This is a genomic window from Nitrosomonas sp. Nm84, from assembly GCF_003201565.1.
In the GTDB taxonomy this organism is placed as follows: domain Bacteria; phylum Pseudomonadota; class Gammaproteobacteria; order Burkholderiales; family Nitrosomonadaceae; genus Nitrosomonas.
The window spans coordinates 1-57,671 of record NZ_QJJP01000019.1; the positions used below are offsets into that span (position 1 = coordinate 1).

Consider the following 57,671-nt stretch of genomic DNA (forward strand, 5'->3'; position numbering starts at 1 on the left):
GAAACCGAAGCACTGGAAAAAATGAAAGGGCGCATCGAACACGATCTGTATTACCTCAAAAACTGGTCCATCTGGCTAGACCTCTGGATCATCCTCCGTACCGTCTGGATCGTCGTCCAAAAAGATAATGCTTACTAAGTTCAGATGAGAAGGCTTAAAAGATTCCTATCCAACTTCCTCAGCTAGCCAAATAAAGCACCTCGCCGCAAGCGGCGAGGAATCAAAACCCACGCAGATACAATCCGCTTCATCTTAACTTCTGCCAGCTCGTACTTGACTCCAGATATATATAGGGAAATCCGCATCTTCAGATGCATGTAGCTGTTGCTTGTTACTACTGCACAACAATAATCTAAGAACAAGCACATCAAGCAATTAAGTCTGTTACGATAAATGTCGTGTTGACTCCCAAGCTGATTTGTAAATCAGCTGCAAGATCAGCATTTATATTCGCTTCTAGCAAACCAGTCAAAGGATCGTAACGCACCTGTCCGGCAGCATTGAAAGCAGCTGCGTCAATAAAACTAAACGCATTGTTGCCGACCAAGCCTGTATTGGCATCAATTGCACTGAGATCAATCTTGTCAGTACCACTCAAGAAATCACTAATAATGTCCCGGCTGGCACTGGTAGAATGAGTGACGGCAGTATAAGCGAAACTATCTGCATCAGCGCCACCTGTTAAAACATCGGCACCTACTCCACCAATCAATGTATCGTTCCCACTGCCACCATTCAACGTATCGTTGCCATTCAGACCGTTAAGCGTATTAGCATTATCGTTACCAATGAGCACATTGGCTGCATTCGTGCCAGTACCATTGATCGCACCTCCACCCGTCAGTGTCAGCTTCTCAAGCTGGGCCACCAGCGTAAATGTCACCAAGCTCTGCACCGTGTCGATACCGCCACCCGCAAGCTCGGTAATGATATCGGTGGTCGTATCCACCATATAAGTATCATTGCCTGCGCCGCCAACGAGCGTGTCCAAGCCGCCTTGGCCATCCAATATATCGTTGCCGCCTAGGCCGGTGAGTGTATTATTGCTAATATTTCCTATAAGGGTGTTGGCTACCGTATTGCCGGTGCCGTTAAGTGCAACTCCGATAAGCGTAAGATTCTCAATATTGGAAGCAGCGCCCAGCGTAAATGTCACAGCGCTCTGCACAGTGTCGGTACCACCACCTGCAAGTTCAGTAATGATGTCAGTGGTCGTATCCACCACGTAAGTATCGTTACCTGTTCCGCCAACGAGCGTGTCCACACCACCCTGACCATTCAGTATGTCATTGCCGGCCCAGCCGTAAAGGGAGTCATTATTAGCTGTACCCAATAGACTATCGTCATCCAGGGTGCCGACAAATGCAACTCTATCAAAAAACTGTAACCGTTCGACGTTGCGCACGATGTCACTCCCGTCATCTTTCGCGCCACCTCCTCCGTTGGGAGGATTGGCGTGATCAACAAATAGCGTACCAGTGGAGCTGAACGTCAGTACATAGTTGGCAAAAACATCTTGGTACACGGCGGTATCGATGTCTGTACCTGCAGGTGCTATCTTAATCTCACGCACAATTTTGAGTTGCTCAGGACTGTAAGTGCCATTTTGCATCGCGGTCCGCAGTGCACTAGTCATATTTTCGAACGATGCAATCTCTGTATTGGTGCTAAGATTCCGAACACTGATTCGGGTATTGAACCAAGCGTCCCCATCGATAATATCATCGCCAGCCCGCCCTTGGATGAGATCGCTACCGCCGCCGCCTAGCAAAATATTACCGGCGCTGAACGTGGTTGCGCCGCCCAATATAGTGCTTAATCCGTTGATCTGTGCAATTCTGTCAGCGGCACTGTGCCCGCCACTTGCCGGATTATTAACGTTGTCCAACGCGTTGTTCTGTCCGGTTATCGGATCGACCAATTCCAAGTCGAGACGGGTAAGATCGTCGCCAAGAATAGTATCGTTGAGATTCCAACCCGACGCAGCTTCTACGAAATTAAAGCGGTCGGTAGTCGGCACAAACGGTCCTGGTATAATATTCAAAGCCAAATCAATATTGGCAGCAACGGTATTGCTATCGCTGATAGCCCAATCAAAACCGCTACCACCGTCATCCTTATCCGCGCCATTCATACCGTTCATGACATCGTCACCACCTTCACCATTGAAAGTATCGACACCGCCACCACCGATAAACACATCATTGCCGCGGATCGGATCGCGCCCAAACGGATCGGCATTGTCGCCGGGCATGGCCGCGGCTGCTCCATTTTCTAGCCAATCGTCGCCTTCATTCCCCATCATGGTTGCATTCGGTGTATTACCGAAGAGAAAGTCATTCCCCGTACCCGCAAAAACTTCTGAAACATCGTTACCCGTGACGATGAAATCGTTACCCGAACCGCCGAATAGCGTGTTAAGCCCGGGACCACCATTGATCACATCGTGACCATCCCCCCCTTTGATGATGTCATCACCCGCAGCATCGGTAATAATGTCGTTACCCGCACCGCCCATAAGAAAATCGTTGTCAACACCACCTTCCAAGCGATCATTGCCATCATCCCCCCACAACGTATCGCTGCCAGAGTCGGAACGCATCCGATCGTTACCACTCGTACCTCCCATCACGACATGGCCTTGACCATTGTAGCGAATCGTATTGGGACCCAGTGTCGTATCACGCACCAGCAGTGCCGCTTCGTTGTATGGCGTCGTTGGATCATTCAAAATCGGGCCACTCACGCCGACTTTGCCCACTTCAAAGGTATATGTCGGTGTCGAAAAAACGTTCGCAGGCAGATGTTTGACATCGGGCAAATTTCGCATGATCAGTTCGGCAAACGAACTTTGCTCTAATTCGGTGAGAAAATTAAGCCCGGCTGTGCGTTCCAGATAATAGAAACGATCAGCATCTTGCAATTTCTCCATCTGCGTTTCAAAAACGAAATTAAAAGTCGATCCTAATAATCCGCCAAATGGCGCTTGTTCTTCGGCCAATCCACCGATCCAGAAATCAACATCATCCAAGCCAGTGATTGTCTTTCCAGATGGCAAATTCGTATAAGCATCAGTACTGTTCATGAAATCTGTGCGATCGGCAGGTGCACCAGCACCGCCATTTACCAGTAAATCTGCTGCGGCGCGCTTATCCGTCAGCGAAGCTACACTCGTAATACTGGGGTGAGTCCCATAGGCTGCAATGAAGTTGACTACCGACTCAGGATGTTTGATACCTTGCGTGAAATCGGCCCAACTTTCGTAAGGCAATAAAGCGCTATTGTGTCCGGTATCTTCGTAAAACATGCGGCGCGCCTCATTGAGCGATGGGATGCCGGCATCACGACCGCGCGTGATATTGATCGCGGCCAAATCAAGTGGCAAGCCAACCAGATTGTTGCGTAAGGCTTCAGTGACAAATTCATCAATTTCGTTACCAACCTGATGAGTCATACCTCTCACAATAGCACCGGCAGCTTCGATATTGTTAGCGTAACCACTGCCAAACTCCACCGGATTCAGAAACGCCTGAATCAAACCGATGTCATTGAGCGATCCGTCTGCATCGGTTCTGGCTACCGTTTCGGTTAACATTGAATGGCCGAAGCGATAAACAACGTGCGCAAATTCGGCCATGATTGCTGGATCAATCGTGCTGTTATAGCCGGCAAAAGCATCCACATTGGGCTGCACTTTACGCGCAAATTCTTCGAACACCAAGTGCTGATACTGCATTTCAGTAGCAAAACGGGCCGCCTGAAACAGGCGCTCACCGTTCCACGAACCGTCCGGCAAGTGCCACTGTGCTTGGAATGCAGGATCATTGCTGCTGCCGACATAATCTTTGATGAACTGAACAGTGCGATTGTGTTCCGCATGAAAAATAGTGTGTACAGTGGTTAAACCGATATTTTCGTTGCCACGACCATCACCGGTAATAAAATGCGCATCCAGGAGTTCATTGTCATAACTACCCGGCTCTGAGAGTCCAATGACGCCATCGCTGTCGGCAGATTTCATCGCGCCACTGGAGCTACGCGGTGCGGCCGTATGAGCAATATCATCCAAAAAAGCATGCCCGGTACGAATCGCATTGACCGGAATATTGACACCCAATCCGCCATTGGCAGCAGGATTACCTGCAATGACGGTATCGTCAGGCGTATTGGCAATATTATCGATGCCCACCCCGGTAATGATTTGTACAAAACCGTTCGGACCGGGAATAAACTTGCCATAGCTATCTGTTCTGAGCAACGGCAGGTTGTCTAAATCGGCATCGGTCAGATTGATGCCCAGTTTTTGCTGCGCCTGCAGCTTGATATCGGCCCAGGCCGCAAGACCACCATGAGCACCGCCACCATCGAGCAATTTACCCGTTGCTACTGGCTTGCCATCCGAATTGAATTCGTATTCACGCAAAAATACTTGATGTGAAGGATGCGACGTGTAGGTTTGATTCTGATCAACAAAAGGTGTTGTTTGGTTGCGATGCTCGTGAATATCATCCGCACTTTCATCCACTAATGGCGTCGTGGGATCATCACCAACGATGCCATCCGGACCTGGCAAATTGCTAGCTCGCGTCAGTGTCATAAAATTCGGTGCGCCAGGAGCTGAATTGTACAGTGGATCATCAGGTTGCAGTGGCACAAACACGGTACCGCTTTGACCTTTGTTAACAAGATCCAGTCCATGATCGAAAAACTGACCAAATAACGTAAACCAGGAATTATAAGGCGCATCTACACCCGCGTTGGGGGTGACATTCGGGATAAAGTAGGTCTGAAAGGATGTCCCGTCCATGCGTGTCCCATCCACTAAATTTGAACCTGGTGTCTGCGCTGCTGCGGCGATGACAGCAGGGTTAGTGGCTGTTTGATCAACGATCAGATTACTCACCATGCGTGGTTGTGTATCAAACACAAAGCCGCTGGTTTGTGAATAAGAAGTTGCACTACCCTCTGGTTGATTCGGCGAGCCAAAACCGGCCGGAATCGCTTCCCCAGCATGAAAGGACGGCGTCAGCAAGCGTGGAAATACTTGATCGGCTGCGCCAAACAAGCTCTGACCCGGTAGCAGATTGTTGTATGAACCATTCACATAGCGCAAACCATTTGGCAGTAATGCACTACCAACCAACGTAGGCAGCGCATCAAAAGTACCGCCTAACTGCTCCACGGAATCACTTTCAGAAATAGAAATTTGCTGAAGTAAAAAATCAAGGTCGGTTCTACTGAAATCTGCCATTTAATGTGCCTCGTGATTTAATTTTAATTGATTAAATAATTATGAGCCTTCAGGTTGTTACTTGAATCTACTTAACCGGCAATCCACCCGGAATGCCACTCATTGTCGCTGGCTATACTAAGGAAATTAACCCAACAAATAAATTGGTAAAATACTTGTTTTTATCTAAGTAATTACTTAGGAAAATCACATATCAATTAAATCTATTTCAACTCAATCGATGAAATAGTAAAGTTATTTCATGAAGCTATACTTTATTCAAGTAGCCAGAAGAATTCATAAGATGGTGAAATGCATATATACGGAATCTACTACCACGGTTCAAATCGTCGTTACTCTCTAGGAACAAAATTACTGATCGATACCGCGCCGTACTTCGGCTAGGTTGAGTGATTCCGCTGGTGCTTGATGATTGACTGGTTATTTGCGTGTCCACCATAGAATTAATGACAACACGATAGAGATAAGCAAGCCAGTCATTAATGGAAAATGAAAACTGAAATTCTCGCGCTCAATATGAATATCTCCGGGTAACCGCCCCAACGGTAATTGCGAAAGCCAAGGCCAGATCATGCCCAGCAAAAGCAATACAATTCCCAGTGTAATCAATAACTGCTGCATAAAGTTCATCCGACTAGAAACATGGAATTGATCCTATTGCCTGACACGAAGGATTGCATACTAACCAAGGCGCACCCTGTTTTCAACACATGCCTCGATTACTGCCTTTTGAATTTTCAGCAAGGTGGTAATTATAGCAGTCATGCAGCGAACATTAGTCCCCTACTCCCTGATAGTGCAAGCATCGATAGCACTGCAGTACAATCATTTATAATATGACCATATCAGTCGATGAATTCAATGAAGGTTTTAAAATGCATAATTACGTACAACGCTTCTTACTGGAAAACCTGGATATACGCGGCGCCGTGGTACATCTCGATTCCGTATGGCAACAGATGTTAGCGGGTCGCGATTACCCGCACCCCGTGACTCAATTATTGGGGGAAATGAGTGCAACCACATTACTCTTGGGCGATAATCTAAAACAAGCTGGACGCTTGACCATTCAATTGAATGGTAGTGGCCCGGTTTCCATGTTGGTTATTGACTGCACTGAAAGCTTGTACATACGCGGCATGGCAAAATGTGTACAACACATTGAACCACAGTCGGTGTCGAATTTACTCGGCCATGGTCAACTGCTATTGACATTGGATATGCCATCGATGCGCGAGTCTTATCAAAGTATCGTACCGCTGGATGGCAATAACATTGCCGAGATTTTTGAACACTATTTCAAGCAATCGGAACAATTACCTTCACGTCTTTTCCTGATCACCACCAACCAAACCACCTTCGGCTTACTGTTGCAGAAATTACCCAATGCCGATCAGCAAGACCCTGATGGCTGGGCACGTGCAGAGGCATTGGCTGCTACAGTCCTTGATCAGACTTTATTGGATTTATCTGCGAAAGAAATACTGACTCGCCTGTTTTATGAAGAAACCATACGCATCTTTGACGCACAAACCGTTCATTATGGTTGCCAGGAAAATCTGGCAAAAATTTATTCCATGCTACGCTCACTCGGTCGTGAGGAAGTCGATTCTATTCTGAAAGAATTTGGTGAAGTCATTATCAATGATGATATCTGTAATCGCGAATATCGTTTGGATGCACTGGCAGTTGATGCTGTATTCCGAGAGGCTGGGCCGACGATTCACTGAGTAATCCGTGTATAGAAATGATTGCTTATCGCTGCATGACATTCATATACATGTACCTTATCAGTAGATGATGAGGTACATGTTTCGCATCAATGATTAGAGCGCTGCCAAGAAAGCAACCAAATCAGTTTTTTCCTGATCAGTCAATCCAATACTGAAGCGCGTATTATAAAAATCCACTACTGCCGACAAATCTGCAGCAGAACCATCGTGAAAGTAAGGAGGACGTGAAGCTACTGCACGCAGAATGGGTCCCTTGAAGCGTCCGATATCTTTCCATTTGCCGGTAAGCAATGCACGTCCTGGGTCGGTTGTCTTTATAACTTCACCTGTCACATTGTGTTCAAGTGTATACAAAGGCATATCCGGCGTACGACGCGATTCATCTGCGATGCCAATATCCAATGGCATTGGAACCGAGTGATTGCCGGAATTAGGCGTATTGTGGCATGTGGTACAGGTACCTTGAATCACATCCACCCCTAAATCATCATTGAGGCCTTTAACACCGCTAATGTGAATCGGCATAGAATTAAACAGCGTCTGCCCTCGTGCGATTGCTGCACGTGCACCGACAACAGATTCTTCATTATTTCGGTCGGCATTTTGATTATATCGATCCCAGGTATCATACAGTGACATCACTTCAGGATTAAAACTTGCACGTGTTTGATAGTCTCCAGCAACCGTATCGTTAATCCCAAAGTAGAATTCTTGCTTCTTAAGCTTCTTGGGACCACCGTTTGCTTTCCTGGCTGTCAGATCGCCCGCATTTTTATCGTGTATCTGTGCGGTAAACAAACCTGATTCAAATTTTACAATGGCATTACGCTGTTCCATCGTCAAATCCTGTAACGCTTCTGCGTGCCCCAGTGTTGCGTGATTGGCTTGATTGGATAGATCCGCGAGTACAGGCGCAAAGCAATTGGAGGTTCCAAAAATACATTCACTGGAATTAGGTAAACTGGTCGTTTCACGCCCATCCCACATGACTGTGCTTAAAAATTTGAGATTGGTGGTAGGCGATGGTCGACGAAATAGCGACAACTCTGTTTCGCTGGCATAGCCGTAAGGATCATCTACCTCGATTAATCTAAATTCCGCATTGGCCGGAATACCGATTCCTACCCGAATATTCGCTTTATTCAGCAGCATGCTGTAAGCGGTGCGACGTTTATCTTCGGTAGTAATATCGGCATTCGGTGAATTGGCACCATCGTTCAAACGAAATAAGGGATCCAAGCCCTGTGTTTTACTAAACCGCTCCTGAACACCTTTGGGTGTAATAACCCAACCTTCTGAAGGCGCATGACAAGTAACACAGCTTCGTTCATTCGTACCGAGATTTTGAAAAAATGGATTATTTAAATCAATATAACCCGCCGTACTATAGGTGGCATCAATACCATGATGGTTTATTGATTTAAACATGTTTGGAAGACGTTCAGACTTTCCTTTGTTATCCGCTACTGTGACGCTGGTTGCCATAAAAGCAATCAAGGCAAAACCAAGCAAAAGATAATTCCTGTAAATCATAGAAAACTCCAAAGATTAAATTGAGAATGAAACCAACGAAATGTGCAGTAACTTCCCTAACGCAAATAGAAAATCACATGCTTTTCTCACGGTAACATGAGTGCAAACAATCAACTGTGAGTTACCCCACAAGAAAAATCAGGAATTCTCTTATAGCAATTAGTTGTATTTCAGATATTTTTCACATATGCTTTACGATTCATGACCACGATAGATAAGCGGTTTCTTGTGAGTGCTTATCCTGCGTGGCTCGAACTATGAAGGAAGGAGAATGAGTATGGCAGCACGAATCGCACATGTTGATGATGATTCGGATATTCGGGAAGCGGTTGGACGCATCCTGAAGAAGCATGGGTATGAAGTCGACAGTTATTTGTCAATGCAGGATTTTATCAATTCATTAGAGGATGAAACCAAACGGCCTGATTTAGCCATTCTCGATGTTATGGTTGAGTCAATGGATGCCGGTTTAACAACTTATGCGCAAATTCACAAACGCTATCCACAAATACAAGCTATTTTTCTAACGTCTTTGGGTGATATGATCAGACCCTATTTTGAAGATGGTTCCCATGAGTGGGTTTGCATTATGGAAAAACCCGTTGAACCATTGAGTTTGCTAGCAACAATTAACGACCGTCTAAAAAAGTCAGGAGAAGGAGCATAATCGGATTAAATTATGGCCATTACTGAATTTTCCTGGGATAAGCCTCTGAGTAATCAAAGCATATTGCTTGAGATAAAGGGAGATAGGCTCAAACTGAGCGACGATGTTCTGATCAGCAATATCCGATGGTTTATTACCTTTCGGTGGGCGCTGATAGCCACATTGGTTTTCTTTGAAATCTTAATGCTGTCAGCTTCAGATACGCTCATGCAATTAGGCATTAGCGAACAACAGAAATGGCCAGTTGCCATCATCATTGTATTGGTTTTTGCAAATATTGCTTACATCTTTTCATTAACTCATTTTAAATCAAGTAAATATAACTCACCCTCTATTAATTTATGGGTACAGATCATCGTTGATCTGATCTGTTTATCCGTTGTCGTACATTTCGTTGGCAGCACTACTACGCCGATTTCTTTTTTCTATGTGCTGCATATCGCATTAGCATGCATCTTTTTTTCTACCCGTGAAAGTCTGTATGTGACGATATTAGTCTGTTTCATGGACATGATTGTAATCGTTGCTGATAATTTTTTGATCACTCAAACACCACTCTCAACCCTGTTAAGTGGTCATTTTTTGTCTGAAGGCTCGCGTACGGATGGCGCAATATTATGGATGTTTTTTCTTGACGCCTTATTTTTTATCGTCTGGTATGTTGTCTCGAGACTTTCTCTAATCGTTCGCGCTCATGAACGTCACCTAGTGGATGCATATAAACAGATCAATCAAGCACAGGTAGAAAAAGATCAATACGCATTATTAATCACACATCAACTTAAGTCTCCGCTTGATGCTATCCGCAGCAAAATAAATTTAATAAAAGAAGGCTATTTGGGAGAAACAACACCTGAAATAAGTGCCGCGCTAGAGCAGATGGATACCCGTGCAAAAAATATGTCTGGTTTAATACTTGATTTACTTCGGTTAGAACGATTGAAAGATACTTGTCTTGATACCGCAGTTTTCGAGTCTGTTGATATTCAAGCCGCTTTGTATAAGTGTATTGAAAAACTAACTCCTGTTGCCAATTCAAAAAATGTCGCGCTTAATTTATCGATTGAGAACTTTATCTGCAAGGTAATCCCTGATCAATTGGGAATACTGCTGGAAAATATTATTACTAATGCAATTATCTATTCGCATAACGACACGTCAGTTGAAATCACATCCACGATCAATCGGCTTGATCAAAGCGCCAGCATCACTATCACTGATCACGGTATTGGTATAGAGAACAAGGACCTGCCTAATATATTCAATGAGTATTTTTATTCACCTAGGGCGGCAATACATAACAAAGCAACCAGCGGCATCGGTTTGTCTATTGTTAGAATCGCAGCAGAAAATAATAAATTGAGAATCAAAGTTGTCAGCGAACCAGGTGCAGGTACCTCGTTTACCGTGATTTTTAACGATACCCAACCACCTTCACCTTTTCCTATTGAACAGCAAGAAACTCAATCAGTATCCACAGCTAAAATAAATTTGTCTTAGTAGTAGGTCGAAGCAGCCAATGCAAAGAAAAAGGTAAAAAAACACAGTTTATGCATAATAAATGAGCATTCTGAGCCTGTTTTTAACACCGTAGCAACAACGTAGTAGGTAGTTTTTTAACGCCCCAACAACAACCAAATCTAAAAACCATTTGCTGCAGCATAAGGACAAGGCAGCCTATCTCAATGAATATCAATCAGTATAATATTGATCCATACTTTGCTGCCAATAGCGGCGGCGTAATTCTCTCCAACTATCAGCAAACCACCCATTTTTTGTAAAACGCAGCAAGATAGCGCCATCAGCATCGCTACGCAGCAATTGGCTTCCTAACTTACGATAGCGCGCTACTACTGCTTCGCGTGGATGGTCATAACGATTATGGTAGCCTACCGTGAAGATTGTTAATGCAGGATTCACTTGTTGTATAAAAGCGTGAGTTGACGAAGTGTTACTGCCATGATGCGGCGCGATCAGCACTGTCGCTGAAAGCTTATCGCCAGCGCGAGCCAATAATGCAGATTCATCCTTATTACCAATATCAGATGGTAATAACACACTGCCGTAAATGGACGTAATTTTTAACACACAGCTGTTTGCATTGGTTTTATTTTGAGAATTCTTATCGCCATATGCCACAGGATGTAGTAATTCGAAATCTACATCATCCCATTGCCAGGATTGGCCGGCACGGCATTGAACCTTATGCATTGCAGCTTGCTGTATCGGATGCTGATGATCCAATGAAGATGATAATGTCCCGACAGGCATCGCCGTCAATATGGATAATGCACCACCACTATGATCCATATCGGCATGCGACACAATCAGCGCATCAAGTTGCCGAACACCCTCTCCACGCAGAAAAGGTACAATAATACGAGCGCCGCTATCGGATTCCCCGAAACTTGGGCCGGTATCAAATAACAAAGTATGATGTTCAGTACGCGCCACTACTGCCAAACCTTGCCCAACATCCAGCACTGTCAACCATAGTTCGCCGGCTTCTGGTTTGAGTGGCTGCAGCAGGAACATTGGCAATAGTGCAAGCACACCCAACCAACGTGCGGGAAAACCTGCGAAGAATCCTAACCCCAGACTTCCTGGCAACAACATCCAAACCATCCCTAAGATAGCCACCAATATCGTCCACATTGGAGGTACATGCTGTTCCCAAACAGCATCCGATAAATGACTCAACCACTGCAATAATGTCATGCCAACACTAAGCGCTTCATGAGCCAGAGGCAGCAGAAAGTCAAACCATGGGATCGTAGCTAACAATACTAAAGGCACTACTACAAAACTTACCAGAGGAATGGCAATTGCATTAGCAACGGGCGACACCAATGATACCTGCTGAAATAAGCCAAGTAATAGTGGAATCAATCCTAATGTGATGGCCCACTGAATCCTTAGCCACCCTCTGAACCAATGTATTTTTCCAATTCGTCCTACCGTTACCAGCATGATGATGGCGATCGCACCAAATGACAACCAAAACCCTGGCGCAATGGTCGCCCACGGATCCAGTAGCACCACCCATAATAAAGCCCACATCAGCACCGTCATTGGCGAAGTAAACTGTCCTCGCCATAGCGCAATCGCGACTACAGCTAACATATACAATGAGCGCTGCGCCGGAATTGCAAAACCCGACAACATTGCATAACCAAAAGCCACTATTAATCCGGCAATGACAGCAGCCCGACGCGCTGGTAAACGCAATACCAAATAAGAATTACAGCGCCACAAGCGAAATACCAGTGCAAATACCAAACTTGAAACCAAAGTGATATGCAAACCGGAGATTGCCATTAGATGAATCGTTCCTGTCCGAATAAACACCTGCCACTGATCACGTGGAATGACGTACTGATCTCCCGTCGCCAAGGTTTTTAAAACACCGGCATAAGTGTGATCCATTAAAACATCAGTAAATCGCTGTTGGATCTCTTCACGAACATGCTCAATCCAATAACTTGGATGATCAACCATATGATCCAATAGATGATTATCAACTGAATTACGAATATATCCGGTTGCTCGAATATTACGTTCCAATGCCCACACCTCATAATCAAAGCCATGCGGATTTGCATTGCCATGAGGTTGCTTAAGACGCACCATCAATTGCCAGCGCTGTCCTACTTTCATTACAGGCTGCGACATTTCATCGCTATCAAGTTCAAATTGACGGTTTTTATACCAAGATAATGCGATACGTTGGGGTACAATCGCACCCTCTGTGGCAACCTGTTCAACGTCAAACTGGAAACGCGCACTGCGATCATTTTTCTGCGGCAAGCTGGCTATTACACCGATGATTTGAATATCCTGCCGCTCCCATTGTGAAGGTAATGAATCAGCCAAACGCCAATGCGCAAAAGCAGCCGCCCAGAGAAACCCAAGCCCAAAAAAGACAATCCATAACAAAATGTTATTGACTATTATCAGCCCTGCCGATTGATATCGTCGCAACCATCCAATCACGATTACGAGCAGCAATAAACCCAAGATCCACGTTAGCTCAGGTAATTTATCTTGTTGTTGCAGCAAACCGGTACCTGATACAAAAGCAAGAATATTTAGTCGTGACAGCATATTCTTAGAATTCCTCTATCCAATAAGATATTGTGATACTCCGAAAAAGCCTGTCGGACTTAAGCAATCGCAACAACCAAGTAGAAAAACAAATACGGATTTTCTCGATTTTGAGGTGCATAGTTGATCTATGCAACGAAAAATTAAGGAATATGAATCGTTATTCCATTGGCACAGCAGACTGGCCTTAGGTCCGACAAACTCCTAGTTCCCAATCATCCCGATTATCAAATCATAGCGTTTCAATTTATAATTAATTGATGCCACATATATAATTCCTACAAGAAATCTTTATATTCACTGACATGGCATCCGTTCCGATACACTACTTCAGTGCAGAGAAATGTAATTTTGTTCTTTCATCAGATTCAACGTCAGTGAATACACGTTAAATATATGAATAATCCTGTCGTTACTGCCACTACCGCATAGGAGATGACATGAATCAGCGTAATGATCAACGCAGCAACAGATATAGAAGGTTAGATGATCATGAAGTCCGTAATAGAATGGAATTACTCTCCGATCAGCTTCAAATCCAGCAATTAGAGCTGGAAGAATCACGCAATCGCTATGCAGACCTCTACGATCATGCGCCAGTCGGTTATCTGACCGTAGATCAAACCGGGAACATCCTATCGATTAATCTGACTGGAGCCGCATTACTAAGAAAAGCGCGCCCATTCCTCATTGGCAAGTCATTCACAAGCTGTTTCCTAGATATTGATCATCAGACCTTCCACCACTACTTGCAAGAAGTTTTCAATTCTCCCGGAAATGCTACGATTGATTTAAAAATTGGAGATACCCAGGATCCATTGAGCTTTATTCGTCTGGAAAGCACAGCGACTCATGATAAAAACATGTGCCGCATGATGATGTCGGACATCAGTCAACTCCGAAAAATGATTAATCTTAATCGTGACTTACTGAATGAAAATCGGCAACTCATGAAAGGACTATTTCGTGTTCAAGAAAAGGAGCGGCGCATACTCGCTCGCGAATTGCATGACGAACTAGGACAATGGTTAACCGCCATTCGTGCAGAAAGTGAAGTCATTTTCAATTACGCCGAACAAGATTCAGCGATTTACACCAGCGCTCAGACTATTAAAGGGTGTACCGAAAAAATGCACCAAGTAATCCGTACCATGCTGCATCGATTGCGCCCTCCACTTCTTGATACGCTAGGATTACCCGATGCGTTATCCGAACTTAAAAAACAATGGTGTTCTCGCCATTCGCAAGTAACACTCGAATTAAAATTGGCAGGCAAGCTTGCGACACTTGATGAACAATATAACATTACGATATTTCGCCTTATTCAGGAGGGTCTCAATAATATTTACAAGCACTCGGAAGCCACCTGGACTCAAATCAGCTTAAGTCGTGAAACGATTGAAAATTCTGCGGATGATTTCTTGTTGCTTAAAATAGAGGATAATGGCAAAGGTTACGATACCAATCAGCAATTCACCGGGTTGGGGTTAGTAGGCATGCGTGAGCGGGTAATTGCGCTGGATGGTCGGATGACGGTACGTAGCACGCTCAATGAAGGCACAGAAATTAGCATCAGATTACCTATAAAAATCTAGGCAAAATGACAAAACCCATTACCATTTTATTGATTGACGATCATCCTGTCGTACGTACCGGCTATCGCCGTTTGCTTGAAAGCACATCGGATATGAGTCTAGTGGCAGAAGCAGAAGGTGGCGCAGAAGGTTACCAACTATGGCAAGAGCATAAGCCTGATGTCATTATTCTTGATCTTAACATGCCCGGTGTTTGTGGATTTGAAACCATTCATCGCATCATGGGCAACGATCCTACCGCGCGAATTCTAGTCTTCAGCATGCTAAACAATGTCACGATGGTTCACCGCGCATTAAAAGCAGGCGCCATTGGATTTATCAGCAAACAAAGCGGAATTGGAGAAATGATTCATGCGGTGCGCCAAGTCAGTATGGGAAAAACCTATATTGAATCGGAACTGGCTACAGCACTCGCAATGCATGCTACACGTAAAGAGAATCATGAAAATCCTTTTGATTTATTGACCAAACGTGAATTCCAAATAGTCAAACTAATCGTAGAGGGAAGTTCCAATATAGAAATTGCAGATAAAATCTCTATCAGTCCTAAAACTGTCAGCGTCCATTATCTCAATTTGATGCGTAAATTGGATTTACAAAATACCACACAACTGATTCGCTTAGCCATCAATCACAATATCATTGACGGATAGTCAGATCAAATAACGCCGCGTAGTCATAAATCAGCATACTGGAAACACTTAAACAAACCCTGTCTTACCGCACAGAGTTTGTTTTTTAAAAAACTCAGCGACAAACTTCTTTATCATTACACAACTACTAAAGATTTTTAGAGAGCGCAGACTCAAAGGTCTGCGTTCTCCATAGCTTCCCCTGCCTCAATTAAGCAACCAAGTCCGCTGCAGTAAATACTGGCGCGCCTGTCAATTGAATCTGAAAGTCAGCAGTATTGCCATTAGCGCCGCCTACGTTCGCTTGCAGAACACCACCTGCGTAACGTACTTGTCCAGCCGCAAAAAAGGCAGCAGCACCAATAAAGTCGAAAGAATCATTAACTACGGTACCCACGACAGCATCGATTGCACTCAGGTCGATCCTGTCAGTTAAGTGCGTAAAGTCGGCGATACTATCTCTACCTGCTGCACCGGGAGTGGATTGGTTGATCGCGCTATAGTTGAAATCATCCGCACCGGCATCACCTGTCAGCGAATCGGCGCCGATTCCACCAAACAGATCGTCATTACCATTGCCACCTGAGAGTACATTATTGGCACCATTACCTGTGAGAATATTATTTGCATCATTACCCGTTCCACTGATTGCAGCCGCGCCGGTGAACTCGAGATTCTCAAGAGAGGGGTTAGTTACTAACGTCAAGGTTATCGAACTACGAACTGTATCGATACCCCCGCCAGCCAATTCAGTAATCGAATCGAGAAGACTATCAACGATATAGATATCATTATCTGCACCGCCGTTCATGGTGTCATTACCGATACCGCCAGCCAATGTATCATTGCCGTCGTTACCCGTAAGCGTATCGTTGCCGGCAGCGCCTGTCAGTACATTATTATTATTATTACCAATAAGAATATTGATCGCAGCATTGCCTGTCGCATTGATTGCATTGGCGCCCGTCAGCGTAATATTTTCAAGGTTAGGAGCAGCCGCTATTGTGAATGTCACCGAACTTTCCACCGTGTCATTACCATTTGCAACGCCAGCGGCTTCGGTAATCGTATCGGTAGTGGTATTAACCACAAAAGTGTCGTTCCCTGGACCACCAATTAATGCATCCACGCCATCCAAGCCATCCAATCGATCATTACCACCCAAACCGATCAATGTGTCATTATTGGCTGTGCCCACCAAGTTATCATCCCCGGCTGTACCGATAACTGCAATTCTATCAGTAAACTGCAGCCGCTCGACGTTACGAACCGTATCGTTACCATCGTTGATCGCTGCCACAGTAGGATTGGTATGATCAACAAATATCGTGCCATCGGCACTAACAGTCAATATATAACTGGCAAAAACATCTCGGAATACGGCTGTATCGATATTGGTACCAGCCGGTGCAATCTCAATCTTACGAATAATTCTGAGTTGATCGGGGCTGTAGGTTCCCGCTTGCATCGCTGTCCGCAACGCGCTAGTCATGTTGTCGAAACTTGCAAGCTCTGCAGTGTCAGCAACATTCCGAACGCTAATCCGAGCGTTAAGCCAAGCATCGCCATCGATGATATCATCGCCACCACGACCTTCGATCAAGTCATTGCCTGCACCGCCCAGCAAAATGTTACCGGCACTGAACGAAGTTGCGCCGCCCAGTAAGGCACTCAATCCATCAATTAGCGCAATCCTGTCAGCAGCACTATGTCCGCCGCCGACTGGATTATTGACATTATCCAGCGCATTGTTTTGTCCCGTAAGTGGGTCGACCAATTCCAATTCGACGTTGGTACGGTTATCACCGCGTACTATATCGTTAAGATTCCATCCTGATGCAGCTTCAACAAAATCATAGCGATCAACAATTTCCAAGAAGGGACCTGGCAGAATATTTCTTGTCAAATCAATATCGGCAACGACGGTGCTACCCTTGCTAAAGGCCCAATCAAAACCGCTGTCACCGTCATTTCTGTCCACGCCAGCCAGACCGTTCATCAAGTCGTCACCTCCCTCGCCCATAAATTCGTCGAGTCCGCCATTGCCGATAAAGACATCGTTGCCGCGGATTGGATCGCGTCCGAAGGGGTCAGCGTTATCGCCCGGAGCGCCAGCTGCTGTTCCGGTTTGAATCCAATCGTCACCTTCGTTACCCATCATGACTTCATTGGGTGTATTGCCAAAGATAAAATCATTACCCGGACCGGCAAAAACCTCTGAAATATCGTTACCAGTAATAACAAAGTCGCTGCCAGCGCCCCCCAAAATGAGATTGATACCGGGACCGCCATTGATGACATCGTGACCATCACCGCCTTTAATATTATCATCGCCGAACGAATCGCTAATGCGGTCGTTGCCGTCACCACCGTTGATCGAATCGTTACCGGCGCCACCTTCCAGACGGTCGTTGCCGCCGTCACCCCAGATCGTATCGTCTCCCTCGCTAGCGCGTATTCTGTCGGCATTCTCGGTACCGCCCATCACCACGTGTTGGTCGCCAGTGTAGCGAATGGTATTTGTACCCAACGTAGTATCGCGAACCAAAGCGGGTCTATTCAAGTGATTTTTCAGTGTCGCTTCATTGACATCCAACGTATCTAGATCATCCTCGATCGGACCGCTGGTACCCAGATTACCCACTTCAAAGGTATAAGCCGGTGTCGAGAAAATATCGAATGGCAAATGTTTGGTATCCGGCAAATTACGCATCACCAGTTCAGCAAATGAGTTCTCCTCCAGCTGCGTAAGAAAATCGAGACCGGCAGTACGGGCCAGATAATAGAAGCGATCGCCGTCTTGCAGGTTTTCCATTTGCGTTTCGAAAACGAAGTTGAAGGTAGTACCCAGCAATCCGCCAAATGGCGCTTGTTTTTCGGCTAAGCCACCGATCCAGAAGTCAATAGCATCTACGCCGGTAGTGGTCACTCCAGACGGCAAGCTTGCATACGCATCGAAGCCGTTTATAAAATCAACCGCATCGGCATCTGAACCACTTTCTGCACCGTCCACCAGAGCCTGAGCTGCTAAGCGCTTGTCCTCCAGTGTTGTTGCACCGGTGATACTGGTATGTGTGCCATAGGCCGCGATAAAGTTGATCAGCGATTCAGGATGCCTGATACTCAATCCGAAATCGGCCCAACTCTCGTAAGGCTGCAAAGTAGCGTTGTTCCCAGTATCTTCATAGAACATACGGCGCGCTTCATTCAATGATGGAATACCGGTATCGTGAGCACGCGTCATGTTAATCGTGGCCAAATCGAGCGGCAGGCCGACAAGATTGTTGCGCAGGGCTTCGGTAACAAATTCATCGATTTCGTTGCCGACTTGTTTGGTCATTCCTTTTACAACAGCGCCGGCGGCTTCGATATTGTTGGCGTAACCAGCGCCAAATTCGACCGGGTTTAAAAATGCCTGAATCAAACCGATGTCATTCGGCGTGCCATTCGCATTGGTTCTCGCCACTGTCTCAGTCAACATCGAATGTCCAAAGCGATAAACTACATGTGCGAATTCGGCCATAATGGCTGGGTCAATTGTGCTGTTGTAGCCGACAAAAATATCCACATTCGGCTGCACCTTGCGCGCAAACTCTTCGAACACTAAATGCTGATACTGCATCTCGGTAGCAAAGCGGGCTGCCTGGAACAGACGTTCACCGTTCCACGATCCATCCGGCAGAACCCATTGTGCTTGAAATGCAGGATCGTTGCTGTTATCGACCAATTCTTTAATAAAATCAATGGTGCGATTATGCTCGGCATGAAAAACGGTGTGCACCGTGGTTAAGCCGATATTTTCGTTACCCCGGCCATCACCAGTAATAAAATGCGCATCCAGCAATTCATCGTCATATTCGCCCGGTGCTACTGATTGCGGATCGGTAATTACGTTATCACTATCAGCTGTTTTCATTGCACCACTGGAACCGCGTGGTGCTGCGGTATGTGCAATATCATCCAGGAAGGCATGGCCGGTACGAACGACATTCGCTGGAACATTGACACCCAGTCCACCATTAGCTGTGGGATTACCTTCAAGCAAGGTATTATTTGCCAGAACGAGCTGTGCAAAACCATTATCTCCGGGAATAAACTTGCCATAAGTATCTGTCGCAAGCAATGGCAAGTTATTCAGATCAGCATCAGTAAGATTAATACCCAGCATGTTTTGCGCTTGCAATTTGATGTCACTCCATCTGGCAAGCCCATCACCGGTCGCACTATCTTCAAGCAATCGGCCCGTTGACACAGGATTATTCGCCAAATTGAACTGATACTCGCGTAAGAAAACCTGATGCGATGGATGCGATGTGTAGGTTTGATTTTGATCGACAAAAGGCGTTGTCTGGTTAATGTGTTCGTGTTCATCGTCCGCGCTCTCATCGACTAATGGTGTTGAGGGGTTGTCCCCCACAATGCCATCTGCTCCCGGCAAATTGGTCGCGCGTGTCAGCGCCATGAAGTTTGGAGCACCGGGAGTCGGATCATACAACGGATCGTCAGGCTGTAATGGAACAAATACCGTGCCACTTTGCCCCTTGTTGACAAGATCCAGTCCATGGTCGAAAAATTGACCAAATAAAGTAAACCACGAATTGAACGGTGCCGACAGCCCCACATCCGGTGTAGCATTAGGGATAAAATAAGTCTCAAACGGCGTGCCATCCATGCGTACCCCAGCAACCAACTCCGAGCCTCCTGTTTGATCCGCAGCTGCTGCGGCAGCGGGATTACCAGCTGTTTGATCAACAATCAGGTTACTAACGGTACGCGGTCTCGAGTCGAACACAAAACCTTTGGTTTGCTCGTAGTTCGTTGCACTGCCCACCGGTTGGTCTGGCGTACCAAATCCAAAAGGAACATCATCGCCGGCACGAAAGATCGGATCCGGCATCAAGCGTGGAAAAACTTGATCAGCCGCACCGAACAAAAATTGACCTGGCTGCAGGTTGTTATACGTTCCGTTAACGTTACGCAAACCATGCGGCAGCACTGGACTATCGACAAGCGACGGCAGTGCATTGAAAGTGCCTCCTTGTTGCGCTAGAGAATCACCTTCAGAAATAACAATTTGATCCAGTAAAAAATCCAAATCCGTTCTGCTGAAATTAGCCATTTTGTTTGCCTCGCAATTTAATTATTTTAAGAGTATGAGTGTTAAATTTTTTACCGGACCGGGCCCATTAATCAATCACATTAGCTAATCATTCAACAACGCTTTTGACGAGTTCCCTAATCTGCTACTTTTATTATTTAGAATCTTAGAATTCCACTTCCAATTGAACGCATACACATATAATTTATATTTAATGCACATATAATTTATATTTTACACACATATAATTCACACAAATTACACATACACTTCACATTTAATACACAATCAATGAGCGTATAAATAAGCAAAATGCTAGTTTTTATCTAAGCAATTACTTATAAATTCTAAGGATTCATTCGACTATTTCAGTTCGATCGATAATGGTATTTACAAAAACACTATTACTCATGCAGTTACTTGATATTCTGGGATGATTGAGTCAAAAATATTTAAGCGACATCTCAATTGCCAAAGCAATGTCGGTGCGAATCACTTAATTGGGAAAATTCTAAGCATTTCATTGATAGCAGTGATTTCTTCAGAGAAACACCCGCTTCTAATTACACAGAAAATTGATATTTTGTAATAAGAAGATTGCCACTCTCTCTATAACATCAACGTAATCATATTAATTGCTGCGAATCACAATCAGTACATGACTAAGTAAATGCTTAGATAAAAATTAGCCATTACTTATTTATTTATCAGACTCACACTCCTAGCATGATTGCATCATTAATTAGTAAATTCACCTAAACCAATGTATTGGAGGAAAAAACAAAACAACAAGCAAGTAAGGATGTTATGTGTAGTTTGGGCTGACAGTTTCATTAATTTATACAGAAACATAAGGGGATATCATGAAAAATGCAGAGGACGATTTTACACAAGATAACACTCCTGATAGTTTACAAGATAATACTTCCGGTCCTCCACCCAATGAATCAAGGCGCGCTTTCTTTAAGGCGACGGGTGCCACCATCCTGGCAGCACCGGCAATCTTGACCTCACCTAAAAGCGTAGCGCAAGTAATCTCAGTGTTGCCACCCAGTCCGCCAACCACGCCTTGGCTGAAAGAACTACCTGAAACGACTGACCCCTTGCAACAGACAGATCTGTTTGCAGATACGGATCGGATACCACAAGGAGATCCGAATACTGTATTCGGCGAATGCGGTCGCACCAAACACCAACGGTGGGATGAATTTTTTGGCAACCCGGTGCTGCAGCCAGATCAGGCAGATGTTTATGAATTGAAGGTCGAAGCGATTACTGATCATGAATTTCATCCGGATTATCCCAAACAGCTTGCATGGGGCTATGTGGGCCATACCGCTAGCGATAGCGATCACCTCAATCCTACAATCTTTGCGCGCTATGGACGCCCAATTCTTCTCCGCTTGCGTAACGAGTTGCCACAGAATCATGTCGGTTTCGGCACACCTGAGATCAGCATACATCTACACAATCTGCACGCGCCTTCTGAAAGCGACGGTTTCCCGGGTGACTATTTCAGTCCGATAAAATCCGGACCAACTCTCGGCGCGCCGGGGCTATTCAAAGATCATTTCTACCCCAATGTTTATGCCGGGTACGACGAATTTCCCAAAGACGCCAATAATCCCGTCGGTGGAGACAAGCGTGAGGCGCTGGGAACGTTGTGGTACCACGATCACACGCTGGACTTTACCGCAGGCAATGCGAACCGCGGCATCGCAGCCTTTTACCTGCTGTTCGACGATCTCGATTCGGGCGACGAACATGACCCCAATCCAGCCGCCTTGCGGCTGCCGAGCCATCCCTACGATTATCCGCTGATATTCCAGGACAAACGTTTCGGCGGAGTGGGCACTGTCACTGAGGGTATCCATGTATTCGATGATTTTGATCCGGAGGGCACCCTGGGCGACAAAATCACGGTCAATGGCATGATCGAACCCGTGCTGAAAGTAGCCAATCGCAAGTATCGCTTCCGTTTGCTGAATGCAGGGCCGAGCCGGTTCTATCAGTTTTATCTGGTCAGTGCCACCAATGTGATACAACAATTCACCTACATTGCCAACGACGGCAATCTTCTGCCCAAACCACTCTTTAATCGAGCCAATGTCCGATTAGGCGTGGCCGAGCGCGGCGACATCGTCGTGGATTTCTCCCAATATCCAGTGGGAACGGAACTTTATCTCGTCAACCGACTGGTGCAGGATAAAACCCGCGGGCCAAGCGGCGTCAAAGCACCAGGCATGCGCGTACTCAAGATCATTGTCGATCGTGAGCCTCCCGAACCCGATGTCAGTCAGGTACCAAGCACCTTACGCAAGATACGCAGACCAACTCTGACCGAAATCGCTGCGGCACCCATAAGAAAATGGGTATTTGCGCGCAAAAACGGCATGTGGTCGATCAATGATAAGTTTGTCAACGTCAACTCCCCGGGCGCTCAAATAGCGATAGGCAATTCGGAAATATGGGAACTGCATAATCCGTCCGGCGGTTGGAGTCATCCTGTTCATATCCATTTTGAAGAAGGCATCATCCTCAACAAATTTGTGGATGGAATCGAAGTACCCATACCCGCACACGAGAGAGGACGCAAAGATGTCTACGTTTTAGGGCCGAACACACGTCTGAGAGTGTTTCTGCGTTTCCGTGATTTCCATGGCAAGTATGTGATGCACTGCCACAACATGATCCATGAAGACCACGCCATGATGGTGCGTTGGGACATTGTGGAATAACAGGAGGCTATATCATGAACAAAGAAAAAACCATCATGAATACGCGCAGAGAAATACTGGCCGGCATGGGTGTGGCCGCATTGGGTTTGATTGGCTTGAATGCAGCGTGGCAAAGACTGAACAGCAAGATGCCAAGTACTACGGCTAACTGGGACGGAAGGGATACCCTGAGCGCCACGCCGTTTCCAAACGTAACGCTGTATACGCATGAAGGAGAAGCCGTCAGATTCTACGATGACCTGATTCGCGATAAAGTTGTCGCCATTAATATGATGTATGCCCAGTGCGCCGGCATCTGTCCAAAAGCAACAGCCAATCTGCTGCAAGTGCAGAACATGCTGGGCGAGCGTGTGGGACGCGATGTCTTTATGTACTCCATCACCTTACAACCGGAACAGGATTCTCCCAAAAAACTTAAGCAATACACCGATCAGTATGGCATAAAAGCTGGTTGGAAGTTTCTTACCGGCGCACCGGAAGATATCGAATTGGTTCGCTTCCAGCTCGGTTTCTTTGAACGTGAAATCGATCTTGATCAAGTGAAAGAAAATCATACCGGGATGGTACGCATTGGTAACGATGCGCTCAAACGCTGGAGCATGGCCCCCGCCTTGTCTGAACCGCAGCAGATCATGGCCACCATTAATCACCTTGATCCAAAGGTGGTACATACTTTCCATGAAAAGCATGGGTAGGGAAATTCTGGATAAGTCAAATACTACCGGCAAAGCTGGCGGTATTTGACTGTAGCTGCGGCATTAGAAACAAGCACAAAATAGCTTTTACTTGTTTTCTTATTATTTCCTCGACTTAGCACGATGAACTTCTGTTTCTTCAATAATTTGCGCATCTTCAATGACAGTCGTTTGACCATCATCAGTTTGTGTTTTTGAATCATCGTGTTGCTGAGTTGCACGTTCATATTTCCTGCGCAGCCACCAGAATCGTGTTCCGACTACCGCAACTGCAACCGCGAGTAACGCCAGAAAGGCCGCAAAAAAGAAAATGCCGATCAGTATCAGGACAACAACAGCCGGAATGAGCATTGCATAGGTAATCCAGCGGTTGACAGGCGAAATCGGTACCTGCTGATATTCTCCTGATTCATTCTGGCGGTATTCGGAAACCTTGCTGATAATAATTTTTCTCTGTTCATCGTTCATTGCATCAGCTCCTCTATTTCGTCTATCTTTTTAGGTGCTGCCATGGTTAAAATTTCATGGCCAGCTGGAGTGACAATAACATCGTCTTCAATTCGTACCCCAATATTCCAGAAATGTTCCGGAATATTATCCGCCGGGCGAATATAGCAACCCGGCTCAACGGTCAATACCATGCCTACTTGCAATAAGCGCCATTCGCCTTTTTGCTTGTATTCACCGACATCATGCACATCCATTCCCAACCAATGCCCGGTTCGGTGCATATAAAAACGTTTGTAATCTCCCGATTCCAGCACCGCATCTACACTGCCCTGACATAATCCCAGGTCAATAAAACCTTGCGCCAATACGTGTAGCGCCGCCTGGTGCGGGTCGTTCCAGTTATTTCCCGGTTGCACCTGAGCAATGGCCGCAAGCTGCGCAGCCAGAACCAGTTGATAAACATCTTTCTGCGCAGCGGTAAATTTGCCGTTCACCGGGAATGTCCGCGTAATATCCGAAGCATAACCGTCAAGTTCGCAGCCTGCGTCGATCAGCAATAAATCGCCCGACTTCAGTTCGGCATTATTCTGCACATAATGTAACACACAGGCGTTGGCCCCTCCTGCCACAATGGAAGTATAGGCTGGCGCCTGTGCGCCGTGCCGGCAGAAGGTATAGAGCAATTCAGCTTCGATTTCATACTCACGCATGCCTGGGCAAGTTGTTTGCATCGCACGTTGATGCGCTTGTGTTGAGATATCTGCCGCTCGCTGCATGATTTGCAATTCATCCGTATCTTTGATCAGCCGCATTTCATCGAGCAACCTGCGGCAATCATGAATTTCTCCCGGTGCGGCAATGCCAGTGCGCGTTTGTTCACGTACCCGGTTTAACCAACCAACAATGCGTTGATCCCACGCAGGATCGTGTCCGAATGCGGCATGAACGATAGGTTGATCAGCCAATAATTGAGGCAGTAATTCATCCAGTTTGGAAATCGGATACGCCTCATCAAAACCAAAGATATCTTTAGCGGCTGCCGGGCCATAACGAAAACCATCCCATATCTCGCGTTCCTGGTCTTTTTCTCGGCAAAATAAAATATCTTTTGCTGGCGCTTGATCGCTGGCAGCAACTATCACCAACACGGCACCGGGTTCACGAAAACCCGTCAAATAATAAAAATAGCTGTCAAACCGGTAAGGATAGTGCGCATCACGATTGCGTACCTGTTCCGGAGCCGTCGGAATAATTGCGATACCGGATCGCATATTAGCTGCCAGCAGCCGCCGGCGTGCAATAAAGTGTTGGAATTGCGTCATAAGTACATATCTAAAGTATTTCTAAATTAATAGGCTGTTGGAAAAATCTCTGCATTGCTTCAAAAATGTTTTGCAACGACCCGCTACTTGCAAATTAGTCCCCATGTAAGGATCTAAGTTGCTTATCCAGTAATTCAAGCCGTTCCGGCGTTCCCACATCGACCCATTGCTCGGAAAAGTACTCACCACTCACTTTTCCCTCTTGCATCGCCTGCCGCAGTAAGGGTGCCAGTTTCGCGGGCAAGCCTGGTTTTATAGTATTAAAAAGCGGGGGCCGGTAAATGCCGATGCCACTAAAAGTCAGCTTGCTATTTCCTGTCAACATCACCCGATCCTCCTGCAACGCAAAATCACCTGCGGCATGATGTGGTGGATTGTCTACCAAAACTAGGTGCGCAAGCCGCTGATTCGTATTCGATTGCATCCTATGCATAGTCGGCAGCAGCGCCGCATAATCCATGTCACAGTAAATATCCGCGTTGACAACCAGAAATGGCAAGGTATTGGATTCATCCGTCAGCAGTGGCAAAGCATTGGCTATTCCCCCGGCTGTTTCCAGAACATTTTTTTCAGGCGAGTATTGAATGTTAACACCATACCGCTCACCATGACCCAATGCATTTTCAATCATTTCACCAAGATACGCATGGTTTATGACAATATCGACAAACCCCGCACGTGCCAGGTTTTTCAACTGATATTCAATCAATGCATAGCCACCCACCTTCAACAAAGGCTTGGGCAAAGCATCCGTCAGCGGGCGCATACGTTCTCCGCGCCCGGCTGCGAGAATCATCGCTTTATAGGGAACACTACTAGAAGGTGTAGCCAATTTTTTGTTCCGGAATTGCATGCAGTTCATCCAGTAGGTTATGCAATAGATGAAGCTCCGAGTAGCGCTCACACGCTTTACGTAAATATTCCATCACCAGCGGCATATCGTTCAGATAATTCGCCTTGCCATCGCGGTAATTCAGACGGGCAAAAATCCCCAAGATCTTAATATGCCGCTGCACGCCCATCCATTCAAAATCCCGGTAAAATTCCGCGAAATCAGCAGATACCGGTAACCCGGCCTTGCGGGCTTTTTCCCAATAACGAATCGTCCAATCCAGAATCTGCTCCTCATCCCATCGGATATACGCATCCTTGAGCAACGACACCAAATCATACGTAATCGGGCCAACCACAGCATCCTGGAAATCGATAATACCGGGATTCGGGGATGTCACCATTAGATTACGGGAATGATAATCGCGATGCACCAAGACTCTGGATTGCGCAAGATTGTTTTGTATAATCCGCGTAAAAATTGACTGCAGCACGGCTTGCTGCTTCTCCGATAAATCTTTCTGCAAATGTTGCGCAATATACCAATCCGGAAACAAATTGAGTTCTCTCCGCAATAATGCCTCATCGTAACCAGGCAAACCTTCTACCTGCGGCGACAATTGCAACTTAACGAGTGCATCAATCGCATCGCCATAAAGCTGATCAGCGCTATCCGCTTGATCATTGAGCGCCTGCAGGAAAGTGGTATGACCCAGATCCGACAACAATAAAAAACCCTGATCCAAATTTTGCGCCAGTATTTTTGGCACATGCACACCGGTTACAGCAAGAATCTCCGCCACGTGCAGAAATGGTGTACAGTCTTCATGCTGGGGCGGCGCATCCATGACAATAACAGTCCGATCATCCAAGGAGACACGAAAATATCGCCGAAAACTGGCATCCGCAGACGCCGGTTGCAGCGTAAATGGCCGTTTCGGGAATTGCGCTCTCACCCAATTTTCAAGTAGTTGTTTACGTTCCATTCATGCACCCGGAAATTAACTGTTATTTAGATAAATCATCGAGGTACTCAGTTATTCATCCATTGAAAATAGCATGGCAGAATGCTTATCCATCCTTAAAACTGGAACCCTTGGCAATAACAGTGGATAATTCGATGTTGTAACGATATATTTCACAGTATGGAATTTTATCACGTAGCCGTCACAATCAGCTGACCAAGTAGTGCGTCAATCAATCAGGAGAACAACAATGCTTAACAAAAACATAGTCGACGAAATCAATGCCAAAGTCAGCGAAATTCTACAAAATAGTCCGGCAAAAGATATCGAGAAAAATATTAAGATCTTGTTATCGGGCGCCTTTACCCGGCTTGATTTAGTTACGCGTGATGAATTTGATGTACAGCAGCAAGTCTTGCAACGCACTCGCGAGAAGCTCATGATTCTTGAAGGTAAAGTCTCCGAATTGGAAACGCAACTGGGCAAATCCGCGCACCAATCAACTCATGCGCATGCGACATCGCATCCGGCAAAAGAAAAGCAAGATCATGAAGACATGCACGACAAATAAATAAGGTTTTTATTTACAAACCCTTATTACTATATTAATCGTCGCCCGCATCAACGCGCTCGCGCATCGCCATTTCGCACATGTCACTCGCCGTTCTGTATAGCCGAGCACTCTCAGGAATACAAGCACCGCTGGTGACAGTGGAAACACATATCGCCAACGGCTTGCCCAGTTTTACCATCGTCGGGCTGCCTGACACTGAAGTCAAGGAAAGCAAAGATCGCGTCAGGGCGGCACTGCAAAATGCGCAATTCAAAATCCCGCCACAGCGCATTACCATCAATCTGGCACCTGCCGATCTGCCTAAGGAAAGCGGGCGTTTTGATTTACCCATCGCACTCGGTATTCTGGCGGCAACCGGCCAAATTCCCAAGGACAAATTAGACCAGTATGAATGGGCAGGTGAACTCGCTTTAACCGGTGAATTGCGCCCGATACATGGCGCATTGGCGATGACCTACAGCGCATCCCAATCGGGCCGCAGCTTTGTATTGCCGCAACAAAATGCCGCCGAAGCCGCATTGGTAAAAAAAGCCACGATCTATGCCGCCAAGTCATTGCTACAAATATGCGCCCATTTGAGCGGACATGAACCGCTACAAATCTATCAAAACACACTCGAAAACAGCATTGAAGCGGATGATGCGACTTATCCCGATCTCGATGAAGTCAAAGGTCAAGCGCACGCGAAACGCGCATTGGAAATTGCCGCTGCCGGAGGTCACAGTCTTCTGATGATCGGCCCGCCCGGCACCGGAAAATCCATGCTGGCTGTACGCTTCCCCGGCATTCTGCCACCGATGACCGAAACGGAAGCACTGGAGTCCGCCGCCATACAGTCACTCAGTTACGGCAGTTTCAATATCGACAACTGGAAGCGCCGCCCCTTCCGCTCCCCGCATCACACGGCATCCGGCATTGCGCTGGTGGGCGGTGGCAGCCAACCCCGCCCCGGTGAAATCTCGCTGGCGATGCATGGCGTGTTATTTTTGGACGAATTGGCGGAGTTTGACCGTAAGGTACTGGAAGTGCTGCGCGAACCCCTAGAGTCCGGAAAAATCACCATCTCGCGCGCCGCTCGCCAAGCTGAATTCCCGGCACAATTCCAATTGGTAGCCGCCATGAATCCCTGCCCCTGCGGCTATCTGGGCCATCCGAGCGGCAAATGTCACTGCACACCTGATCAAGTCGCTCGCTATCGTGGCAGGATTTCAGGCCCTTTATTGGATCGCATCGATATACAAATCGAAGTTCCAGCGGTTCCGCAGCAAGAATTGATGAAGCAACAGTTACCGGGTGAGAAAAGCAGCATCATTCGCCAACGCGTTGAAAAATCACACCGACTGCAACTCGACCGACAGGGAAAAACCAATAGCCGATTGAGCGTTAAAGAAATTGACCAACATTGCGCTTTGGATACCGTCAGCGAAAACCTGCTGAAACAAGCCATCAGCCGTTTGAACCTGTCCGCCCGGGCGTATCATCGCATTCTTAAAGTCGCCCGAACGATTGCGGATTTATCCGGCATTGAGAAAATCAACAATCAGCATATTGCAGAAGCGATTCAGTATCGCAGGCTGGATAAGCGTTAAAAAACCATTCTTTATTAAAAACCTAACCGATAGGACCACCTCAAATTTCGACCCCAAGGATCAGAAACGTGTCCGGTGGCTACAAGTTAGCTGCAACAAGGTAGTTAATCCCTTTGTTTATGCACATCTATCAAAATGTGTGCGACATTTTGGGAGAAATTGAATCTGATATTTTCTTACATTGGTTAGATTTTCATAGAAAGATTAGGAAGTTTTGCCGCCATCTCCATGGAAAAACAGTCATAGTTTCAGATTCCAGGCACGGGGAGCAGCCTTCACTTGGCACTAAACACTACGAAATCTGCCAAACCTATGATCAAGAAATTCAAGCCACAACGATGGACGCGCTTGCTGCCAGATTGCGTTGCATGTTTCAAAACCAAAAGAAAAAGCGCCCTGAAGTGAGTGCTTTTTTGTTTCACTCGTGCTTTGCGAACTACAGCCGTCTGCTGACGACAAACAGCGAACTAAATGCAACCGTCGACGCTTGGTTGTAGTCTGGCCACTTGTTCGGCAAGCAGACATCGTTGTAGTTCGAAAGGAAATTCCTCAGACCATTGGTCTGAATACGATACGAGCCTACGTTGGCGTCATAAAACTGAAAAGTCCCGGCATTTTCACGAACCAGCGCAACCATATGCTGCCTTTTCCAAAATCCGATCAACAAGGCTTTCACATGCAGGTTGTCGTTGCGCGACATATACCCCGTGACTCTGTCAAAGCTCAAATTCGCTTGGCTGGCATCGTCGAATGTCAAACCGAAGGATGCGCCCATTTGAATATAGACGGCGTTGGCTGAACTGCCGCGTTGGTTGAACTGGTGGTTTGCAATGCCATTGCGGCACGGGTCGCGCGTAGCGCGGAATTGCTGGCAACGACATTGCCGTCAGCGATGCGCTGGAAGTCACTGCGAAACGTGACGGAACTCAATTGTTCTTTCAGCCACAGGATCGCCATTTCTCCGCACAAACCATGACCCGCATCGCCTTCAACCATGGGAATCGTGTAACGCTGTTGCGATTTTGAGAGCTTTGTACCGTAACGTCTCAAGGTTTCGAACATTTTGCTGCCTTGTTCCAAGAAAGACTTTTCAATAAACTTGACCGCTGCCGAATATTTTTGTTGTTTGGCGATAGGAATTTCTCGAATTTCAGCCCTGACCTCATCCCAGCCGATATCCTGATTCAGGCGCTCGTTCAACAATTTGCGCAGACGACTAAATGAACTCTTGGTTTGGAAGCGATTGGTGGCGCCAGTCAGGCGCGGAGCCAGATGAAAACCTTGTCCGCCTTCTGCCAGTTTCAGATCAAGGTTATCCAAAAAGGTTTGGTCGATCAGCACGTTTTCTTCTTTTCTTAGAATCGCTGTGTTAAGTTAAAGCGCATCCAATCAGGCGTTCCAGTTGTCGCTGTGGCGAACGGACTATGCAATTCAGCACTTAGATTGACAGTTCGCATTAGCTTCATTCTCTCATCCAGAAATTCCAGTATTTTCGTGGATAAATACGATGATACAAAACACGAACTCATAATCGTTTGAAACGATCAGCGGGTTGATCGAGCCAATGAATCAGTCCTTGCGTATTCAATCGAATGTCTGAGCGCAGAAGTTCATCACTTTCAGCTTGCGGTAAACGACAACCGTGTTCTGATAATCGTTCTAACAGCAACTTCCTCAGCGCGTCCGAAATAATCGATTGCCTATCAGATCCACTATCTTTTGCACTCTGAGCAATTGTGACATGCGCGTCAATCAAAGTGTGCATGGATTCTGCATGATGCGCCAAATTACCAATCTGACTATAGTGCGTAAGATACGCGTAACGCGGCGCATAGCGCATGATGCGATCTATTGAAGCGTGCGCTGCCTCAGGATCAAACTGTACCGGTGAAGTCGTGGGGAAAACAAATTCCAAGCCATTGACATCAAACTCCCGATACGAAACACCAAAGGTGTCGCCGGTAAAAAAAGACTGACTGCGTTCATCATAGATGCAGTTATGATGACGTGCATGGCCTGGTGTGTCGAGAAATAGTAATGAGCGACCATTCAGATCAATGCGACTTTCATCAGGCGCTTCAATAATTCGTTCGACGTCTATCGGATGAATCTCGCCATACACACGTTTAAATTCCGTTTCTCCATAAACACTCATTGCACCAGCGACAAGTCTTGCAGGATTCGCCATATGGCTCGCACCGCGCGGATGGACAACCAATCGGGCGTTTGGAAAAAGATGCATGCATTCGCTTGCACCGCCGGCGTGATCAAGATGGATATGTGTCAGTATGATATAGGCAACATCCTCAACCGCAATATTTTTTTGTTTAAGTGATTCAATGACACCCGGTATGGAAAAAGATGTGCCGGTATCAATAAGTGCAGCGGCACCTTTTTCAACGAGCAAGTGAATCGCCGCCCGTTTGGGGCGATGAAACTGTGCATCAATGGCGCTGATGCCGTGTTCATAATCGGTAACAAGTGGTAGTGGCATATTTCTCCGGATTTATTCGCAGGCGCTTGGCAAGACGAAAATACTTGGTATTATTTAGATGGATGCTTTAATTGTTCAAGAATGGCCGGGTTCTCCAGTGTGGAAATATCCTGGGTTATCTCTTCACCCTTAGCGAGCGTGCGTAATAACCGGCGCATAATTTTACCTGATCGGGTCTTCGGCAGATTTTCTCCAAAGCGAATTTCCTCAGGTTTGGCAATTGGGCCGATTTCTTTCGCCACCCATTCACGCAACGTATGAATGATTTCAGTAACCTCTTCTCCATGCGGAAATTGGCCTTTTAATACCACAAAGGCAATTACAACCTCCCCTTTGATTTCATGTGGCTTTCCGACCACAGCTGCTTCTGCGACCAACGTGTGCGCTACCAAGGCGGATTCAATTTCCATGGTTCCTAACCGATGCCCGGATACATTCAAAACATCATCGACGCGCCCCATGATCCAAAAGTAACCATCCTTATCACGGTATGCAGAATCACCCGCCAGATAATACTTTCCACTACCAGTATTTTCCGGAAAATACGTCTTCTTGAAACGCACCGGATCCCCCCAAAGTGTGCGGATTTGTGAAGGAAAAGGTTTTTTGATCACCAAAAAACCACCTTTACCGTTTTCTACATCACAACCGGCTTCGTCGACAATCGCTGCGAAAATTCCCGGCAGTGGAAAAGTACACGAACCGGGTTTAAGCGCAACCGCGCCCGGCGTTGGCGCTATCATATGGCATCCCGTTTCCGTTTGCCACCAGGTATCGACTATGGGACAACGCGACTGTCCTACTTTTTCATAAAACCACATCCAGGCTTCAGGATTAATCGGTTCACCCACTGAACCCAACAAGCGTAATGACGAGAGATCATATTGCGCCGGCAAATCCGCTCCCAGTTTGATCAGCGAACGAATTGCCGTGGGTGCAGTGTAGAATGTAGTGACCTTATGTTTTTGAATAATTTCCCAAAAGCGCCCGGCATTCGGGTAAGTCGGAATGCCCTCAAAAATCACTTGGGTCGCTCCCATCGCGAGAGGGCCGTAGGTAACGTAACTGTGGCCGGTAATCCAACCAATATCGGCGGTACACCAAAACACATCCGCAGGCTTGTAATCAAAAATCCATTGCATGCTTACTTTGGTCCCCAGCAAATAGCCTGCGCTGGAATGTTGCACTCCCTTAGGCTTACCCGTTGATCCGGAAGTATAGAGCGTAAACAAAGGATGTTCCGCGTTAACCCATTCCGGTTCACAATGTGTACTGGCATTCTGGGTAATCTCATGCCACCAAACATCGCGCGTCGGATTAAATGGTATGTCTGCGCCAGTGTGCCGGTAAACCACCACACATTTCACTGACGCTACGTCATTCATGTTCATGACTTCATCAACGGTTGCCTTGAGCGGATTATGCTTGCCACCACGCACTTGCTCATCGGCTGTAATAACAGCGATTGCACCGGCATCCACGATGCGTTCATGCAAGCTTTTAGCAGAAAACCCTCCAAACACCACCGAATGAATGGCACCAATACGCGCACAAGCTTGCATTGCGACAACCGCTTCAATGCGCATCGGCATATAAATAATGACGCGATCGCCTTTTTTAACATTCCTTGATTTCAGCGCATTGGCCAGCTGACAAACTCGTTGGTGGAGATCACGATAAGTGGATTGTATGACTTCACCATCATCCGATTCAAAAATGATAGCGACTTTATCCGCTTGTGTTGCCAAGTGCCGATCAAGGCAGTTATAGGAAACATTGAGTACACCATCGGCGAACCATTGATAGAACGGTGGCGTCCGGTCATCCAGTACTTGCGTGAAAGGCTTATGCCAAAGAATCTGTTCTCTCGCCTGTTTTGCCCAAAAACCCTGATAATCCAGTTCGGCTTCTGCACACAAAGTTAGATAGGCTTGAATACTGGATATATTGGCTTTCCTGGCAAATTCCTCCTTAGGCGGAAAAACACGGGTTTCATTTAAAACTGACTCAATGGTTGACATGTTATTCCTCCGTATTTCTTTTGTTCATTACGATTGCAAGAATTGTATCACTGGCATTATGTGTCATTTGAACTTCTTACTTCCAAGTACACACTTCGTGATGGGTAATCATCAAAAACAAGCACAATGATAGACGGAAGAATGTGTGCCAATCCTCGCTAAGGCATTACATATGGCGAAGTTTATGTTTCATATTTTATAAATTTTTGATAGAATACAACAATAGATGCGATGGGCTTTTTCAGCCCATTTTTTATTTGTGGCGGGGCTATGGTATTGGAAGAATTGCTGGAATCGACTCTGGAAGGAATGGGTTATGAGTTGGTCGAAGTGGAACGATTAGCACACAACAAGTTATTAAGAATCTTTGTAGACCAAGAAGGTGGCATCGGGATTGATGATTGCGTAGCAATCAGTAATCATTTGAGTCGGCTATTGGCTGTTGAAAATATTGATTATGGCCGACTAGAGGTTTCCTCTCCGGGACTTGACAGACCGCTGCGGAAAGAAGCTGACTTTCTCCGATTCAAAGGGGAAACCGTTAAATTGAAGCTGCGCATTCCTATACAAGGGCAAAGAAATTTTGTGGGGGTTTTACGGGAAGCAAATAATGGCATAATAAAACTTGAAATCGAAGGAAAACTGTTGGACTTTGAATTGAGCAACCTTGGGAAAGCGCGTTTGGTTCCAAAATTGTAGGTATATAAAAGTTTGGCTGGAGGACTATGAGCCGCGAAATTTTACTGTTGGTTGATGCATTGGCACGTGAGAAGGCTGTTGAAAAAGAAATTGTCTTCACAGCTCTGGAACTTGCATTGGCGTCCGCTACAAAGAAACGCTTTCATGAAGATATTGAAACACGCGTTTCTATTGACAGAGTAACGGGAGACTACCAATCTTTTCGCCGCTGGCTGGTGGTAGAGGACGATACTGTAGAAGATCCTGCCCGTCAGATCTCTTTAAATGACGCAAAAAGAATCAGTGATGACATTCACCTGGGTGATTATAGTGAAGAACCGCTAGAGCCCATCGAATTCGGACGTATTGGTGCACAAGCAGCGAAACAGGTCATATTCCAGAAAATACGTGATGCAGAGCGTGAACAAACACTGAATGATTTTCTTGAAAGAGAAGATTATCTGGTTACCGGAACCATAAAGCGCATGGAACGCGGCAATGCCATTATTGAATCCGGAAAAATTGAAGCCGAATTGCCACGTGATCAAATAATACCGAAAGAAAACCTGCGAGTGGGTGATCGAGTTCGTGCTTATTTGCACAAAGTCGATCGCACCTCCAGAGGACCACAGTTAAAACTTTCACGTATTTCTCCTGAATTTCTGATGAAACTATTTGAATTGGAGGTACCGGAGATAGAAGAAGGTTTGTTGGAAATCAAAGTAGCCGCACGAGATCCCGGATCACGCGCTAAAATTGCAGTCAAGTCAAATGATCAACGCGTTGATCCGATCGGCACCTGTGTAGGCATGCGTGGATCCAGAGTACAGGCGGTGATCAGCGAATTGGCCGGAGAACGCGTTGACATTGTATTATGGTCGGACGATCCTGCAACGTTCATCATTAATGCATTGGCACCTGCAGAAATTAGTAGCATCATGGTTGATGAAGAAAAGCATAGTATGGATATTGTGGTTGATGATGATAATCTGGCTCAAGCAATCGGTCGTGGTGGACAAAATGTACGACTCGCTTCCGAGCTGACCGGCTGGGAACTTAACATCATGACGGTAGACGAATCTAAAGCCAAGCATGAAAAAGAATCGTCACAAATATGTCAGCTTTTTATGCAAAAATTGGATGTTGATGAAGAAATTGCAGAAATACTGACACAAGAAGGCTTTGTTACGCTGGAAGAAGTGGCTTACGTTCCACTCAACGAAATGTTGGAAATCGAGTCTTTGGATGAAGAGACTGTCAATGAAATACGTAATCGAGCCCGCAATGTACTGCTGACGGATGCCATTGCCAATGAAGAAAAAGTGGAGCATGTTGCTGAAGATCTACTTGCATTAGAAGGTATGGATATTAATATTGTCCGAGAATTGGCATCAAAAGGTATTAATACGCAAGCTGACTTGGCTGATTTAGCTGCCGATGATCTGGTTGAGATGACAGGTATCGATATCGAGCATGCAAACCGTCTGATTATGAAAGCACGTGAACCGTGGTTTACTTGATTTAAATTATCGATTAATAATGTAAAGTATCAGAAATTATTTCTTTTGATAGAAACCTGGTTGTAGTTTTGATTGCTGAAAGGTTATAAATGGCTCAAATGAGTGTAGAACAATTTGCTAATGAACTAGGCTTGCTGCCAACAGTCTTGTTGGAACAACTTAAAGCCGCTGGTGTAAAGAAAACATTAGCAGAAGACAGTTTGACAGAGCAAGACAAATCTCAACTTCTTGATTATCTGAGAAAAACTCATGGCTCTGTCGGAACTAAAAATAAAGTTACACTAACTCGCCGTCAAACCTCAGAGATCCGAAAATCGGATGGTACTGGCAGAGCACGCACCATTCAAGTGGAAGTTAGAAAAAGACGTATACTGACAAAACCAGTTTCCGAGGATCTGGAATCCGCTCCACCTGCAGCTAAGTCAGCCGATATAACCAGTCAACCTGCTAGAGAATCTGTCATTGATGCAGAACAATTAGCGTTACGTAGTGAAGAAGCAAGAAAACAAGCGGAGCTGATGGCACGCCAAGCTGAAGAAATTAAGCAAAAGAAAGCGCGCAGAAAACCCGAATTCACTGAAGATATCAAGAAGGACGAAGAGGCAATCACTGCTTCAGGTCAGCCAACGGAGGCAACCACATCGATACCCGCTATCGCTGCGGAACCAGGAATTGATGCGCAAACAGAATCTGGCAAAAAAAATGAACCTGAGCAATCCAGTGAAACTCAATCAAATTCTACTGAAGGGACGCTACACAAACCTGCAGGAAAACCTGAAGAAAAAGCCGATAAGAAAAAGAAGCAAGCCAAACAGCAAGTGGTATGGAAAGATGAAAGCACTAAAAAACGTAGTGTTAAAACGCGTGGCGATCTTTCTACGGGCCAGGGTTGGCGTACCCGTAGGGATAAACATAGCAAACCAGTTCATCAAGTAGAAGAGCCAAATATTCACGGTTTTTCCGCGCCAACAGAACCTATCGTGCGCGAAATCATGGTACCAGAAACAATTTCTGTAAGTGCATTGGCGCAGAAAATGTCAGTTAAAGCAGCTGATGTCATTAAAGTACTCATGAAAATGGGCAGCATGGTGACCATCAATCAAATGCTGGACCAGGATACTGCCATGATTGTCGTAGAAGAAATGGGGCATATTGCAAAATATGCTGAAATGGACAATCCGGAAAATTTCCTCGCGGACAACGACGCACCTGTTACTGAAGCGGAATTGGTTCCGCGCGCACCTGTGGTGACCGTGATGGGACATGTGGATCATGGTAAAACTTCATTATTGGATTATATTCGCCGTACCCGGGTTGCTGGCGGTGAAGCCGGCGGCATCACGCAGCATATTGGCGCTTATCATGTAGAAACTGACCATGGCATGATTACCTTTTTGGATACACCGGGGCATGAGGCATTCACTGCCATGCGTGCGCGCGGTACAAAAATCACCGATATTGTCATTCTGGTGGTCGCCGCAGACGATGGCGTAATGCCGCAAACGATTGAAGCGGTTCATCATGCGAAAGCAGCAAAAATTCCTATTATCGTCGCAGTGAACAAAATAGATAAACCGGAAGCAAATGTCGAAAGAATTAGGCACGAATTAGTCGCGCATAGCGTAGTTCCGGAAGATTGGGGCGGCGACACCATGTTTGTCGAAGTATCTGCCAAAACCGGTCAAGGTGTCGATAATTTATTGGAAAGCATATTACTGCAGGCTGAAGTGCTGGAACTGAAAGCACCGACACAAACACCGGCGAAAGGTGTAGTGATTGAATCACGTTTGGATAAAGGACGCGGCCCGGTAGCAACTATTCTAGTGCAATCCGGAACTTTAAATCGCGGTGACGTTTTACTGGCCGGTGCGGTGTATGGCAAAGTACGTGCCATGAACGATGAGAATGGTAAGGCTATCAAGCAGGCCGGCACATCCATTCCGGTCGAAATTCAAGGCTTATCGGAAGTACCTGAGGCCGGTGAAGTCGTTTTTGTATTGGACGACGAACGCAAAGCACGGGAAATCGCCCTATTCCGTCAAGGAAAATATCGTGATGTCAAATTTGCCAAGCAGCAAGCAGCAAAACTTGAAAATGTTTTCGATCAACAACAAGACGTCAAAATACTGACTTTGATTATCAAGGCGGATGTGCAAGGCTCCTGTGAAGCATTGGCTTATGCGCTGGAAAAACTCTCAACCGATGAAGTGAAGGTAAATATTATTCATAGCGGCGTTGGCGCCATTATTGAATCGGATATCAATTTATCGTTGGCATCAAAAGCTGTTGTGATTGGTTTTAATGTGCGTGCGGATGCCAGTGCACGCAAACTGATCGCATCAAGCGGCGTTGATGTACGTTACTACAACATCATTTATGAAGCGGTTGACGAAGTTAAAGCCGCGCTTTCCGGCATGATGTCGCCGGATCGTAAAGAGCATATTGTGGGATTAGTGGATATTCGTGAAATTTATCGTATTCCAAAGATAGGTGTTGTTGCTGGGTGCTATGTCGTGGATGGTATCGTTAAAAGAAACTCATTGGTCAGAGTATTGCGAGACGGTTTGGTCATACACAGTTGCGAATTGGATTCACTGAAACGCTTTAAAGATGATGCAAGGGAAGTCAGAGAAGGTTTTGAGTGTGGCTTGTCCCTAAAAAACTATAATGATGTTCAAGTAGGGGATCAGCTGGAAGTTTATGAAATCGTCGAAACAGCGCGGTTTCTATAACAAGTGCGTTAACCAGCACCAATCCGATGCCCAAAGACTACTCCCGCACACTCCGTGTTGCTGATCAGATACAACGTGAATTGGCAGATCTCATGCAGCACGAGATCAAAGATCCCCGTGTAGGGCAAATTACCATTACCGCTGTTGAAGTGACTCGCGACTACAGTCATGCCAAAGTTTTTTACACGACACTAGCCAGCAAAGAAGATCTTTTCTTGGTGGAAAATGGACTTGATCATGCCAAGGGTTTTTTACGTTCAAGTTTGTCGCATCGGATGAAGTTGAGAGTGACGCCGCAATTGCAGTTTATCTATGATGAATCCGTCGAACGCGGTGTTCGTTTATCAAAATTGATTGACGAAGCAATTGCTCAGGATAAAATTTCCAGCTCCACAGACTCCGACAGTTAAAACACCTGCATGCATGCCGCACGCAAAAATTCCATCAGACAATCCGATCAAACCCGTTAAGCGCAACATCAGTGGTGTTCTATTATTGGATAAACCACACGGTATCTCTTCCAACAAAGCCGTACAAATCGCCAAACGCACCTTTTCCGCTGCCAAATGCGGCCATACCGGCACACTGGATCCGATGGCAACCGGATTATTGCCACTTTGTTTTGGAGAAGCGACTAAATTTTCATCGGTATTATTAGGCGCCGATAAGACGTATGAAGCAACATTAAAACTTGGTTTTCTAAGTACCACGGGCGATGCGGAAGGCGAAATCAGTCAACTCAGAACAGACTCTGGGAATCCCACTTTATCGTTATGTGAGCAAATAATTAAGCAATTCACCGGTACCATCATGCAAGTACCACCGATGTACAGTGCGCTGAAGCATCAAGGCAAACCACTATACGCTTACGCAAGAAAAGGCGAAGTCATTGAACGCCCGGCACGCGAAGTTATGATCCATGCAATACAAATCAAATCGCTGATAAACGACGAGTTGGCGTTAGCTATTCAATGTGGAACCGGCACTTATATTCGCACATTGGCTGAGGATATTGGTAAAGCATTGGGGTGTGGTGGCGCATACTTGCTTCAATTAAAACGTACGGTTATTGATCGCTTTGATTTATCTCAAACGCAAACTTTACTGGCATTGCAAGAAATGGATGCAACTGAACAAGCTCATTGTTTACTGCCCATTGATAGTTTGTTGCAAGAATTTCCAATAATCACTTTGGATGCGGTGGCAGCGTTACATATCGTGCAGGGACGGCTCATTTCCAGTCCACTATCCGGTATCAACAGTATGGCGGAAGGAAATACAGTACGTTTATATAATCACCAGCAACAATTTCTAGGACTTGGTGAAACGATGAGTGAACAAAGAATAATCGCAAAACGCTTGCTGGCAAATTCCGAGTTGCTTGGAATAGCCGTGTAATAAACTGTAGTAGTCGCAACCCGCTTTGGCGAAGTGACTATCCGATCAAGTCTGAACTACTACACGTCACTGTATTCCTAATCTATCGTATTACCCACTGATACCCTTGATAGAAAAATAGGAAATAGCCCCTATTACTCGCTTTTATTTTCAAATGACTACCGATGACCTTAGCGTAACCTGATGAAAATGAATGATGGACCAAACTTTGGTTAATAATGAGTAAAGGGATCAATGATGGAAAAAGGCGCGCTATTAAGCGTGTTGGCTGCTGAAGTAGAACAAGGAAAATTAGTTTTTCCTACCTCAGCCAATACAGCAATGAATATTAAAAGGAAGTTGGAAGATCCTGATTGCAGTATCGATTCAGTGACTCGACTCATTCAAGCCGAGCCGCTGTTGTCGACCAAGGTTGTGGCCGTGGCAAATTCCGCTGTTTTCAATCACTCAGGCAGAAGAATCACCGATGTGCGACTGGCAATTACACTGCTCGGCATGCGGACAGTCCGAAATTTAGCCACAGCTATTGTGGTGTGGCAATTTTCAGGATCTCAATCGAACAGTGCGCTAGTGTCTCAGTTATGGAAACATTCAGCCTATGTGGCCGCATTGGCTCAGGTTATCGCACGTCGAATCACGCACCAGGATCCGGATACGGCAATGTTCGCTGGCATGATTCATGAAATTAGCTGGTTTTATTTGTTAGCGCGTGAGAAATATTATCCTGGGCTGGTGGATGGAACTATGGCCAATTCGTGGATAGATGATGAGGATTCTGAAGATAACAGCGAGATTGAGTGTGAAATTAAAATTGGTACTGCAATTCTTAACGCGCTTTCAGTACCGGAGCCCGTGAAAGAAGGCATTATTTGTCTGTGGGAAGGTTATTTGGCTTTTCCGCCCAATACACTTGGAGACACATTATTGTTTGCAGATCAACTGGCGCCCGTCAAATCTCCCTTTACTTTTCTTTCGAGCCAGACTGATGACGACATCATCGGAAATATTGACGTATTAGCGGATCAGGAAACACTTAGCGCTATCCTCAAGGATTCTGAGAATGAAGTGAAATCGTTGACGGAAGCTTTGTGTGGGTAGAAAACCATCCATTCCAAATAAGAAATAACCAGCCAGAGCGGATTTTCGCATACCGATCAATCGCCCCGGTTTTTCCGGAGGCTGTCTGCTTGGAGTCAGGCTTGGCACCAAAATAATCATCGCGTACGAAACATAAAATAAGCCGCGCCCACCATACACAACGCTGCCCACAAATAATCCAATTTCAACGGCTCCTTTAAATACAGCAGCGCAAACGGTACGAAAACAGTCAGGGTGATGATCTCCTGCAGTATTTTGAGCTGTGCGACAGATAGTACGGTAAAGCCAATGCGGTTGGCGGGAACTTGCAGCATATACTCGAAGAACGCAATCCCCCAACTGACCAACGCTGCAATAATCCACGGCTTGTGATTCAGCTCTTTCAAATGTGCATACCAGGCAAAGGTCATGAACACATTGCTCATGGTCAACAGCAGAATGGTGTGCCAAATCTCGCGCATGTATCAAATTCCCAATTCCTGCCACATCGCATCCACCCGCTTTTTGACTGCCTCATCCATCACAATCGGCGTCCCCCACTCCCGGTTCGTCTCACCCGGCCATTTGTTCGTCGCATCCAATCCCATCTTGCCTCCCAACCCTGAAATCGGGCTGGCAAAATCCAGATAATCAATTGGCGTATTCTCAACAAGCAGCGTATCCCGTACCGGATCAACCCGGGTAGTGATTGCCCAGATGACTTCTTTCCAGTCACGTACATTGATGTCATCGTCAGTGACAATAATGAATTTGGTGTACATGAACTGACGCAAAAAGCTCCAGATACCAAACATCACGCGCTTGCTATGCCCGGCGTATTGCTTCTTCATGCTGACCACCGCCATGCGGTACGAGCATCCTTCCGGCGGCAGGTAAAAATCGGTGATTTCCGGGAATTGTTTTTGCAGCAGCGGCACGAACACTTCATTCAGTGCCACGCCAAGAATCGCCGGTTCATCAGGCGGTTTTCCGGTGTAGGTAGAATGATAAATCGGATTGCGGCGCATAGTGATGCGCTCGATGGTAAATACCGGGAAAGTTTCCTGTTCATTGTAATAACCGGTATGGTCGCCATAAGGGCCTTCCAGCGCAGTCTCATTGGGATGGATAGCGCCTTCCAGCACGATTTCGGCACTGGCCGGTACTTGCAGATCATTGCCGATACATTTCACCACTTCCGTTTTGGCACCGCGCAACAAACCGGCAAACTGGTATTCGCTCAAACTATCCGGCACCGGCGTCACCGCACCTAGAATGGTCGCAGGATCGGCACCTAAAGCAACGGCGAGCGGATACGGTTTACCCGGATTGGCGAGACTGAATTCACGAAAATCCAGCGCCCCGCCCCGATGCGCGAGCCAGCGCATGATCACCTTATTGGACGCAATGACTTGCTGGCGGTAAATACCCAGGTTCTGCCGGGTTTTATTCGGCCCGCGCGTGACCGTCAATCCCCAGGTGATCAGCGGTGCTACATCCCCCGGCCAGCAGGTTTGAATCGGTATTCGGCTTAAATCGACATCGTTGCCTTCCCACACAATCTCCTGGCATGGCGCGCTGCTCAACGCTTTCGGTGCCATATTCAACACCTGTTTCAACACCGGCAGTTTATCCCAGGCATCCTTCAGTCCTTTCGGCGGGTCGGGCTCTTTTAGATAAGCCAATAACTTGCCGACTTCTCGCAATGCTTCAACCGATTCTTGCCCCATCCCCAGTGCCACCCGCTTCGGCGTACCGAACAAATTACCCAGCACCGGCATGCTATGCCCTTTGGGATGTTCAAATATTACCGCCGGGCCTTGCGCTTTCAGGATACGATCACAGATTTCCGTCATTTCCAGCGCGGGATCGATCTCCGTTTGAATGCGCTTGAGTTCGCCCATGGCTTCCAATTGTGCGATGAAGTCGCGCAGGTCTTTATATTGCATGAATGAATCCTTAGCTCTGAAAGATGAGGAAATCGAATGCGATTCCGGCAAACACCACCATCCCTACCCAGTTATTGTGCAAAAATGCCTTGAAACACAGCGCCCGGTCACGGTTACGGATCAACGTATATTGGTACAACACCAACCCCGTTGCGACCATCAACCCGGCATAGTAAGCCAGATTCATCTGCTGCAATTGTCCGATGTAAATCATGATCATAATAAAGCAGGCATGACATATCATCACGCCCAGCACGTCAAAACGCCCGAAAGTAATCGCAGAAGTCCTGATACCGATTTTCAAGTCGTCCGGCTTATCGACTATGGCATACACCGTGTCATACGCAATTACCCAGAACAAATTGGCCAACATCAACAACCAGATGATGGACGGTAAGCTATCCGTTTGTGCGGCAAACGCCATCGGAATACCAAAACTGAATGCGATACCCAGATAAGCCTGCGGCATGGCAAAAAAACGCTTGGTGAATGGATACGTTCCCGCCAGGAAAAGTGCCGGCACAGACAGTAGAATCGTCAACTGATTCAAAGGCAAAATGAGCAGAAATGCGCACAGGCTTAATCCGGCCGCCAATAACAAAGCCTCTTTGGCGCTGACTCGGCCGGCTGCCATCGGGCGGTTCTTGGTACGTTCGACATGCGGATCGATGTTACGATCAGCAAAATCATTGATGACGCAACCTGCCGAGCGCATCAGGATCGTACCTAGGATAAAAATGACTAGAATATGCCAATCCGGCAACCCACGCGCCGCAAACCAGAGCCCCCACAACATCGGCCACAGTAGTAAAAGAATGCCGATCGGCTTATCGAGCCGCATCAGTTGCGCGTAGATTTGAATTCGATTGGCAATGCTCATAAGGGTAAATCCAGAATAGCCGGCAAAAACACTTCGGTCACTAAAATCGACTGTCCGTGCAACGTAAATAGTGAGCGCCGCGCCCACAGATGGGCCGGTTTTGTTGACAACTTAGCGCATGCACGGTCATACAGAAAATGACCTTGACTGACTTTTTTAAATTCCAGCGGTGTGCGCTCGATTCTAGGATTGGTAAACAAAACCGTTCCCAGTGATTTATTACCCAGTCCGCTCAAACCCCGCCACGCACCCCGCAAATTTTTGTGGGCTACCACAGAATGCGCAAATACCACCGGCGTATTGCCGCAATACAGATAAACTTCCCGCACCATCGCCAATTCATTGGCACGCAACCCCATCACATCCAGCTCATCTCCATACACTTTACTGAGCGACTGAAATACGCGCTTTACGCAAAAATGCGCACAACGATCCTGGATACGGCGCGTCAGTGATCCACGATCCTGTAGCCAGTTGCGTTGATGATAAGAAACAGAGGTCAGCGCAGCATGCCATGCCAACGGATGGGCTTTGTTCATCGTGGCAGCGCAAGCAAATGGGGTTGTTGCATGATGAGAAATCTTATACTGAAATCAGGCAAGGTCATTTTGAGAATTATACAGCAGTCTCAAAGCAGCAATTACAAAGCCCGAGTAATTTGTACAAGCCTCAATCAGATTCAGGCAATTTAGCAGGTCGTTAAAAAAAACGTCTTGGGCAGCCGATCCTAGGCGAAAACAAGCGAGAAAGCACAATTTATACATGACAAATGCGCATATTGCGCCTGTTTTGCGGCAACGCAGATAATTTTTCAACAGCCTGCTAGCATGATGCTTATGGTTTTAACTGCCCTTCCTTCTTTTCTTCATTGACTTCTGCGGGTTTTTCACTGCTGCCGTCATCGGCCAGCTTGCTGCCGACATAGCTTCCAACCGCACCACCGACTAAAGCTGGCATAACCGATTGCATGACTGATGGATTCTGAGCTGGCGCATTAGCAGTTGGCGCAGGCGCTGCATTTGAACCGGCTGCTGCCGGTGATGGTGATGACGCAGGTTGACTTGGTGCATCCGCTTTCTTCTGCTGTGTCGCCGCAGGCTTGGAACCAAAAGAACCTTTTGATCCGCTGCTCTTACCTGGTTTTGCATACAGATTATTTGAAAACACCAATGAAACCAAAACAACAAAAAGCAATCTTTTCATATGTATTAACCTTAAAAAATCAATTTAAAAATAAAATCACAGCACCGTTGCATCCGCATCGGTTTTCTCAATTGCGCTACATGACACAATGACAACGTGAATGCTCCCGTTACTCTCGCGTCACCAGGCAACAAACCATAAAATGGGCCGCAATTTTGGGAAAATTTTCAGACCATGTCAATCAGTATTGCAAACTTTCGCAACCTGTCGATCAGGAACAATACGCTCCGATGATTTTATCAACCGAGCGAATGATCAGCGCCATCGAAACAGCACCCGGGTCGGGCGTGCCGATACTCCGCTCCGCATGAGGGCGCGCGCGACCAATCCTTGGCAACAAATCCTTGGTGGCTTGGGCTGCTTCATCAGCAATAGCGGCTGCAGCCGTCCAACTGGCGGAAATCGAACGATTACATGATGCACCCTGAGCAAGTGCCGTTGAGAATGGGTGAAGCACATCGACAAAGGTTTTGTCACCCGGCTGCGCTTTACCAAGATCCATGACATCGCGAAGCGCGGCGGCAATACCGGCAGCAATGACAGAGGCGGTCGGTATTGCTTCGTCACCCAGCGCGCCACCCAGATTCCGCAGGATAATCCCCCATAAGGCACCCGATGTGCCACCAGCCCGATCGGACCAAGCATCGCCGGCAACTGTCAGCAATGTGCCCACACCGGCCTTGGCGTCCAATGCCTCCTTTGCCGCGACGACCGCCGCTGTCAGTCCACGCTGCATACCTAAACCGTGATCACCATCTCCCGCAATTGCATCCAAGCAACCCAGTTCTTCCCGTTTCTCATCAATCACTTCACTGGCAGCCTTGAGTGCCGCAAATGCTACCGTTGCAGCTACTTGCGAATTTGCAGAACCGATTGTTAATCGACGTTTACCTGAGAATTTGGTTACATCGGCGTTATCACCATCGGACTGGGCGATATGACCCCGATGAAATGCGGGGGTGTCCGCCGCCGCAATCCAGGTATGTTCAAGTTGATCGTTCAACCAGAATAGCGTCAGCGAAATACCTGCCATGTCGAAACTGGTGATTAATTCACCGACCACCGGTTCGACAATGGCCAATCTATGCGCGGACAGCAGTTGATCAACCTTGCGGTAGACAACAAACAACTCTTCGTGTTTTACGGTACCAAGACTGTTCAGTATCACGCCGATGCGTGCACCATCCGAGTTGCCGACAACCGCAGGAATCTCCGACAACAGTTTGTTCACCAAAATTTCTGCCAAACCGTCGGCAGTTGGCGCATCCATGCGATAGAGGCCGGATTCGCCATGAATGCCCATGCCGACTTCCATCTTTCCGTCAGCCACTTCAAAGAGCGGTTTTCCGGCACCTGGCAGCGTGCAGCCGGAGAATGCAACGCCCAGTGTCCGTACGCGCTCATTTGCTTCTGTCGCTATGCGAAATACCTCATCAAGAGATTTTCCTGCATCGGCGGCAACTGCGGCGGCCTTGAAAACCGGCAAAGTGCCGGCAATGCCGCGGCGTTTATGTTTCTCAGCAGCAGACGCGGATGCAGTGTCATCGGTCACAACGACCGTGCGCACGTCAATGCCCATTGCACAAAGGCGCTCTTGCGCCTGGTTGAAATTGAGCACGTCGCCGGCATAATTGCCGTAGCTGAACAGAATACCACCCCCTGCATCCACAGCCTGCGCCACGTTGCAGATTTGCTGCGCAGATGGCGACGCAAAGACATTTCCCATGGCAGCACCATGCGCCAATCCCGCGCCGACAAAACCACCAAAGGCCGGGTAATGCCCGGAACCGCCGCCGATAACAAGCACCACCTGACCAGGCTTAGCCTTATGCCGACGGATCACGCCACCATCAACCGGATATATTTGATTACGGTGTGCTGCAGCGAACCCCTCAATCAGTTCGTCTGTAAACTTTGTCGGATCATTGAATAAATGAGTCATTGCTTGAATAACCGTATTGATCGCCCATCAACATCGCCATGATCTAATGTTAGATGCCAATCAGCAGATATGCGGAAATGCCAATGCGCTGGCTTTGTAGCTTGACTGGAATCCTAAAGAATTGACCGCAATAAGTAAAGCGGTGAACAATGCAATCATCAGCGTAAAGAAACCACAGGTGCTGAGCTCATCGCACCCGATCGAACTGTTCGCGTAGATTCTCGACAGCCCCGGGCTCGCCGCGAACCCGAAAGAAGGCCCCCTCATTGTCTGAGCGTTCTTCCAGTACCTGACAGCTCGCGTAGATTCCCCCGCGCAGTTGTTGTGCCGACCAAGGCAGAAAAAGTTCTGCTTCGACCAGATTTTGCTGAAAAAACGCCACGATCTTCTGACGCAACTTCGCAACCTCATCCGGTCGACGTGCGCTCATCACGACGCAATCCGGATATTGCATCCGCAAGGCCGCATCGCGCCCCGCTTGCGCCGCTGCATCGCCGACGTGATCAATCTTGTTGAAAATGCGAATGCGTGGCACAACATTCGCGCCGATCTCCGCCAGCACTTGATCGGTAACCTCAAGCTGGCGCTCAAACCCGGGATCGCTGGCATCAATGACGTGAAGCAGCAAAGATGCATCCAGCGCCTCGTCGAGCGTTGACTTAAACGAGGCGACCAGTCCGTGCGGCAGGTTCTTGATGAAACCAACCGTGTCGCTGACGAGTATACGTGGCACGCTCTCCGGATGGAGAGTTCGCACTGTGGTATCCAGCGTAGCAAAGAGTTTATTTGCAACCAGCACCTCACTTCCCGTGAGCGCCCGCATCAAGGTGGATTTACCTGCATTCGTATAGCCGACCAGTGCCACACTGGCCAGCCCTTGGCGCTCTTGCCGCCGCGCGCGCTGCGTCTTGCGTTCCGCATCCATTGCAACGATTTCCTGTTGCAGTTCGGCGATGCGATCGCGGATCTTGCGTCGATCCAACTCAGTGTGCGATTCGCCGCCTCCCCGACCACCGACGCCGCTGCGCTGCCGCCCTTGCGGTCCGGCAAGCTTCGCCGCCTCGCGCAGACGTGGCGCCATGTATCCAAGACGCGCAATCTCCACTTGAGCACGCGCAGCGCGAGAGCGGGCATTCCGATGAAAGATCTCTAAAATGACCATGGTGCGATCCATCACTTCGCAACCAACCTCATTTTCAAGATTGCGTGCCTGCGATGGTGAGATCTCGTGGTCGACCAAGATGGTGTCGATGTTACGGTTATCAGGATTGGTGATTATTTCTTCAAGCTCGGCGGATCCGGCTTTGTTGTTCACAAAGCAGCTTATTTCCTGCCGCTTGCCGACGCCAAGATATGCCGTCGTGTCGAAGCTAGAGCGTTTCTGCACAAACGTCTTGACGACCTCATATCCCAGAGTTTTTGCAAGTTCTCGCAACTCACTCAGCGACGCCTCGAACTCTACATCATTCACACTCGGCAATTGAACGGACGCCACGACGGCAACCTTGGGTTTTTCTCTGACTTCTATTGGCATTAGGCGGCACATTTCTTGATTGAATGAAATCAGATAGTACCTTAAAAAGATTCCGTCGCATTCACTGAAATCCCAAAATCGACCACAATAAATAACTCAGATGGATCATTCTTCTTCACTTTGTGTTTCTGTTTTTACAACTAGGTCATTTTGTACAGATTTCACATCTTTTTGCCTTCCAGCCACTTCTATCGCTTTATCAATGTTTTCTTGAGAATCGAGCGCACCGCTCAGTTGCACGATGCCATTCACCGTAGTTACTTTAATTTGAAATACTTTAAGCAAAGGATCATCAAGAATAGCTTTTTTAACATTCATAGTAATTACTGAATCATCAACATACTGATCAGTCGCTTCAATTTTCTCGTTGAATGACTTTTTTGCATCATCCAGTTTTACTTCCGCTTTCTCTGTTACTTCCTCAATCTTTTGTTCAGCATTCTCAATCGAACGATCCAGTTTTTGCCCTACCATTTCAGTCGGTCCTTTTACAACCAGGTCATTTTGCACAGACTTCACATCTTTTTGTCTTCCAACCACTTCTATCGCTTTATCAATGTGTTCTTGAGAATCGAGCTCACCGCTCAATTGCACGATGCCATCCACCGTAGTTACTTTAATTTGAAATACTTTGAGCAAGGGATCATCAAGAATAGCTCTTTTAACATTCACAGTAATTGATGAATCATCAATATACTGACCAGTCGCTTCAATTTTCTCGTTGAGTATCTTTTTCGCATCATCCAGTTTTACTTCCGCTTTCTCTGTCGTTCCCTCAATCTTTTGTTCAGCATTCTCAATCGAACGATCCAGTTTTTGCCCTGCCTTTTCAGCCGGTCCTTCTTGTTGGCAACCAATTAATCCTAAAACAGCAGATAAGCCAGCAATTACAATGACTCTTTTTGCCAAAATATCTTGTTTATATGCATTTGTCATTTTCATAGCTTCTCCTCAAATTGTTATTTAAATCAGTAGCGCAGCACGCAACCTATCCATTAAAAAAGTGCCCCCGGGCAAGCGCTGCCCTATGCAATCAAACACGATGCACCCACCCTAGAAATCCGCGTGCATTTGAAGTCTAGCGGGAGGACTGAAGGAGATCTGTTCGCTCTCGCACATAATACTTTTGTAATTTTTGTAGTTAAGTTCTCTTCTTTTCGAATTTTTAATCAAAACCATTCGTTGCCTTTGTTGTTATGTATCTTCAGTTTCTCTACAAAACCTAATTGATTAAACCGAAGTTTTAACATAATATGAATCAAGATTCGCCAGTTATTTTGTGCATTGCCGCTTTGCTTAACAGAGTTATTACGTTTAACACTTGGGCTACCCTCAATGCATATTCTCTTGATGCAAGCATCACACCAGTACTTTTAACTTAATGTTGTGTAGCTATTTCAAGACTAGTTATCGCATGACGTGCTATTTTTATTTGACTGCACATCTGATTGAAAAGGCGAATTAATAAAAATAATGTTTTTAACCATAAAAATATCAGGCCTGCTACAATCTCTAATGTTATTAACTGTTGACATGGACTATTAGGTGATTTCTTTCAAATGAGTATCTCAATTTAAATAGGCAACTAAATTAATTGCCTGCTTTAAATTTCGCTTTTTTAATTTTCTGAATAGTATCTTCTACTATTCATTATTACATTATTACAATTTTTGCAACTAGATTTTCTATAGTTGATGCGGCTTAAGCGACTAATAAATAAATGAAAATGACATTAACTTGCGATCCTCGAGATAATCGTATTTTGTATGCACTTAGGCAGGTCGAGTTTGAACTGTTAGAGCCTCACCTTGAATTGACAACGATGTCTCGCGCTGAAGTATTATTCGAAGCCCACGACAAATTGCAGTACATCTATTTCCCCATTACAGCTACTGCATCTTTGTTATGCTCTCTGGAGGATGGTACGACCGTAGAAGTGGCAATGGTTGGCAGTGAAGGCGTACTGGGAGTTTCAGCTCTAATGGGTAGCGATGTGGCATTGACGCAAGCAATTATCAACATACCAGGTTACTGCTATCGAGCTTCCATAAAATCGTTACATGGTATCTTATCCCGTAGCGGAGGCCGTCGCGCTGGTTCACTGCAGAAATTGATACTACGCTATGCCCAAACGCTTTTCATACAAATGGCACAAGCAACCGCGTGTAATCGACGTCATGCACTGGAACAGCAACTATGCTATTGGCTGCTTTCAAATTTTGACCGCGGACGTTCAGATAGTTTATCAATGACCCAAGAATCAATTGCTTATATACTTGGCGTTCGTCGTGAAAGCATCACTGAAGTAGCAAAAAGATTGCAAGAAGCTGGAATTATCGAGTATTACCGTGGCCACATAAAGCTTAAGAGTAGAATAAAACTAGAAACAGCAGCCTGTGAGTGTTACGGAATAATGAAGGAAGAATTAGTTCGGCTGGCCACAGATTTACAAGTCAAGCTGATCGCAGACTTACAAGTCGCATAATCAGCGCAACAAGCTCGCCTCATGCTAAAACCAGCATCGTTTTGCAATTCGTTACAGCCTACGCAAATAAAGAAACACAAAAAGCTTCGCTACATTTAATTTAACAGTGTTTTTCTAGGCATTTGAGCTGAAATCTTTTGGGATTCTACTAGCAGCTTCTCTACCACGCGATTCCAAGCTGCACCAAAAACATCTAGCACTACCTCACCCACTCCAGCTTCAGACAAACCATGGTTTTTAACTGGAATCAATCGTTTATGGCATTTACAAATACTTTCAAAAGATTCATCATAAGCATTCGGATCAAGATATCCCAGAGAGTAAGAACAAAGAAGTGAGAATTTTTGTTTCTGGAGTAGATCACTCCACAAATCTTCCATTTGCAAAACTGTGTTGTGTTGACCTTCCTCCCAGAGTATATCCACCATGCCGCCAAAAACTCGAACTTTGCCATATTTTAATTGCAAAGTTTGAAGTGGAATCCCCACGTATTCCTGAAAAACCTGCTCCTCAAATACGCCATCAATCAGTAAACTTGATAGCAAAAACTGAGCATCAAAGAATTTTATTTGACCTTGATTTCGGATAGATTGCATATCAAAACCTAGTGCATCTAGTCCGGATATTATAGCTTTCCTTAAAGCAGGTCTGGCAAGAACAACAATCGACTCATCATTAAGCAAACCCGCTTTAATATAATCGGTAACTGCTTTTGCCTGAGAAGCTTCATTCTGACAGACCTGAGCAACGTAATTACCTGTAGGATTTGTTAAATGCCATATCCGATTATCCATAAATCCTCCCTCATTAATCAACGTGTTTTAAAACATTACAAGGGAATGCTACAACATTATCTATAAAAAAACAAAGCCGAATTATCAGCGTATGTTAATTAAGTATAAGAATTTTCGTGTCATTTAAAATTTAAAGAAAATTCTTTCATCAATTTAAAGAAAATTCTTTCATACAAATCGATATCATTGATCCCTATAGAAATCAGTATAAGAGGTGCTACTGGATACTTTTCCTATTCTTGACCACTATACTTTTTCTTTCAAAAGGTTATTATCGTTTGACATCTGGCACGAAAGCCTCAGTAGCGAAGCGATGAAAACACGGGCAACTCAAATCTACACACGATGCATTTTCTAGACTTATGCCTTGGAGATAATGCTCCCGCAGATTAAATGTTTAGCTTTACTCAGTCCCAGAATTTTCCTAGACTCTTAGGTAATTCATTTCGTAAGTAATGAAAATTCCGCTGAAAGATATGTTCATGTCTTGTGGGAAAAAGACCTTGAAGGAGTGCACGAATGACAACAGTCAAGCCGAATCGAGGCTATTTTCCGGGTTTCCCAATCCAGCCCGCAATCTGTTTCCTTGTATGTTTGCTGGCATGGTGCGATATTTCAGTAGCACTGGCCGATGACTATGCATGCAAACAAAGCGGCGAGACGCACATCTGGATCTCGCCGATCAATCCCACAGCCGATGCGCCGGTTAAGATCATGGCGGTTGCCACCGATGGCCCTATTGCAGAATTGACCGTGTTCGACAGCCAAGGACGCCGTATACCACTGCAGTCCCGCCATCGCGGCGGCCCGCCTTGGAGCCTTAGCACCAAATTGGAAAGACTCTCTGCGGGGCAGTATCGAGTGGTGACGCACCGGGATGGCAATCTCATCGCCTGTTATCCGCTGATCGTAGGTGAATCCAACAAACGAGAAAACCCTATAGAGTGGAATCTTGCCACCGAAGCTTTCTACTCTGCCTGGATCGAAGCGCTGTTTGGCGCACCACCTGGAGAAAATCTTAGCTTTCCCTCCTTGGAGCCGGTGCTGCGTAACACCGAGCGCAACTTCCTACACAACCATCTCGGCCTCGACGAAGACAAAAACCTGCCGCTAACCCCCGATTGCGCCGACCTGCCCTACACGTTGCGCGCTTATTTTGCTTGGAAAATCGGATTGCCAGTCGCTTTTCGCGCTTGCGGGCGCGGCTCGACCAAGGCACCGCCGCGTTGTAGCGCAGCCACCATCATGATTGAATTTACCCAAGGCATCAGCTCACAGGCCAATTTCAGAAAATTCAGCAGACAATTGGCAGATACCGTCCATTCCGGTTCGCTACGCACCGGGCTTGAAGATGAATCCACCGATTTGTATCCCGTTCCGCTCAGCCGCGAGACGCTGTGGCCGGGAACGGTCTATGCCGATCCCTATGGTCATGTGTTAGTGTTGGTTGAATGGGTGCCACAGACAATTGATTATCCTGGCGTGTTGTTGGCCGTCGATGCGCAACCGGACAACTCGGTCGCCCGTAAGCAGGTGTGGGAAGGCACCCTGCTGTTTGCCAATACCGCAAGCGCCGGGCCGGGCTTCAAAGCTTTTCGGCCTTTGGCGCGCATGCCTTCGGGCAAATGGCGCATGTTCTCCAACGATGAGCTGATCGACCAATCCGACTTCACATTGTTTTCTTTGGAGCAAGATCAACTCTCTCCTGATGACTTTTACGCGAGACTCGCCCAACTTATCAATCCTGACGGGCTTGATACCAGACAAGTTTACGAAGCCACCTTAGCTGCACTGGTGGAGCAAATCGAAACCCGCGTCAACTCAGTAAACAATGGTGAAGTATATTTCCGCAAGAATCCGCGCAGCGTCATCCCGATGCCTAGCGGTGCAGCGATTTTTCAGACCGTCGGCCCATGGGAGGATTATTCCACGCCTTCTCGCGATATGCGTCTCCTCATCGCCATTAATGTACTGAGCGACTTGCCCGAAAAAATTGTGCGCCATCCCGAATTATTCATAATGAACGACAAGCCCCCTGAAGCAGCCAAAGCTGAAATTGAACAATATCACGCACAGCGCATCCAGGAGCACAGCATCCGCTATATCCGCACGGACGGCAGTCCATGGGCGCTTTCTGTCGCCGAGGTATTGGCACGGAAGTCAGCCTATGAAATGGCCTACAATCCTAACGACTGCATCGAAATTCGCTGGGGCGCAAAACCGGACACCGAAGAACATTCTACTTGCCGTCGCCAAGCACCCGCGGAACAACGTGCAAAAATGGAGCGATACCGGATTTGGTTTCGGGAAACACGAAGACCCGTACAATAAATAAAGCACCCCGCCGCAAGCAGCGGGGTATTAACCGCGCTCTTCAATCTGCTGGTTTTCAACCAGCTTCCGCCCCAAGGGGCGGGGAATTGAACCCGCAGAGATTAAAAGACAACGACAGCAGATTAATCAGATCATTCAGACAGGATTTCAGGCTAACTGGACTATTGCCTGATAATGTTACGAACCGCCTAAACCACCTAAGCCGATTTCCGGCTTAGGTTAACAAGAATAGTGTATTTCAAAGACTAATTACACATTCCTGTTTGGGAACCATCTTCCTTGGTTTCTTTACCGTCCGCTGTCACACATGAATTCTGACAAACACCTGATTTTTTACATGCTTTTCCAGCTGGAAGGCTCTTTTTATCAATACAGGCTCCTTCTACCAAATAACAGACTTGATTAGCACCACAGGCGCTTTTCCCATCTTTCTCGGTTTCCAAACTACAGGCTGCGAAAACATGGCTTGAGGCGAAAACCATTGCAATGACAAGTGCTAGTACACTTACTGATTTCTTAAACATATTCTTCTCCATTTCTATTTTAATTGGCACGCAAAAAGCTCTTTTTGCCCATTTAGAATAGCAGAAAAAATTTTACCAAATAGAGATTGTTGCTAAATATTGATAAATCTCAAATCGACCTGAATCGCAACAAGATTCTTGGCGCAAATTGCCGCAGAGTTCGGTAAGTTAGAAGATCTAAAGAAAAGACAAATAAGACTGGTTTGACGTGCCCCATTTTCAGACGTGAGCCGAGGTGGATAACACCTTGCGAATACATCAATGGGCTAATCATGTCATTCCATTCTGATTCATAAAGGATTTACGAAACTGTATTTCCTGTCAATGAGAGGAAGCGACTTTTGAGACCACCCATATAGAAACTCAGTTTTATTCGATTCCAGCCAATAGATCAGCGTTGACCACCACACTCGCCCATCTCACGAAACAGGACATTTCGACTATTTATTCCATGGCACTTATCTCATTAATTTAATGACATCTTTCTCTATTAAGATCAATCATATTAATACATTATATGCCACGTAACGGATGTGCTTATGGCTTATGTAACAAGTTAAAATTGAGGAGTAAATGATGAAAAATTCTTTGCGATTGACAGCAGTCTTTGTTGCCCTGTGGTTTGGTTTGTTATCGAATACCAGAGCAGATGCAATCCCATATCCAGCCTCTGGAGCAGAGGATTCGACCCAATACACTTTCACAGCAACAACAACAGGCGAGATTGGTGCTTATTTTTACAATCAATCAGCAAGCTATACCAATACCCTGTCATTACTGGTAAATGGTGTAATCACTCCAGAATCATCTGCTGGGGTATTAAACAATCACACCTCAAGTATCGGTGATTTTGTGAGTCTTGGCTTCGTACACGCAGGCGATGTACTCACATTTCAGTTGAATGTCATCACCACAGGAAACACCTTATATTCGGACAGTACGCTAAACGCTGATGGCGTAAATCATGTTTACTCTACGTCATTTTCCGGCGATACCGCCCATGGCATTCCAACCGGAACCTATGTAGGATTTGAAGATATATATGGCGGTGGAGATTTTGATTATAACGACGAAACGTTTGTATTCACCAATATCAGCGCCGTTCCGGAACCGGAAACCTATGCCATGTTGTTGGCGGGATTGGGACTCATAATTCTTACAGTACGCCGTAGCAGAATCGCATAAGGAATAGAGATCTCAGCATTATTTTTCCGATTACCTCCTGTACTATCGTATAGGAGGTAAAACTAGGTAGTTCTAATATCTAATAGGGTGAAGTGCACTTCCACGCCCACCTTGCTTACCGAATCCAGAAAACCGGCATTGGAGAACTTGATTTTTTTAGACCGTTTACCGGTTTATATACAAGAATCCTATCTGCCGTATCACATTGATTCAATCAATCTTTGTATAAAAAGACTATTTCCACTTGCTGCTGCGATGTCTCGGACAAACCATGCATCAACTTGCTGTACACATAAAAACCCAAATATTTTAGCTGAGGCATGAATCGCCGTGTTCATCAGCCTTGCAAAATGAGACATCCAGCCTATTCACACTTAGGACATTATAACTATTCACGACAATCCATTCTTAGTACATCTATCTTATTAATTTTATGACAATTTTCTCTATTAAGGCAAAAAAATTTAATGCATGATACGTCGTATAAGTTCTTGATTCTTAGCTTATCGCTGCATTAAATTTTTAGGAGTTAAATAATGAAAAGTTCTTTACGACTAATAACTGTTTCTGTCGCTGTGTGCTTTGGTTTGAGCGCAGGAGCTGCAAACGCTGGACTATTTGATGGACAAACAGTGAATTATCAATATTATTTTCCAGACTTGACCACCTCTTATCCTGCCGCTGCCAATGGTAATTACTTGGTAGACTCTAGTGTAGAAGTATCTAATGTCGTCGATGGTTATGGCACACTGGATTTTAGTAGTGATAGCTTTGTCATTTCATTTACCCATGGGTCCAGCTTCTCATCGACACCGTTTAATGGATTTGTTGTTAGCGATATATTCTCAACAATAGATTCATTTATTTCGTTTAACCTCATTTCAAACGCTGGCGTTTTAGGAACGCCTACTCTGAGCTTTGATGCAGACCATTTATACGTAAACTGGCAAGGTCTTAATTTTGGTGGAGGAGATCTGGTTTTTACCATTAACTCAAATACTGCGGTCAGTCCAGTCCCAGAACCGGAAACTCATGCCATGTTAATAGTTGGACTTGGTTTGATGGGATATACAGTGCGCCGCAGAAGAATTCCAGGTTAATCGACAACTACGATTACATTAGGTCGCGAGACATGACAACTCGT

Annotated in this window: 44 protein-coding genes; 20 read left to right on the top strand and 24 right to left on the bottom strand. The window is 46.2% G+C overall.

Annotated features, from left to right (window positions below):
* Window positions 1-21 precede the first annotated feature (21 nt).
* On the top strand, window positions 22-138 hold the full coding sequence (locus tag C8R34_RS10335) for a sugar transferase (RefSeq protein ID WP_258364462.1): 117 nt from the start codon (window positions 22-24) through the stop codon (window positions 136-138).
* Window positions 139-367: 229 nt separating this feature from the next.
* Here C8R34_RS10335 and C8R34_RS10340 read toward each other — a convergent pair whose 3' ends face one another.
* Both C8R34_RS10340 and C8R34_RS10345 read right to left on the bottom strand, forming a co-directional pair.
* Window positions 368-5,251, bottom strand: coding sequence for a peroxidase family protein (locus tag C8R34_RS10340; RefSeq protein ID WP_110340420.1), 4,884 nt, complete (start codon window positions 5,249-5,251; stop codon window positions 368-370).
* Between the two features lie 420 nt (window positions 5,252-5,671).
* On the bottom strand, window positions 5,672-5,872 hold the full coding sequence (locus C8R34_RS10345) for a DUF2905 domain-containing protein (RefSeq protein ID WP_110340422.1): 201 nt from the start codon (window positions 5,870-5,872) through the stop codon (window positions 5,672-5,674).
* Window positions 5,873-6,126: 254 nt separating this feature from the next.
* Between C8R34_RS10345 and C8R34_RS10350 the strand changes: the two genes are divergently transcribed.
* A complete protein-coding gene (locus C8R34_RS10350) occupies window positions 6,127-6,981 on the top strand; it encodes an Hsp33 family molecular chaperone HslO (protein WP_110340506.1) in 855 nt (284 codons plus the stop codon).
* A gap of 96 nt (window positions 6,982-7,077) precedes the next feature.
* On the opposite strand, the gene C8R34_RS10355 is transcribed toward C8R34_RS10350, so the two are convergent.
* Window positions 7,078-8,517 (bottom strand): hypothetical protein, encoded by a 1,440-nt coding sequence (locus tag C8R34_RS10355; RefSeq protein ID WP_110340424.1) that lies wholly within the window; start codon window positions 8,515-8,517, stop codon window positions 7,078-7,080.
* A 277-nt stretch (window positions 8,518-8,794) separates the two neighbouring features.
* On the opposite strand from C8R34_RS10355, the gene C8R34_RS10360 reads away from it, so the two are divergent.
* A complete protein-coding gene (locus C8R34_RS10360) occupies window positions 8,795-9,184 on the top strand; it encodes a response regulator (RefSeq protein ID WP_110340426.1) in 390 nt (129 codons plus the stop codon).
* 986 nt (window positions 9,185-10,170) lie between these two features.
* Here C8R34_RS10360 and C8R34_RS17380 read toward each other — a convergent pair.
* Entirely contained in the window at window positions 10,171-10,266 is a 96-nt protein-coding gene (locus C8R34_RS17380; protein ID WP_375342123.1) for a hypothetical protein, read from the bottom strand.
* 16 nt (window positions 10,267-10,282) lie between these two features.
* Between C8R34_RS17380 and C8R34_RS17385 the strand changes: the two genes are divergently transcribed.
* Complete coding sequence (locus tag C8R34_RS17385; RefSeq protein WP_375342124.1) at window positions 10,283-10,684, top strand: ATP-binding protein; 402 nt, start codon at window positions 10,283-10,285, stop codon at window positions 10,682-10,684.
* Between the two features lie 192 nt (window positions 10,685-10,876).
* On the opposite strand, the gene C8R34_RS10370 is transcribed toward C8R34_RS17385, so the two are convergent.
* Window positions 10,877-13,288, bottom strand: a complete 2,412-nt coding sequence (locus C8R34_RS10370; protein WP_110340430.1) for a DNA internalization-related competence protein ComEC/Rec2 — start codon at window positions 13,286-13,288, stop codon at window positions 10,877-10,879.
* A gap of 440 nt (window positions 13,289-13,728) precedes the next feature.
* Here C8R34_RS10370 and C8R34_RS10375 point away from each other — a divergent pair, with 440 nt between their 5' ends.
* Window positions 13,729-14,883 (top strand): histidine kinase, encoded by a 1,155-nt coding sequence (locus C8R34_RS10375; protein WP_110340432.1) that lies wholly within the window; start codon window positions 13,729-13,731, stop codon window positions 14,881-14,883.
* A 5-nt stretch (window positions 14,884-14,888) separates the two neighbouring features.
* Window positions 14,889-15,536, top strand: a complete 648-nt coding sequence (locus C8R34_RS10380) for a response regulator transcription factor (protein WP_110340434.1) — start codon at window positions 14,889-14,891, stop codon at window positions 15,534-15,536.
* A 190-nt stretch (window positions 15,537-15,726) separates the two neighbouring features.
* On the opposite strand, the gene C8R34_RS10385 is transcribed toward C8R34_RS10380, so the two are convergent.
* Entirely contained in the window at window positions 15,727-20,634 is a 4,908-nt protein-coding gene (locus C8R34_RS10385) for a peroxidase family protein (RefSeq protein WP_110340436.1), read from the bottom strand.
* An 842-nt stretch (window positions 20,635-21,476) separates the two neighbouring features.
* Between C8R34_RS10385 and C8R34_RS10390 the strand changes: the two genes are divergently transcribed.
* The gene (locus tag C8R34_RS10390) at window positions 21,477-23,351 is read left to right on the top strand and encodes a multicopper oxidase family protein (RefSeq protein WP_110340438.1); all 1,875 of its coding nucleotides are present in this window, start codon (window positions 21,477-21,479) and stop codon (window positions 23,349-23,351) included.
* Window positions 23,352-23,365: 14 nt separating this feature from the next.
* Window positions 23,366-24,046: an SCO family protein gene (locus tag C8R34_RS10395; protein WP_207896467.1), complete on the top strand. Its 681-nt coding sequence runs from the start codon at window positions 23,366-23,368 to the stop codon at window positions 24,044-24,046.
* A 102-nt stretch (window positions 24,047-24,148) separates the two neighbouring features.
* Here C8R34_RS10395 and C8R34_RS10400 read toward each other — a convergent pair whose 3' ends face one another.
* The 4 genes from C8R34_RS10400 to C8R34_RS10415 form a co-directional block, all read right to left on the bottom strand.
* On the bottom strand, window positions 24,149-24,514 hold the full coding sequence (locus C8R34_RS10400) for a hypothetical protein (RefSeq protein WP_110340440.1): 366 nt from the start codon (window positions 24,512-24,514) through the stop codon (window positions 24,149-24,151).
* Complete coding sequence (gene pepP / locus C8R34_RS10405) at window positions 24,511-25,818, bottom strand: Xaa-Pro aminopeptidase (RefSeq protein WP_110340442.1); 1,308 nt, start codon at window positions 25,816-25,818, stop codon at window positions 24,511-24,513. Before pepP ends, C8R34_RS10400 begins: the two co-directional genes overlap by 4 nt.
* Before the next feature lie 94 nt (window positions 25,819-25,912).
* Window positions 25,913-26,614 (bottom strand): N-acetylmuramate alpha-1-phosphate uridylyltransferase MurU, encoded by a 702-nt coding sequence (murU, locus tag C8R34_RS10410; RefSeq protein ID WP_110340510.1) that lies wholly within the window; start codon window positions 26,612-26,614, stop codon window positions 25,913-25,915.
* Between the two features lie 19 nt (window positions 26,615-26,633).
* Window positions 26,634-27,635, bottom strand: coding sequence for an aminoglycoside phosphotransferase family protein (locus tag C8R34_RS10415; RefSeq protein WP_110340444.1), 1,002 nt, complete (start codon window positions 27,633-27,635; stop codon window positions 26,634-26,636).
* 229 nt (window positions 27,636-27,864) lie between these two features.
* Here C8R34_RS10415 and C8R34_RS10420 point away from each other — a divergent pair, with 229 nt between their 5' ends.
* On the top strand, window positions 27,865-28,185 hold the full coding sequence (locus C8R34_RS10420) for an accessory factor UbiK family protein (protein ID WP_110340446.1): 321 nt from the start codon (window positions 27,865-27,867) through the stop codon (window positions 28,183-28,185).
* Between the two features lie 80 nt (window positions 28,186-28,265).
* The gene (locus tag C8R34_RS10425; protein ID WP_110340448.1) at window positions 28,266-29,777 is read left to right on the top strand and encodes a YifB family Mg chelatase-like AAA ATPase; all 1,512 of its coding nucleotides are present in this window, start codon (window positions 28,266-28,268) and stop codon (window positions 29,775-29,777) included.
* A gap of 436 nt (window positions 29,778-30,213) precedes the next feature.
* On the opposite strand, the gene C8R34_RS10430 is transcribed toward C8R34_RS10425, so the two are convergent.
* The 4 genes from C8R34_RS10430 to acs form a co-directional block, all read right to left on the bottom strand.
* On the bottom strand, window positions 30,214-30,552 hold the full coding sequence (locus tag C8R34_RS10430; protein ID WP_110340450.1) for a hypothetical protein: 339 nt from the start codon (window positions 30,550-30,552) through the stop codon (window positions 30,214-30,216).
* Window positions 30,531-31,118 carry a hypothetical protein gene (locus tag C8R34_RS10435; RefSeq protein WP_110340452.1) on the bottom strand — a complete coding sequence of 196 codons (588 nt, stop codon included), beginning with the start codon at window positions 31,116-31,118 and terminating at the stop codon, window positions 30,531-30,533. The genes C8R34_RS10430 and C8R34_RS10435 overlap by 22 nt, the downstream gene beginning before the upstream one ends.
* Before the next feature lie 184 nt (window positions 31,119-31,302).
* Entirely contained in the window at window positions 31,303-32,271 is a 969-nt protein-coding gene (locus C8R34_RS10440; protein WP_110340454.1) for an MBL fold metallo-hydrolase, read from the bottom strand.
* 50 nt (window positions 32,272-32,321) lie between these two features.
* A complete protein-coding gene (gene acs, locus C8R34_RS10445) occupies window positions 32,322-34,292 on the bottom strand; it encodes an acetate--CoA ligase (RefSeq protein ID WP_110340456.1) in 1,971 nt (656 codons plus the stop codon).
* 270 nt (window positions 34,293-34,562) lie between these two features.
* Here acs and rimP point away from each other — a divergent pair, with 270 nt between their 5' ends.
* The 6 genes from rimP (at window position 34,563) to C8R34_RS10475 (ending at window position 41,718) form a co-directional block, all read left to right on the top strand.
* Complete coding sequence (gene rimP, locus C8R34_RS10450) at window positions 34,563-34,991, top strand: ribosome maturation factor RimP (protein ID WP_110340512.1); 429 nt, start codon at window positions 34,563-34,565, stop codon at window positions 34,989-34,991.
* 26 nt (window positions 34,992-35,017) lie between these two features.
* The gene (nusA, locus tag C8R34_RS10455) at window positions 35,018-36,490 is read left to right on the top strand and encodes a transcription termination factor NusA (RefSeq protein WP_110340458.1); all 1,473 of its coding nucleotides are present in this window, start codon (window positions 35,018-35,020) and stop codon (window positions 36,488-36,490) included.
* Between the two features lie 89 nt (window positions 36,491-36,579).
* A complete protein-coding gene (gene infB, locus C8R34_RS10460) occupies window positions 36,580-39,222 on the top strand; it encodes a translation initiation factor IF-2 (RefSeq protein ID WP_110340460.1) in 2,643 nt (880 codons plus the stop codon).
* A 26-nt stretch (window positions 39,223-39,248) separates the two neighbouring features.
* Entirely contained in the window at window positions 39,249-39,632 is a 384-nt protein-coding gene (gene rbfA / locus C8R34_RS10465; RefSeq protein ID WP_110340462.1) for a 30S ribosome-binding factor RbfA, read from the top strand.
* 13 nt (window positions 39,633-39,645) lie between these two features.
* Window positions 39,646-40,620 carry a tRNA pseudouridine(55) synthase TruB gene (gene truB, locus C8R34_RS10470; RefSeq protein WP_110340464.1) on the top strand — a complete coding sequence of 325 codons (975 nt, stop codon included), beginning with the start codon at window positions 39,646-39,648 and terminating at the stop codon, window positions 40,618-40,620.
* A gap of 234 nt (window positions 40,621-40,854) precedes the next feature.
* Complete coding sequence (locus C8R34_RS10475) at window positions 40,855-41,718, top strand: HDOD domain-containing protein (protein ID WP_258364460.1); 864 nt, start codon at window positions 40,855-40,857, stop codon at window positions 41,716-41,718.
* Window positions 41,719-41,834: 116 nt separating this feature from the next.
* On the opposite strand, the gene C8R34_RS10480 is transcribed toward C8R34_RS10475, so the two are convergent.
* From C8R34_RS10480 to C8R34_RS10520, 8 genes are all read right to left on the bottom strand, one after another.
* The gene (locus tag C8R34_RS10480) at window positions 41,835-42,179 is read right to left on the bottom strand and encodes a DMT family protein (protein ID WP_110340466.1); all 345 of its coding nucleotides are present in this window, start codon (window positions 42,177-42,179) and stop codon (window positions 41,835-41,837) included.
* A 3-nt stretch (window positions 42,180-42,182) separates the two neighbouring features.
* Window positions 42,183-43,646: a 4-hydroxy-3-polyprenylbenzoate decarboxylase gene (ubiD, locus tag C8R34_RS10485; RefSeq protein WP_110340468.1), complete on the bottom strand. Its 1,464-nt coding sequence runs from the start codon at window positions 43,644-43,646 to the stop codon at window positions 42,183-42,185.
* Window positions 43,647-43,656: 10 nt separating this feature from the next.
* Window positions 43,657-44,526, bottom strand: coding sequence for a 4-hydroxybenzoate octaprenyltransferase (gene ubiA / locus C8R34_RS10490; protein ID WP_110340470.1), 870 nt, complete (start codon window positions 44,524-44,526; stop codon window positions 43,657-43,659).
* Window positions 44,523-45,065, bottom strand: a complete 543-nt coding sequence (locus tag C8R34_RS10495) for a chorismate lyase (RefSeq protein WP_110340472.1) — start codon at window positions 45,063-45,065, stop codon at window positions 44,523-44,525. Before C8R34_RS10495 ends, ubiA begins: the two co-directional genes overlap by 4 nt.
* A 295-nt stretch (window positions 45,066-45,360) precedes the next feature.
* Window positions 45,361-45,729, bottom strand: coding sequence for a hypothetical protein (locus C8R34_RS10505; protein ID WP_132467089.1), 369 nt, complete (start codon window positions 45,727-45,729; stop codon window positions 45,361-45,363).
* Between the two features lie 211 nt (window positions 45,730-45,940).
* Window positions 45,941-47,671 (bottom strand): dihydroxyacetone kinase family protein, encoded by a 1,731-nt coding sequence (locus C8R34_RS10510; RefSeq protein WP_110340478.1) that lies wholly within the window; start codon window positions 47,669-47,671, stop codon window positions 45,941-45,943.
* 187 nt (window positions 47,672-47,858) lie between these two features.
* Window positions 47,859-49,205, bottom strand: coding sequence for a GTPase HflX (hflX, locus tag C8R34_RS10515; RefSeq protein ID WP_110340480.1), 1,347 nt, complete (start codon window positions 49,203-49,205; stop codon window positions 47,859-47,861).
* A 105-nt stretch (window positions 49,206-49,310) separates the two neighbouring features.
* Window positions 49,311-50,147 (bottom strand): BON domain-containing protein, encoded by an 837-nt coding sequence (locus C8R34_RS10520; protein WP_110340482.1) that lies wholly within the window; start codon window positions 50,145-50,147, stop codon window positions 49,311-49,313.
* A 778-nt stretch (window positions 50,148-50,925) separates the two neighbouring features.
* Between C8R34_RS10520 and C8R34_RS10525 the strand changes: the two genes are divergently transcribed.
* Complete coding sequence (locus C8R34_RS10525; RefSeq protein ID WP_110340484.1) at window positions 50,926-51,690, top strand: Crp/Fnr family transcriptional regulator; 765 nt, start codon at window positions 50,926-50,928, stop codon at window positions 51,688-51,690.
* Between the two features lie 95 nt (window positions 51,691-51,785).
* Here C8R34_RS10525 and C8R34_RS10530 read toward each other — a convergent pair whose 3' ends face one another.
* On the bottom strand, window positions 51,786-52,484 hold the full coding sequence (locus C8R34_RS10530) for an MEDS domain-containing protein (RefSeq protein WP_110340486.1): 699 nt from the start codon (window positions 52,482-52,484) through the stop codon (window positions 51,786-51,788).
* Window positions 52,485-53,003: 519 nt separating this feature from the next.
* On the opposite strand from C8R34_RS10530, the gene C8R34_RS10535 reads away from it, so the two are divergent.
* A complete protein-coding gene (locus C8R34_RS10535; protein WP_110340488.1) occupies window positions 53,004-54,815 on the top strand; it encodes a hypothetical protein in 1,812 nt (603 codons plus the stop codon).
* 248 nt (window positions 54,816-55,063) lie between these two features.
* Here the strand turns inward: C8R34_RS10535 and C8R34_RS10540 are convergent, their stop codons facing one another.
* The gene (locus C8R34_RS10540; RefSeq protein ID WP_110340490.1) at window positions 55,064-55,342 is read right to left on the bottom strand and encodes a hypothetical protein; all 279 of its coding nucleotides are present in this window, start codon (window positions 55,340-55,342) and stop codon (window positions 55,064-55,066) included.
* Window positions 55,343-55,915: 573 nt separating this feature from the next.
* Here C8R34_RS10540 and C8R34_RS10545 point away from each other — a divergent pair.
* Together C8R34_RS10545 and C8R34_RS10550 are read left to right on the top strand one after the other, a co-directional pair.
* A complete protein-coding gene (locus C8R34_RS10545) occupies window positions 55,916-56,527 on the top strand; it encodes a DUF4114 domain-containing protein (RefSeq protein ID WP_258364461.1) in 612 nt (203 codons plus the stop codon).
* 536 nt (window positions 56,528-57,063) lie between these two features.
* Window positions 57,064-57,627 carry a PEP-CTERM sorting domain-containing protein gene (locus C8R34_RS10550; RefSeq protein WP_110340494.1) on the top strand — a complete coding sequence of 188 codons (564 nt, stop codon included), beginning with the start codon at window positions 57,064-57,066 and terminating at the stop codon, window positions 57,625-57,627.
* Window positions 57,628-57,671: the final 44 nt, after the last annotated feature.

Bases quoted from the DNA above. Each gene is read 5' to 3' on its own strand.
- C8R34_RS10440 (WP_110340454.1), bottom strand. From the start codon at position 32,271: ATGCCACTACCACTTGTTACCGATTATGAACACGGCATCAGCGCCATT.
- C8R34_RS10415 (WP_110340444.1), bottom strand. From the start codon at position 27,635: ATGGAACGTAAACAACTACTTGAAAATTGGGTGAGAGCGCAATTCCCG.
- rbfA (WP_110340462.1), top strand. From the start codon at position 39,249: ATGCCCAAAGACTACTCCCGCACACTCCGTGTTGCTGATCAGATACAA.
- C8R34_RS10505 (WP_132467089.1), bottom strand. From the start codon at position 45,729: ATGAAAAGATTGCTTTTTGTTGTTTTGGTTTCATTGGTGTTTTCAAAT.
- C8R34_RS10540 (WP_110340490.1), bottom strand. From the start codon at position 55,342: ATGTTTAAGAAATCAGTAAGTGTACTAGCACTTGTCATTGCAATGGTT.
- C8R34_RS10520 (WP_110340482.1), bottom strand. From the start codon at position 50,147: ATGAAAATGACAAATGCATATAAACAAGATATTTTGGCAAAAAGAGTC.
- acs (WP_110340456.1), bottom strand. From the start codon at position 34,292: ATGTCAACCATTGAGTCAGTTTTAAATGAAACCCGTGTTTTTCCGCCT.
- C8R34_RS10425 (WP_110340448.1), top strand. From the start codon at position 28,266: ATGTCACTCGCCGTTCTGTATAGCCGAGCACTCTCAGGAATACAAGCA.
- C8R34_RS10480 (WP_110340466.1), bottom strand. From the start codon at position 42,179: ATGCGCGAGATTTGGCACACCATTCTGCTGTTGACCATGAGCAATGTG.
- C8R34_RS10395 (WP_207896467.1), top strand. From the start codon at position 23,366: ATGAACAAAGAAAAAACCATCATGAATACGCGCAGAGAAATACTGGCC.
- C8R34_RS10430 (WP_110340450.1), bottom strand. From the start codon at position 30,552: ATGGGCGCATCCTTCGGTTTGACATTCGACGATGCCAGCCAAGCGAAT.
- murU (WP_110340510.1), bottom strand. From the start codon at position 26,614: ATGATTCTCGCAGCCGGGCGCGGAGAACGTATGCGCCCGCTGACGGAT.
- pepP (WP_110340442.1), bottom strand. From the start codon at position 25,818: ATGACGCAATTCCAACACTTTATTGCACGCCGGCGGCTGCTGGCAGCT.
- C8R34_RS10400 (WP_110340440.1), bottom strand. From the start codon at position 24,514: ATGAACGATGAACAGAGAAAAATTATTATCAGCAAGGTTTCCGAATAC.
- C8R34_RS10550 (WP_110340494.1), top strand. From the start codon at position 57,064: ATGAAAAGTTCTTTACGACTAATAACTGTTTCTGTCGCTGTGTGCTTT.
- C8R34_RS10350 (WP_110340506.1), top strand. From the start codon at position 6,127: ATGCATAATTACGTACAACGCTTCTTACTGGAAAACCTGGATATACGC.
- C8R34_RS10535 (WP_110340488.1), top strand. From the start codon at position 53,004: ATGACAACAGTCAAGCCGAATCGAGGCTATTTTCCGGGTTTCCCAATC.
- C8R34_RS10335 (WP_258364462.1), top strand. From the start codon at position 22: ATGAAAGGGCGCATCGAACACGATCTGTATTACCTCAAAAACTGGTCC.
- C8R34_RS10375 (WP_110340432.1), top strand. From the start codon at position 13,729: ATGAATCAGCGTAATGATCAACGCAGCAACAGATATAGAAGGTTAGAT.
- C8R34_RS10380 (WP_110340434.1), top strand. From the start codon at position 14,889: ATGACAAAACCCATTACCATTTTATTGATTGACGATCATCCTGTCGTA.
- C8R34_RS10385 (WP_110340436.1), bottom strand. From the start codon at position 20,634: ATGGCTAATTTCAGCAGAACGGATTTGGATTTTTTACTGGATCAAATT.
- C8R34_RS10355 (WP_110340424.1), bottom strand. From the start codon at position 8,517: ATGATTTACAGGAATTATCTTTTGCTTGGTTTTGCCTTGATTGCTTTT.
- nusA (WP_110340458.1), top strand. From the start codon at position 35,018: ATGAGCCGCGAAATTTTACTGTTGGTTGATGCATTGGCACGTGAGAAG.
- infB (WP_110340460.1), top strand. From the start codon at position 36,580: ATGGCTCAAATGAGTGTAGAACAATTTGCTAATGAACTAGGCTTGCTG.
- ubiA (WP_110340470.1), bottom strand. From the start codon at position 44,526: ATGAGCATTGCCAATCGAATTCAAATCTACGCGCAACTGATGCGGCTC.
- C8R34_RS10370 (WP_110340430.1), bottom strand. From the start codon at position 13,288: ATGCTGTCACGACTAAATATTCTTGCTTTTGTATCAGGTACCGGTTTG.
- C8R34_RS10545 (WP_258364461.1), top strand. From the start codon at position 55,916: ATGATGAAAAATTCTTTGCGATTGACAGCAGTCTTTGTTGCCCTGTGG.
- C8R34_RS10340 (WP_110340420.1), bottom strand. From the start codon at position 5,251: ATGGCAGATTTCAGTAGAACCGACCTTGATTTTTTACTTCAGCAAATT.
- C8R34_RS10510 (WP_110340478.1), bottom strand. From the start codon at position 47,671: ATGACTCATTTATTCAATGATCCGACAAAGTTTACAGACGAACTGATT.
- hflX (WP_110340480.1), bottom strand. From the start codon at position 49,205: ATGCCAATAGAAGTCAGAGAAAAACCCAAGGTTGCCGTCGTGGCGTCC.
- C8R34_RS10420 (WP_110340446.1), top strand. From the start codon at position 27,865: ATGCTTAACAAAAACATAGTCGACGAAATCAATGCCAAAGTCAGCGAA.
- C8R34_RS10530 (WP_110340486.1), bottom strand. From the start codon at position 52,484: ATGGATAATCGGATATGGCATTTAACAAATCCTACAGGTAATTACGTT.
- rimP (WP_110340512.1), top strand. From the start codon at position 34,563: ATGGTATTGGAAGAATTGCTGGAATCGACTCTGGAAGGAATGGGTTAT.
- C8R34_RS10525 (WP_110340484.1), top strand. From the start codon at position 50,926: ATGAAAATGACATTAACTTGCGATCCTCGAGATAATCGTATTTTGTAT.
- C8R34_RS10345 (WP_110340422.1), bottom strand. From the start codon at position 5,872: ATGCAGCAGTTATTGATTACACTGGGAATTGTATTGCTTTTGCTGGGC.
- ubiD (WP_110340468.1), bottom strand. From the start codon at position 43,646: ATGCAATATAAAGACCTGCGCGACTTCATCGCACAATTGGAAGCCATG.
- C8R34_RS10495 (WP_110340472.1), bottom strand. From the start codon at position 45,065: ATGAACAAAGCCCATCCGTTGGCATGGCATGCTGCGCTGACCTCTGTT.
- C8R34_RS10360 (WP_110340426.1), top strand. From the start codon at position 8,795: ATGGCAGCACGAATCGCACATGTTGATGATGATTCGGATATTCGGGAA.
- C8R34_RS10475 (WP_258364460.1), top strand. From the start codon at position 40,855: ATGATGGAAAAAGGCGCGCTATTAAGCGTGTTGGCTGCTGAAGTAGAA.
- C8R34_RS10390 (WP_110340438.1), top strand. From the start codon at position 21,477: ATGAAAAATGCAGAGGACGATTTTACACAAGATAACACTCCTGATAGT.
- truB (WP_110340464.1), top strand. From the start codon at position 39,646: ATGCCGCACGCAAAAATTCCATCAGACAATCCGATCAAACCCGTTAAG.